The sequence below is a fragment of the Micromonospora sp. NPDC048839 genome (genome assembly GCF_040649915.1).
Classification (GTDB): Bacteria; Actinomycetota; Actinomycetes; order Mycobacteriales; family Micromonosporaceae; genus Micromonospora.
In genome coordinates this window covers 1-54,346 of sequence record NZ_JBEZGL010000010.1, presented here as the reverse complement: position 1 = coordinate 54,346, position 54,346 = coordinate 1, and the positions used below count along the sequence as shown (strand labels likewise).

Genomic DNA, 54,346 nt, shown 5'->3' with positions numbered 1-54,346 from the left:
CAACAGCAAGCACGGACCGAGGATCGACGAACAGATGAGTCAGGAGGTCAGCGGCCTCATACAGGGGCCGGGGACCGGTGGCTCTCGGGTCGACGAGTCGCGGGTGCCGGAACCGGCTGGCGAGGACCAGCCGGAGACGACCACCGCCCCGGCCGGCGACCTGCGCACCGGCACCCCGCAGGGGATGAGTTCCACCGACGTCGAGCAGCGCAGCCGGCTGGGCCGGTTCATCTCGATGAGCGCGCTGCCGGGCGACCGCCTGGTGCTCATCGCCAGCGCCCGGGAGAACGAGGCGCCGGACGACATCGTGGCGGCGTTGGAGCGACTGCCCGAGGGCACCCTCTACCAGACGGTCTCCGAGGTGTGGGCCGCGCTCGGCAACAAGAACGAGACAACTCGCTGGTGACGGGTCGTCCCCCGACCCGATGACCACCAGCGACTGAAGGAGGTTCTCTGATGAGTGGCGTGACCGAACATGTGGACGTCTCCGTGCCCGTACGCACCGCGTACGACCAGTGGACGCAGTTCGAGGAGTTCCCCCAGTTCATGGAGGGCGTGTCGGAGGTCCGGCAGCTCTCCGACACGATGACCCACTGGACCGTGGACATCGCCGGGGTGAAGCGCGAGTTCGACGCCGAGATCACCGAACAGCTCCCCGACGAGCGGGTCGCCTGGCGTTCGACCGGCGGCACCCAGCAGGCCGGCGTGGTGACCTTCCACCGGCTCGACGCGGACAAGACGAGGGTCACCCTCCAGCTCGAGTTCGAGCCGCACGGCGTGGTCGAGCAGGCCGGCGACAAGCTCGGCATCGTCGACCGGCGTGCCAAGGGCGACCTGGAGCGGTTCAAGACCTACATCGAGCGGCGCGGTCAGGAGACCGGTGCCTGGCGCGGCGCGGTGGACCGTCCGCAGCCGTGATCCCCGCCCGCACGACACCCGATGGCCGCCGGAATCCCGGCGGCCATCGCCGTGTCCGAGCCTTGCCGCCCGTTTGCGATCATCGCGCCCGGGTACGGCTGAAGACATGACCGACGACAACATCAGGGTGTGGCGGGACGAGGAACGGCTTCCACTGGAGGAGCTGGAGAAGGCGGTGTCGGGCTCCAGCCTCGACGGACAGGCCGACGACGTGACCGGCAACGACGCCGGCGAGGAAGCCGCGTTCGGGCACGGGCCGGCCGCCGCGGACCGGGACGGGCAGGCCCGGGGCAACAGCCGGGAGGCGACCGACCCGGAACGCCCCTACCGTCCCTCCACCACCGGCCGGACCGGTCCGGACGTCTGACCCTCCCCGCCGGGTCGAGCCGGCACGGGCCGGCCGGTCGAGCCACGGGCGCCCCACTCGTAGAGTGCGATCAACGCCAGCGCGAGCACCACCAGGGCCGAGCCCAGCACCTGCACCGACGTGTGGCCGATCAACACACCCAGTCCGGCCGGGGCGAGCGCCGCGCCGATGCCGGAGGCACCGATCTGCAGGCCGATGGCCCGGTCCGCGTGGGCCGCGCCGACCCGGTCGGCGGTGGTGAGGGTGAGCAGGGGAAACACCGGCGCGGCGGCGAACCCCACCACGACCAGGCCGAGCACCGCCAGCGCGGCCGGCCCGGGGGCGGCGATCAGCCCCGCGCCCACGGCCATTCCGACGAGACTGACGCGCAACACCAGCGTGGCCCCCAGGCGCTCGGCCACCACGCCCTGCACGACCCGGCCGACGAAGAGGCTCCCCCAGTACGCGGAGACGCAGCCGCCGGCCACCGCCGCGCTCAGGCCCCGACCCTCGGTCAGCAGCAGGAACGCCCACAGGCCGGCGGACACCTCGATGGCGACGTACAGCGCGAAGGCGAGCGTGCCGGACCACACCGCCGGCAGCCGCAGGGTCGCCCGGATCGGAACCCGGACGGCCACGGCGGACGCGGCCCCCGCGGTGGCGGCCTCGTCGGCGGCCGGGCTGCCGCGTCGCCAGGCCCGCACGGTGAGCGCGAACGCGATGGCGAGGGCGAACTGGGCGGCGGCCACGATGCCGTACCCCCAGCGCCAGGACAGTCCGGCGCTCAGCGCACCCGTCATGATCAGCGGACCGATCGCCACGCCCAGGCCGAAGAAGGCGTGCAACCAGTTCATGTGGCGCGGCCCGAAGGCCCCGGCGGCGTACGCGTTGAGCCCGGAGTCGACCGCGCCGGACCCGAGCCCGACCAGCAGCGCACAGCCCACCAGCACGGCCAGCACCGGGCTCAGGACGTAGCCGCTCAGGGCCAGGCTGGCCAGCAGGGTGCTGGCGGCGAGCAGCGCGCCCACGCCGACCCGGGCCAGCGTGAACCCGGCCAGCACGCTGGAGGCCAGATAGCCGACGGTGCCCGCGGTGAGCACCAGACCGACGGCCTCGGTCGGTACGTCGAAGTCGTCCCGGATCGAGGGCCAGGCGACACCGAGCAGGCCGTCGGGCAGGCCGAGGCTGACGAACGCGAGGTAGGCCAGCAGGAGCAGGGCGGCGCGGGGGCGGACGGGCGGGGTGGACACGGGACACCATCCTGCCGCAGGGGCACTTTAGCGCCATCGGCGCCCGATCGCCCGCCGCGCAAAGAAGTCGTGTCCGGACGGTCGAGAAAACGGACAGCTCATCCAGAATCGGCCGATCGGAGGACGGCAAACGGACTGACTCGCGTAAGAATTTCGGAATGCATCAAGGCTCCGGAATCCTCTCGTCGCGTCAGCGCCGGCTCGCCTGGCTCGGCTTCCTGCTCGCCGCCCTGCAGGCACCCGTGTCCGCCCGGCTGGTCGCCGACGACTCGTGGCTGTTCAGCCTCTGCGTCGCGCTGATGGTGGCGACCGTGATCATCGCCGACGACGCGGCGCGGCGGCGTCCGGCCGACGCGACGAGCGACTGACCCAGGCTGCCCGGCCGGTCGTCCGGCCGCTGTCCCGCTGCCTGCCTTCCTGCCCTGCAACGCCCGCGCTTCTCCCGTTGGCCCGTCTGTGCGGATCGACCCCCGCGGTCAGCCCCGAACGGCCAGTGGCGCAGCCGACATCCGCCGAGTGGCCGACGGCGACACCGTCACCCGTCGGTTAGCCTCGGTCACCATGCGTGTGCCGTTCAACCGGGTCGCCACCCGTACCGCCGTCGACTCGGCGCGGTCCACCCTGGCCGCCCTCACCGTGTCCCTCGGCACCGTCGGGCTCGCGGCCGCCGCCGCGCGACCGGGGCTGTTGGCCCTCGTCGACCAGCACGCGGCTGCCGTGCGGGACAGCCTCGACGGTGACCGCCAGCCGCTGACCGCCGCGGCCCTCGCCGGCTACGCCGAGGGCGTCCGCGCCGCCGCGCTGGAGCACGGGTGGGTCCCGCCGGACGGGCCGGTGGACTGGAGTCACCCGGAGTGGCTGCTCACCCGGCTGCTCGCGGTCTGCGCGCTGGCCCGCCCGCTCGACGGCGCCTGACGGGCGCGGGGAGGGCACCCCGCGCATCGCTGCGCGGAGCACCCTCCCCACCTGCCGTGCCGTTCCGCCTCGCTACGAGCGGTACTGCGGAGCTTCCTCGTCCACCCGAGGCATCGCCTGGGTACGGTCGCCCCCGCGGTCGGCCATCTGCCGCTCCACGTCGCTGCGCCCGGCCGCGTTGGCCTGACGCTGCTGCTGCACCGCCCGAGCTTCCCGGGCGGCCCGGTCCAGCCAGCCGTCCCAGCGGTTCTGCATCGGCTTCACGAGACCACCACCGACACCGACGATCAGGATGCCGGCCACCGTGGCGAGCACCGCGATCAGCACCGGGGTCGTCACCGTGGTGGCGATACCCACCTGGTTCAGTGCGGCGATCACGCCGAGCGCGATGATGAAGATCGCCGTGAGGTCGGCCAGGACCTTGCCGTACGACAGACCGCCCAGCGCCCCGGTGACCAGATCCCGGACGGCGTTGGCGATCGCAGCCGCCACCACCACGATGACGATCGCGACGAACGCCCGCGGCAGCCAGGACACCACGCCACTGATCAGGTCACTGATCGCGTTGGGTCCCCAGACTCCGAACGCGAACTGCAGCGTGAACAGCAGTACGGCGTAGTACGCCAGTCTGGCCAGAATGTCGGAGGCGTCGTACTTCGTTCTCTCCAGGGCCCGTTTGATACCGCCACGTTCGACCGCCTGGTCGAAGTGCACCCGTTCCAGCACCGTATCCACGATCTTGAGGACGGCTCTGGCGATGAGCCAGCCGACCACCAGGATGACGATGAAGGCCACTGCCTTCGGGATGAAGAGCAGCACCGACCTCCAGGTGTCGGCGATGGCATCGCCGATGTCGGCCTGCCGAACCGCGAGGGTTTTCAGCATGATGTCCCTCCTGTCGCATGGACTGCGCCGGGCGCTTACCCGGCTACCGGTCCGGCAGTCCGCGCAACGCGCCGCGTTTTTCCCGGCCGGCCGACGAGCAGGGGTCGTGAACTGCCCAAATGGGCTGTGCGACGGTCGCGGCGACGCCCCGCCGCCATGATCGGATGCCTTTTCCGACGGGCCGACTAGGCTGCGAACATGCCAGGAACGGTCGGGCGAGTCCCCACGCCAGCAACTCCGGTCCCGGGTACGTCCACCGGCGCCGGTACGGCCGCTGCCGTGCTCGCCCACGACTGGGCCGGCACCCCGCTGGGTCCACCCGAGGGCTGGGACGTCGCGGTGCGGGCGGTGATCGAGCTGATCCTCGCCTCGCCGATGCCGATGGCCCTGGCGTACGGAGACGACCTCGTCCTGCTCTACAACGCCGGCTACGCCGAACTGCTGGGCACCAAACACCCGAGCGCCCTCGGCCGCCCGGCCGCCGAGGTGTTCGCCGAGATCTGGGCGCTGCCCGGCGTCGGTCAGGTGTTCGAGCGCACCTACCGGCAGGGCGAGCCGTTCCTGGAGAAGGAGTCCACCCTGCCGCTGGTGCGGGGGCACTCCGCGACGGTGGAGCAGGCGGTCTTCACCCGGGGTTACTCACCGGTGCGGGACAGCACCGGCAAGATCGTCGGCACGTTGACTGTCGCGGCCGAGACCACCCACGTCACCGAGCAGTTGCAGAGCCTCAGCGAGGTGGCCGCGGCGCTCGCCGGCACGCTCACCCTCGACGACGTGGCCCGGGTGGCGCTGCGGTACGCGATCACCACGTTCGACCCGGACCAGGCCTCGTTCGCGGTCGACGAGGGCGGCGGCGGTTGGCGCATGGTGCGCCGGGTCCGTGGCGAGTTGCTGGACGAGGCCGACGAGCGGCTTCCTCCGCTCTGGCGGCGCGCCCCGGCGGACTGGTCGGCCCCGGTGGTGCAGGCGGCCCGCTCCGCCGGCCCGTACTTCGTCCGCGACGGGCAGCCGCTGCGGGAGATCGCGGTGGATCGCCACGACCAGAAGATCCGCTCGATGGCGGCTCTGCCCCTGGGCACCTCGGTGGTGCGCGGCGGGCTCGCGGTCGGCTATCAGGTGCCGCACACCTGGTCGCCCGCCGAGCGGGCGCTGCTGGCCGCCTCGGTCGAGCTGATCGGCCAGGCCGCAGAGCGTGCCCGCCGGTTCGAGACCCAGCACGGCACGGCCCAGTTGTTGCAACGCAGCATGTTGCCGGAGCACCTGCCGGACCTGCCCCGGTTGCGGGTGGCGGCCCGCTACGACCCGGGGGTGGACGGCAACGCCGCCGGCGGTGACTTCTACGACGCGTTCCTCCTGCCCGGCGGCGCGCTCGGCGTGGTGCTGGGCGACGTGGCGGGTCACGACGTGCAGGCCGCCGCGCGGATGGGACAGGTCCGGGCCGCGCTGCGCGCGCTCGCCCTGACCGATCCGGCGCCCGACGCGGTGCTGGCCGGGCTGGACCGGCTGGTCACCAGCCTGGGCGCGGAGGCCAGCACCCACGAGCTGTTCGTCACCGTGGCGTTCGGGGTCATCGACACGGAGCGGCGGGAGCTGACCCTGGCCAGCGCCGGGCACCCCGCGCCGCTGATCCGCCGCAGCGACCCGACGGGCCGCAGCTACGCCGAGTACGTCGACGTGCCGGCCGGCCCCCCGCTGGGTCTGGGCAGCCGGCCCGGCACCACGACTGTCACGTTCCGTCCCGGTGACACCCTGCTGCTGTTCAGCGACGGCGTGGTGGAGCGTCGTCGGCAGAGCCTCACCGCCGGGCTGGCCACCCTGAGCGACGCCGTCGCGAAGGCCGGCAGTGGCGACCCCCGTGCCCTCTGCGCCGTGGCCACGGCGGCGGTGCCCGGCGGCACCGAGGACGACGTGGCCGTGCTGGCGGTCGAGCACGCGCTCAAGCCGAGCCGCTCGGCGAGCATGGAGGTGCCCGCGGAGCCGACCGCCCCCAGCCGCGTGCGGCACTGGATGACCGGTCAGCTCACCGAGTGGCAGGTGGCCGAGTCGGTGATCGGGGCGGCGGTGCTGTGCACCAGCGAACTGACCACCAACGCGTTGCTGCACGCCGGCACCGCCGCCCGGGTGGAGATCGACCTCAGCCCCGAGCGTCTCCTGGTCTCGGTCGCCGACTCCGGCACCCGGGGCACCGTGACCCGGACCCGCACCGACACGTTGAGCAGTCGTGGGCGTGGCCTGGGCCTGATCGAGGAGCTCAGCGACGCCTGGGGCACCGACCCGTCGGTCCGCGGCTCCACGGTCTGGTTCGAGATTCTGACGCCGCCGACCGCGCATCCCTGAGCCGCCCGACGGGTAGGAGGGCGCCATGCGTAGCGACCAGCCGGCCGGAGTCCTCTTCGACGTCGACGGGACCCTGGTGGACACCACGTACCTGCACACCGTGAGTTGGTGGGAGGCGTTGCGCCAGACCGACCAGCCGGTGCCGATGGCGGTGGTGCACCGCTCGATCGGGATGGGTTCGGACAAGCTCCTCGATCACCTGCTCGGCCCCGAGCGGGACCGGGACGCCGACGCGAGGCTGCGCGACGCACACGACACCCTGTACGGCGAGTACTGGGATCGCCTCACCCCGCTGCCCCGGGCCGCGGACCTGCTGCGCGCCTGCGCCGAGCGCGGACTGCGGGTGGTGCTCGCCACCTCCGCCTCGGAGCCCGAGGTGGGCGCGTTGCGCCGGGCGCTGGCCGCCGACGACGTGATCGACACGGTCACCTCCTCGGCGGACGCCCAGCAGAGCAAGCCGGCCCCGGACATCCTGGTCGCCGCGCTGGAGCAGGCCGGGTTGGCCGCCGAGCGGGTGGTCTTCGTCGGCGACTCGGTGTGGGACGTCGTCGCGGCCGGCAAGCTGAGCATTCCGTGCGTCGGGTTGACCTGCGGCGGCACCAGCCGCGGCGAGCTCGCCGGCGCCGGCGCGGTGGCGGTGTACGACGACCCGGCCGCGCTGCTCGACGAACTGGCGGACTCGCCGCTGACCCGACCGCGCTGAGGATCACTCGGGTTCACCGGCACGTACGCGCATAGCCGGTGCCGTTGCGGGGCAAGGTCTGTCACCACCTGCCCGCGCCCCGCGGGTGCGGGCGAAAGGTGGTGCCGTGGAGCCGGTAGACGTGGCGTTCGCGCTTGTGGGCCTGGGCGCTCTGCTCGCGGGCATCCTGCCCCGGGTGCTGGAGCAGCGTCCGCTGTCCATGCCGATCGCCTTCCTCGCCCTCGGCATGCTGGTGTTCCTGCTGCCGGTCGGGCTGCCGACACCGGACCCGCTGGCCCACCCGGAGCTGACCACCCACCTCACCGAGATCGGCGTGATCGTCGCGCTGATGGGCGCCGGGCTCAAGATCGACCGACCGTTGAGTTGGCAGCGGTGGTCGTCCACCTGGCGGCTGCTGGCGATCGCCATGCCCCTGTGCATCGCGGCGGTGGCCCTGCTCGGCTGGTGGTGGGCGGGCCTGGTGCCGGCCGCCGCCCTGTTGTTGGGCGCCGCGCTGGCCCCGACCGATCCCGTGCTCGCCGCCGACGTGCAGGTCGGCGAGCCGACGGACGTGGAGGACTCCGAGGACGAGGTCCGCTTCGCGTTGACCTCGGAAGCCGGCCTCAACGACGGGCTGGCGTTCCCGTTCGTCTACGCCGCCATCGCCATCGCCTCGACCAGCCTCGCCCCGGGCGACTGGATGGCCGAGTGGTTCACCGTGGACGTCCTCTGGAAGGTGGGTATCGGGGTCGGCGGTGGGCTGCTGATCGGCTGGCTGCTCGGCAAGCTGTTCTTCCGCGCGCCCAGTGAGCTGCGGCTGGCCCGGCACGCCGAGGGCTTCCTGGCGCTGGCCGCCACGTTCCTGGCGTACGGGCTGGTCGAGGTCGTCGGCGGGTACGGCTTCCTGGCGGTGTTCGTGGCCGCGCGGGCCATCCGGGCCGCCGAGCGGACCCACCAGTTCCACTCGGTGCTGCACGACTTCGCCGAGCAGGTCGAACGGCTGCTCACCCTGGTGCTGTTGCTGCTGCTCGGCGGCGCGATCGTGGGTGGCCTGCTGGCGCCGCTGACCTGGCCGGCGGCCGCCGTCGGGTTGGCGCTGGTGTTCCTGATCCGGCCACTGTTCGGCTGGTTGTCGTTGCGGGGCGCACCGGGGCGACCGGCCGAGCACTGGGTGATCTCGTTGTTCGGCATCCGCGGTGTCGGCTCGTTCTACTACCTCGCGTACGCCACCACGAAGGCGGACTTCCCGCAGGCCGAGCTGCTGTGGGCGACCGTCGGGCTGGTGGTGCTCGTGTCCGTGGTGGTGCACGGCATCACGGCGACCCCGGTCATGCAGCTGCTCGACCGGGAGGGCGAACGCACCTCCGACCCGGCCGAGCGGGACGCCGACGCCCGGCCGGTCGCCGCAGCCGGCCACTCCTGAACGAACAGGTCAGACCGGCCAGCCCTACGCCCGGTCAGGCCAGGCGGGCGGCGATGGCGCGGCCCAGGTCTCGACCGGAGCGCCAGGCGCTCTGCACCCGAGGTTTGCCGAACGCGTCGCCGGCCAGGCCGATCCCGTCCGCATCCAGGTGGTGGGTGGCACCGGTGGCACCGCTTGCAGGCTTCGCGTACGTCCAGCGGTGCACCCGCACGTCGACGGCATGCTCGGGCAACCCCAACAGGTCCCGGACGGCCTGCTCGACCGCCGGGCCGGCACCGGTGGGCTGGGCCAGGTGTCCGGCCGCGAATTCCGGCACCGTGTGCGCGACGAGCACCGGAGCGCCGTCACCGCGCCGGTCGCCGTCGTCGCAGACGAGATTGACGACGGGATGGCCGTTGACGAACGCGCCACGGAAGTCCGGCCAGCGCCGGGTCGGGAAGCGCAGCACCACGGCCAGGGACGGCGACCATCGTTGTGCCTGCACGGCCCGGGTGGCGTCGGCCAGCGCCGGGTCGAGGAGCAGGGCGGCCTGCGGACCGGGCATGGCCAGCGCGACCGCCGCGCACGGTTCGCCGTCCACGGACGGGCCGGGCTCCACGCCGAGCACCAGCCGGTCGACGGTCACCGCCACCTCGCTGGCCAGGTGTTCGACAAGCGAACGCAGCCCACGCGGGGCGGCGAAGCGCATCGGGCCGGGCACGTCGTGGCGCCCGTTCTCGTCGTACGCCTGGAAGGTGTCGGTCCACTCCCGGACCAGACCGGCGGCGCGCCACTGCTCGGTGACGGCGACGAAGTCCGGGTCGGTGGCGGTGAAGTACGCCGCCCCGATGTCCGCGGGTCGGCCCTCGAAGCGTTTGCTGGCCATCCGGCCACCGCAGACGTGCCCTCGCTCCCGGACCCGCACCGGTACCCCGGCCCGGGTCAACTCCACCGCACAGGCCACCCCGGCGATGCCCGCCCCGACCACCACCACACCCGACCGGTCCACGCTCATCCGATGATCGTAGGTGGCGGTGTTCGGGCATGAACCACCGATGACCTGGGTACTGGCACAACTGTTCGAAGAGAGGGTGATGATGATGACGGACCGCCGCACCGAGCCGGCCGACCAGAACGCCGCGATCAAGGACCCGGACGAGTGGGTCACCGGTGACGAGCCGCCGACCGCCGCCCAGGAGTCCTACCTGGGCACGCTGGCCCGGGAGGCCCACGCGGATCTCCCGGACGACCTGACCAAGGCCGAGGCCTCCAAGCGCATCGACGAGCTCCAGGCCAAGACCGGCCGAGGCCAGTAACCCCGGGTTGCGGGGGCGGTCAGGGGCGGGGCAGGGCGTGCAGGCGCACCTCGGTCAGGCTGCCCCCGCGCACCTCGGCCGTGAGGTAGGTGGCGTGGGGTTGGGAGCGCCGGTCGGTGGGCGAGCCGGGGTTGAGCAGGCGCAGACCACCGGGCGCCTCGGTGTCCCACGGGATGTGCGAGTGCCCGAAGACCAGCACGTCGACATCGGGAAACCGGGCCGCACACCGCTCCTCCCGAGCGGTCCGTGGCCCGGTCTCGTGCACCACGGCGACGCGCAGGCCGTCGAGTTCGACCCGGGCCACCTCCGGCAGCCGGGCGCGCAAGGCCGGCCCGTCGTTGTTGCCGTACACCCCGACCAGCCGGCGCGACCGCGCGGTCATCGCGTCGAGCAGCGCCTCGTCCACCCAGTCACCGGCGTGCACCACCACGTCCGCGGCCTCGATCGCCGCCCAGAGCGGGTCGGGCAGGTCCCGGGCCCGCTTCGGTACGTGGGTGTCCGCCGTGAGCACCAACCGCATCCGGCCATTCTCCCCCGCGCCCCGACGACCCGCCCGGTTCAGGCACGCGTCGGAGTGAAGTACGCCGGGGGCATCCCGCACTCGCGCAACGTCGGGTTCCGCTCGACGTCCGTGAGCACTCCGGCGGCATTGATCAGGCCGATGTGCGAGAACGCCTGCGGGAAGTTGCCCAACTGCTCCCCGGTCTGTTGATTGATCTGCTCGGCGAACAGGCCCAGGTCGTTGACCCGACCAGCCAGCTCGCGGAACAACTCGTGCGCCCGGTCCCGCTCGCCGGCCAACGCCAGGCAACTCACCAGCCAGAACGAACAGATGACGAAGCCCGCCGGGTCGCCGTCCCAGCGCCGCAGCAGGCCGTCGTGCGACAGGCCCCGTTCCACCGCGCGGACCGTCGAGCGCATCCGCGGGTCGTCGGCCCGCAGGAAACCAACGAGCGGCATCACCAGCACCGACGCGTCCAGCTCGTCGGAGTCGAAGATCCCGGTGTACGACTGGAGTCGGTCGCTCCACCCCCGGGTGAGGACCGCCGCGCGCACCTCGTCCCGGGCCGCCGTCCAGCGGGCCAGGTCCTGCGGCTCGCCGAGCTGGTCACCGAAGCGGACCGCCCGGTCCAGTGCGACCCAGCACTCCACCTTCGAGGACACGTGGTGGTGTTGGACTCCACGCTCCTCCCACATCCCCGCGTCCGGCTGTCGCCAGTCCTGCTCGGCCTGGTCGGCGAGCACCCGGAGCAGGTGGTAGACCTCCGGGTCGAACGGCTCCAACTGGTCCCGCATCAGCCAGGCGGCGTCCATGGCCGCGCCGTAGATGTCGTTCTGCCGCTGCCGCCACGCGTCGTTACCGGTCACCACCGGCGGGCTGTCGCGGTATCCGCCGAGCTGGTCCAGCCGGTGTTCGGTGAGGTCCCGCTCCCCCAGCACCCCGTACATGATGGGCACCGGCTGGTCGTCGATCCGGCCCATCGCCCGACCCAACCAGGCGAACTGTCGCCGCACCTCGTCGAAGCACGCCGACCGCCACAGTGCCCGCAGGGTGTGGCTGAAGTCGCGCACCCAGACGTAGCGGTAGTCGTAGTTGCGGTCCCCGCCGAGTTCCTCCGGCAACGAGGTGGTCACCGAGGCCACCACCGCGCCGCTGGGCCGGTACGTCATGCCCTGCACCACCATCCCACTGCGCCGCACCTCCTCGGCGTAGAGGCCCTCGTAGTGGTGCTCGTCAGCCCAGGACTGCCAACCGGCGACGGTGTCGGCGATCGTCTGGTCGGCGTCCGGCACCTCCGGCAGGGGGGCGTCGTAGGTCGGGGCGTACCCGAGAGTGAAGTTGTGGGTCGTGCCGGCGCGGACGGTGAACGACGCCGTGGCATCGCCGTCCTCGCCGCACGTCAACCGCACGCTGCTGCGGAACGTGAGCCGCGCGGCCCCAGCGATGGCCTCGAGCATGTCCGCGCGCTCGACCAGGTACGCGATGGTGCGCCCGTACTCGAAGCGCGGCCGGTAGTGCACCCGCATCGGCACCTCACCGGTGAGCCCCTGCACGCTGCGGACCAGCACCTGCGGTGAGCGCATCCCGATGTCGTGACCACGGCTGCCGGGCTCGAAGGCGAGCGCGTCGGTGAGCGCGACCTCCCCCTGCGCGGTGCGGAAGACGGTCCGCAGCACGAGGGTGTTGTCGAGGTAGCAGCGTTCGACAGTGAAATCGGCCTCCGGCCGGATCGACCAGTGTCCAGCGCCGTCGTCGAGCAGCCGGCCGAACACCGACGGGGCATCGAACCGTCCGGGGCACCACCAGTTCACCGAGCCCGAGGAGTCCACCAGCGCCGCGCTGCGTCCGTCGGCGAGGAAACCGTAGTCGCTGATCTGTCCGCTCTCCACCCGCCTGGCTACCCGGGCCGCCCGTCCCCATTCCTCCCACGCGGGGACGGCACTGCGCGCGCTGGCCGGCGTTACCGCTCGGCATGGGCGGGAACCCGGATGGCTGACGAGGGAGGATGCTCATGACGTCAGCTTCGGGGCCGACCGCCGCATGGCGGCCCGGCACACAGGATGACGACCTGCTTCCAACCGGGCCGGCCGGCCGCCTGTCGACGCCGGGCGGTGACGGCCACGGGCCGGAGACCGGCGCGCCGACCGTGACGATCGGCTCGTACCCGGACTATCCGGCCGCACAGCGGGTCGTCGACTATCTGGCCGACAATCGCTTTCCGGTGGAGCACACCGCAATCGTCGGCACCAACCTCACCCTGGTGGAGACGGTGCTCGGGCGGATGACCACCGGTCGAGCCGCACTGCTCGGCGCCGGCACCGGCGCCTGGTTCGGACTCTTCATCGGCCTGCTGTTCGGCATCTTCACCGTCGGCAACTGGCTGGCGGTGATCCTGGTCGGGCTGGTCATCGGCGCGATCTGGGGTGCCGTGTTCGGCGCGGTCGCGCACGCGATGACGGGCGGGCAGCGGGACTTCACCTCGGCCAGCTCCCTACGCGCCGGCCAGTACGCGGTGACCGTCGACGCGCAGCTCGCCGATCAGGCCCGACAGCTGATGGGTCGGATGCAGATGCCCGGCGCGGCCGCCAACCGCTGAGCGACGATCGAACGGCCGTTCCGGCGATACGCCCGGGGCGGCCGTTCAGTCGTGGTACGTCAACTCGCCGGCGCGGATCTCCACCTCGACCCGGTTCTCCGGCGGCGCCAGGGGGCACGCCCAGCGGTCGTCGTACGCGCAGCTCGGGTTGTAGAGGTAGTTGGCGTCCAGCCGGACCCGGTCCCCGGGCAGCAGCTCGACACCTCGACCGAAGGTGCCCTTCACCGTGTCGGTGAGGTAGCGGCCGCCCCCGTAGGTCTCCCGCCCGCAGGTGCCGTCGCGCAGCGGCACGAACAGCCCACCGCCGTACGCCTCGATCCACCACAGGGTCAATGGCCCCCACGGCGTCTCGGCCACCGCCACCCGCCGGTACGCGACCACCCCGTCCGGGCCTCCGGTGTCGATCCGCAGCTCGCCGCTGGCCGGCCGCAGGGGCGTCTCGACCACGGCCTCCGGGTTGGGCGGGAAGTAGCGCACCCCGGAGAAGCCCGGCCGCTCCGCGGCGGGGATCGGGCTCTGCGGGTGGGTGGCGAAGAGGTCGTCGCGGCCGGCACGGAACCCGGTGAGGTCGACGTCGGACAGGTACAGCCGGGCCACGCGCTCCCGCCAGTCGGCCAGTTCCAGTTGATCCACGTGTCCGAGCCTAGGCCGTCGCGGTGGGGCAGCTCAGCGTGACGGCCAGTTGCTCAGGACCGCGTCGAGGGCGTCCAGGGTGCGCGACCAGGAGTCGTCCGTCGTCCGCGGGGTGTGCCGGAAGCCGCCGGTCCGCTCCAGGCTGACGAACCCGTGAAACGTGCTGTGCATCATCCGGACGGCGTCGGTCTGGTCGGGCTCGGCGAGCCGGTAGCCGCGCAGGATCGCCCGGGTCATCTCGGCATGTCGGACGCCCGCGCTCGCCGCGGCAGTCTCCGGGTCCAGGTCGATCTGCATGGCGGCGTACCGGCCCGGGTGCTGTGTCGCGTAGTCCCGGTAGGCGTTGGCGAACGCCACCAGCGCGTCCTTGCCGGCGCGGCCGGCGAGCGCGGCGCCCACCCGGTCGGCCAGTTCCGCCAGCGCCAGCAGGGCGATGCGGACCCGCAGGTCCTGTGCATTTTTGAGGTGGAAGTACAGGCTCGCGTCCTTCACCCCGAAGCGGCGGGCGAGCGCGGCGACCGTCACGTTGTCCACCCCCACCTCGTCGGCCAGCTCGGCTCCGGCCAGCGTCAGCCGTTCGACGGTCACCCCGGCACGTGCCATGCAGCACTCTCCCAACCTAGCCGTAATAATCGGTTGCCTAGGAGAGCTAGGCTACTACCTATGTTGGTCCTGACCGAATCCGTCATCCGCGCGTCCTTCGTCAACTGCAGCCGAGGCGAGGCGAAGCGGCTGACCGTACCCAACGATCTCGCGATGCGTCCCTGGGACGACCTCGACTTCCTCGGCTGGCGGGACCCCTCCGCGCCGCAGCGGGCCTACCTGGTCGCCGAGACCGACGGCAAGCCGGTCGGGGTGGTGCTGCGGGCCGCGAAGCACCAGATGGGGCGCGTGCGGCACAGCATGTGCTCGTTCTGCCTGACCACGCACCTCGGCGGCGGCGTCTCGTTGATGACCGCCCCCAAGGCCGGTCCGAGCGGACGACAGGGCGACTCCGTGGGCACGTACCTGTGCTCCGACCTGGCCTGCTCGCTGTATCTGCGCGGGAAGAAGCACGCCGGGCCTCCGGCGCCCGAGCCGCTGCCCCTGCCGGAGCGGATCGAACGCGTCCGGACCGCCCTCGCGACCTTCCTCCGCAAGGTCACCGAGTGACGGCTCGGGGCGGCCGGGCCGACGCGTGTTCGGCCCCCGGCTACCTGTCGGTCGACAGGCGTGCGTGCAGGTGCTCGTCGTAGCGGCGGCCGTCGCCGTAGCGGTACGACTCGCGCAGCGTGCCCTCGGCGAGGTAGCCGGCGTGCTCGGCGACCCGACAGGAGGCCGGGTTGGCGACCGCGTGGCACAGTTCCACCCGGTGCAGCCGCAGGTCGGTGAACGCCCAGTCGGTGAGCCGGACCACGGCCCGGACCGCCACCTGCCGCCCGCGCGCCGCCGGAGCCGTCCAGTAACCGATGGACGCACCACCGTCATGGATGCTGTGCAGCGACACCGAGCCCAGCAGCTTCCCGTCGGCCGCCGAGACCACCGCCATCGAGACGTGCCCGCCGCCGGACCAGTCGGCCCGGCGGCGGACCCAGAGCAGCGCGGCCTCGTCGTCGATCGGGCCGCCACCCTGCGGGTTCCACTGGGCGATGGCCGGATCGAGCAGGGCGTCGCGTACCGCCGGAGCGTCCTCGTCTTGCCAGGGGCGCAGCAGCAGGTCGGCGGTGGTGAGCTCCAGGTGTTCCACGAGGCCGGAGTCTGGCACATCGCAGCAGCGGCGCACCGCTGATTTAACGTCCACTTCCTTCAAGTTTGCAGAAACAGACGGCTCGACGGCCGGAACGTGACCCAGGCAACGCTCAACAGCAGTAGTTAAATTTTGAACAAGTGCTATCGTCGTGGCCATGACCGAGAGCCTGGACCGCACCCGAGAGGCCGCCTGGCGCGCCTACATCGAGGCCAGCCAGCGTCTCTACACCCAGTTGGAAGAGGACCTGCGCGCCGACAGCGAGCTGACCTTCGCCGACTACCACGTGCTGGTCCTGCTCTCCGAGGCACCGGGGCAACGGCTGCGGATGGGCGAGTTGGCCAACCGGCTGATCTTCTCGCCCAGCCGACTGACGTACCAGGTCTCCTCCATGCAGCGCCGCGGCCTGGTCAGCAAGGAGCCCTGCCCGGACGACCGACGCGGCAGCGAAGCGGTGCTCACCGCCGCCGGGCTGCTCGCCCTGTCCGAAGCCGCACCACACCACCTGGCGTCGGTACGTGCCCACCTGATGGACGACCTCGACGACGCCGAGGTCGCCTGCCTCACCCGGGTCTTCGACCGGCTCGGCCGCCGCCTGCGCGCGGCCCGGACCGCCTCGTCCACCCACGCCACCCGTTAAGGAGCCCTCGATGCCCGCGATCACCGTCGACAACGTCGTTGTCCTGCCGCGCCTGCCCCACCTCGGCGAGAGCACCGCATTCCGCAAGGTCCGCACGGTGACCACCGCGCCCAGCGGCTTCGAGGGTGAGGGCTTCCCGGTCCGTCGCGCCTTCGCCGGGGTGTCGACCACCGACCTGGACCCGTTCATCCACCTCGACCAGATGGGCGAGGTCGACTACGCGCCGGGCGAGCCCAAGGGCACCCCGTGGCACCCCCACCGCGGCTTCGAGACCGTCACGTACATCATCGACGGCATCTTCGACCACCAGGACTCCAACGGCGGTGGCGGCACCATCACCGACGGCGACACGCAGTGGATGACGGCGGGCAGCGGCCTGCTGCACATCGAGGCGCCGCCGGAGCACCTGGTGATGAGCGGTGGGCTCTTCCACGGCACCCAGCTCTGGGTCAACCTGCCCCGCTCGGCCAAGATGAACCCGCCCCGCTACCAGGACATCCGGGGCCGGCAGTCGGCGCTGCTCACCACGCCCGACGGCGGCGCGCTGATCCGGGTCATCGCCGGTGAGATCGCCGGGCACCGCGGCCCGGGGTCGACCTTCACGCCGATCACCATCACCCACGTCACGGTGCAGCCGGGGGCGCAGGTCGACCTGCCCTGGCAGCCCGACTTCAACGCCCTGGTGTACGTGCTGGGCGGTCGCGGCACGGTCGGCACCGAGCGGCGGCCGGTCCGCACCGGTCAGCTCGCGGTGCACGGCCCGGGCGACGCACTGCGGTTCGGCGCGGACACCGCGCAGGACAGCAACACCCCGGCGCTGGATCTCTACATCATGGGTGGCAAGCCGATCCGGGAGCCGGTGGCGCAGTACGGCCCGTTCGTGATGAACACCCGCGACGAGCTGCTCCAGGCGTTCGAGGACTTCAAGGCCGGTCGGCTCGGAGTGATCCCCACCGAGCGCCTGCCGCACACCGGCGGCCAGGGCACCCGGCCCTGACCCTTCGTCGACACTGAGATCGGCGCCGGCGCCCCCGGTTCACCACGGGCGCGCCGGCGCCGCCTCAGGAGACCGCGAAAATCCCAGCGACACCAAGAATCACCATCACCAACACCGCTACCAGCGCACCCCGTTCGCTCTCCACCGCCGGCTCGCGGTACTCGGTCCCGGGGTTCGTTGTCTCGCGGGGCATAGTGTGGCCTCCTCGGCTGTTGTCGCGTCACTGCGATGGCGTTGGCCAGGTCACCGGTCTGCCGGGCTGGCGTGCGGACCCGCGTCCGGGGTCCTACCGTGAGGACGTTGCCGACCTCCAGGGGGGCTGGACGTTGCCGTCGCAGGACTGGTTCCTCACCGCGCAGGAACGCGCCAACCCGGTGTCTGGGTTACCCGTCTGGACCAGGGGAAACCTCGCTGAGCCGCTGATTCACGGTGCCGCCTACTTCGACCGGTTGGTCGACGAGGTGCAGGCACTGGGCCCTGGCGACCACCTGTTCTTCACCGACTGGCGCGGTGACCCGGACGAGCGGCTGCGTCCCGACGGCCCGACCGTGGCCCAACTCTTCGCCCAGGCCGCCCAGCGTGGCGTGGTGGTCAAGGGACTGATCTGGCGCTCGCACCTCGACGTGCTCGCCTACAGCGAGGCGGAAAACCGCGACCTCAGCGAGACGATCTCCGCGGCCGGTGGCGAGGTGCTGCTCGACCAGCGGGTCCGCCGCGGCGGCTCGCACCACCAGAAGCTCGTGGTGCTGCGGCACCTGGACGCACCCGAACGGGACGTCGCGTTCGCCGGCGGCATCGACCTGTGCCACAGCCGACGCGACGACGCCGCCCACCACGGTGATCCGCAGCCGGTCCAGATGTCCCCCCGGTACGGCACCAACCCGCCCTGGCACGACGTCCAGCTCGCGGTGCGTGGCCCGATCGTCGGCGCGCTGGACACGCTGTTCCGGGAACGCTGGACCGACCCGATGCCACTGGACTCGGAGAACCCGATGGCCTACCTGCGGGACCGGCTGCGCGGCGCGGACCTGCGCCCGGATCCGCTGCCCGAGCAACCCGCCGACCCGCCCGAGTGTGGTCCCCACCAGATCCAGGTGCTGCGCACCTACCCCGCCGTCCGCCCGCGTTACTCGTTCGCGCCCGACGGCGAGCGGACCGTGGCCCGGGGTTACACCAAGGCGGTACGCCGCGCCCGCCGACTCATCTACCTGGAGGACCAGTATCTGTGGTCGGCCGAGGTGGCGGACCTGTTTGCGCACGCGCTGCGGGACAACCCGGACCTGCACCTGATCGCCGTGGTGCCCCGACACCCGGACGTGGACGGCAGGTTCGCGCTGCCACCGAACATGGTCGGCCGCGAGCAGGCGCTGTCGCTGTGCGAACGGGCCGCGCCGGACCGGGTGCACGTGTTCGACGTGGAGAACCACGCCGGCGACCCGGTCTACGTGCACGCGAAGGTGTGCGTGGTGGACGACGTCTGGGCCAGCGTCGGCAGCGACAACTTCAACCGCCGGTCCTGGACGCACGACAGCGAGTTGTCCTGCGCGGTGCTCGACGACACCCGCGACCAGCGGACGCCCACCGACCCGGCGGGCCAGGGCGACGGCGCGCGGACCTTCGCCCGGGACCTGCGACTACGGCTCTGGCGTGAGCACCTCGACCGGGATCCGGACGGCGCGGACGACGCCGACCTGCTCGACCCGCCGGACGCCGTCGCGGCTGTCACGGCCGCCGCCGACGCGCTGCAACGCTGGTACGACGACGGTCAGGTGGGCGAACGACCGCCCGGCCGGCTGCGCCCGCACCGCCCCGAGCGGCTGCCGTGGTACACGCGCGCCTGGGCGCTGCCGGTGTACCGGCTGGTCTACGACCCGGATGGCAGGCCGCTGCGGGCGAGGCTGGCCGGCACCTGGTGAGTCGACCGGAGCGGCTCCGCCGCGGTGACGACCGGATGCACGCTCAACCCACCGGGGTAGGCGAACGATGAGCGCGGCGAGTAGTAGCCGAAGCCGATGGTCAGCGGGTTGGCCGGGCGCAGCGCGTACATCGGATGCCCCGGCTGGAGGAACTCCACCGACTCGATCTCGAACGGGGCGACCGGTTCGGCGACGAACGGGTAGACCGAGCTGAGGAGCTGGCCGTCGCGGCGGGTGAAGTAGCGGTGGTGACCGCTGCTGATCGCGTGGCCGGTCTCCCCCACCCGGCACCGTGCCCGGATCAACGTGGTCCCGTCGATGTCCGTCTCGGAGAGCAGGGCCTCGCCGCGCACCTCGATCCGGGTCCGGCCGGTCAACACCGGGGCGCCGCGGGCGGCTGCGTACTCACGGACCAGCGTGCTGGACGCCACGTAGGTGGTCCACCAGCCGCCGGGGTTGAGCCCACCGGGCGCGTCGACGCCGAGGAGCGAGACGCCGAGATAGGTGAGCGAGTACGCGCCGAAGCCGGAGGTCTGCGTCTCGTCCTCGACGATGTACTGGTTGAGGAACACCTGGTGGTCGGGGCGCGGGCGCAGGCCCGGCGGGACCAGTGCGGCGACGGCGTCCGGGTCCGCCGGAATCCAGCTGAAGTAGAGCGTCCGACTGTTCACGACGAGCTGGGGAGCGGCTGGATCGAGCACGGTGCCTCCGAACCGGGTGTGTACACGCGACGCTACGGGCGGTCCCACCGGCGGGACAACGACGGATAGTCGACACTTCTGTTCACCTGTCGGATTTCATGTTGACCACTCGGCCAAGTCGGTGGGTCCATCCGGATGGGCGAGCCGGGCCGAGCGGCTGAGCGGCGCCACGGGTGGGTAAGGGTGATCACAACCTTCCCAACCTGCGCCCATTTTGTACCTTTTGTTATATGACACGCCTTAAATGCATCAGCCTTTCGGCTAGATTTCGGGGAGACGATCAGGCTAAGGTGAGTCCCGAACGGCCCATTGAAAGCTAAACCAAAGCGTCACACCTTTTTGTCCGCGGACGAGGTGCAGGGAGGACCACCCATGACCGCGCCAACGATCACCGAGCAGCCGAGCACCACGGCGAAGGCCAGCACCAAGCTTGACCCCCGCGCGCTCACCGACAGCGCCGCCGACCTGCTCAACGCCATGGCGGCGCTGCCCGCCAACCACCCGTCGCGCGCCGCACTGCGGGACCGCGCGATCGAGGCCTGGCTGCCGCTGGCCAACCACCTGGCCCACCGCTACAGCGGCCGTGGCGAGCCGACCGACGACCTGGCCCAGACCGCCGCGGTCGGCCTGATCAAGGCCATCGACAAGTTCGACCCGTCCCGCGGTGTCGACTTCGCCGGGTACGCGATCCCCACCATCATCGGCGAGCTCAAGCGGCACTTCCGGGACCGCACCTGGGACATCCGGGTGCCCCGCCGGCTCCAGGAGCTGCGGCTGGCCATCTCCGACGCCAACAGCTCGCTCCTGCAGACCCTCGGCCGCTCGCCGACGGTCGCCGACATCGCCGCCCACCTCAAGCTCACCGAGGAAGAGGTCCTGGAGGGCCTGGAGGGCGCCCGCGCGTACAACGCGGTGTCGCTGTCCACCCCGACCGGTGACGGCGAGCGCGCCACCGAGCTGGGTGACATGCTCGGCGGCGAGGACAACGAGTTCGAGCTGGCGGAGCTGCGGGTCGCTCTCGGCCCAGCGCTGGCCACCCTCGACGAGCGCGAGCAGAAGATCCTCACGCTCCGCTTCTACGGCAACCTGACCCAGTCGCAGATCGCCGACCAGATCGGTGTCTCGCAGATGCACGTCTCCCGGCTGTTGACCCGCGCGCTGACCAAGCTGCGCGGCCAGCTCGACGGCACGTACTGAGGTAGCGACGACGGTGGGCAGGGTCGACAGACCCGGCCCACCGTCGTACCCGGAGGCACCCGCGCCGGTGCGAGACTGGGCCGTGCTCTCCGACGTAACCCTGGACCTGCCGGTACGCCCGGTGCTGCCGGCGCTGGTCGCGGCACTCGACGCGGCCGGGGCCGGCGTCCTGGTCGCTCCGCCGGGCACCGGCAAGACCACCCTCGCGCCGCTGGCCGTGGCCGACCGGGTGAGCGGGCGGGTGGTGATCGCGCAACCCCGTCGGGTGGCCGCGCGCGCCGCCGCCCGACGGATGGCCGAGTTGCTCGGTGAACGGGTCGGCGACCGCGTCGGCTACGCGGTGCGCGGCGAGCGTCGGGTCAGCTCCGCGACGCGGGTGGAGGTGGTCACCACCGGCCTGCTGGTCCGCCGGCTGCACCACGACCCGGAGCTGTCCGGCACGGGCGCGGTGCTGCTCGACGAGTGCCACGAGCGACAACTCGACGCCGACCTGGCGTTGGCCTTCACGGTGGAGGCGCGGGCCGCCCTGCGGCCGGATCTGTGGCTGCTGGCGATGTCCGCCACCCCGGACACCGACCGCTTCGCCGCGCTGCTCGGCGGGTCCGCCCCGGCCCCGGTGGTACGGGCCGACTCGGCGCTGCACCCGGTTGAGCGGATCTGGGCGCCGCCGCCGCGCCCGATCGTCACCGCCGGTGCCGGGCCGGTGGATCGGGCTCTGCTCGACCACGTGGCCGCGACCGTCCGGCGGGCGCTGCGCGAACGCGCCGGTGACGTGCTGGTCTTCCTGCCCGGAGCGGGCGAGATCGCGGCGGTCAGCGGCCGGCTGGCCGACCTGCGGGACACCGTCGCCCTGTTGCCGCTGCACGGCCGGCAGCGGGGCGCCGAGCAGGACGCTGCCCTGCGTCCCGCCGACCGACGCCGGGTCGTGCTGGCCACCGCGCTGGCCGAGACCAGCCTGACCGTGCCGGGCGTACGGGTGGTGGTGGACGCCGGGTTGTCCCGCGTGCCCCGCATCGACCTGGCCCGTGGGCTGGGCGCGCTGGTCACCGTGCCGGTCTCCCGAGCCGCCGCCACCCAGCGGGCGGGCCGGGCCGGCCGGGAGGCCCCCGGGTACGTCTACCGCTGCTGGTCCGCGGCGACCCACCAACGGTTGCCCGCCCGCGCCGAGCCGGAGATCGCCACCGCCGACCTGACCGGCTTCGCACTGGAGCTGGCCGCCTGGGGCCGGCCGGACGGCGTCGGGCTCGCGCTGCCCGACGCGCCACCGGCCGCCGCGCTGACGGTGGCCCGGGACACCCTGCTCACCCTGGGCGCGGTCGACCTCGACGGTCGGATCACGGCTCGGGGGCGGGCGATCGCCGCCGCCGGCGCGCACCCACGGCTGGCCCGGGCGCTGCTCGACGGCGCCGGTCGGGTCGGCGCGGACCGGGCGGCCGAGGTGGTCGCCCTGCTCGCCGAGGAGAGCGCGGCCGGCCCCGGTGACGATCTGGTCGCCGGCTGGCGTCGGCTGCGCGCCGGCGTCGACGCGGGGGCGACCGCCCGCTGGCGCACCGAGGTACGCCGGTTGCGCGCCGCGTTACCCACCGGCTCCCCGACCGACGGCCGCGCCGCCCCCGGTTCGGGTGGGCTGAGCGACGATCTCGCCGCCGGGCTCCTCGTCGGTCTGGCGTACCCGGAGCGGTTGGCCCGGGTGCGGCGGCCGGGCGGATCGTCGTACCTGATGACCGGCGGGACCGCCGCGGAGCTGATGGCCGGGTCGGGGCTGGCCGGGTCCGACTGGCTCGCGGTGGCCGTCGCGGACCGCACCCCCGGCGCGCCGTCGGCCCGGATCCGCCGGGCCTCGCCGGTGGACGAGGCGACGGCCCGGGAGGCGGCCGGCCCGCTGCTCCGGACGAGTCGCGAGGTCGGCTGGTCCGACGGCGACGTGGTGGCCCGGGAAGTGACCAGACTGGGCGCGATCGAGCTGCTCCAGCGGCGGCTGGACCGGCCGGAGCGGGCGGAGGTGGCGGCTGCCGTGCTGACCGGTCTTCGCCAGGAGGGGCTGGGGCTGCTGACCTGGACGCCGGCGGCGCGGGCACTGCGGGAGCGCCTCGGCTTCCTCCGGCACCACCTGGGCGACCCGTGGCCGGAGGTCAGCGACGGGGCGTTGCTCGACGCCGCCGGGACCTGGCTGGGTCCCGAGTTGGCCGGGGCTCGGCGTCGGGCCGACCTGGCCCGGGTGGATGTGCCGTCGGCGCTGCGCCGGCTACTGCCCTGGGCGCAGGCCGCCCGCCTCGACGAGCTGGCCCCGGAGCGGATCGAGGTGCCGAGTGGGTCACGGGTGCGGGTGGACTACACCGATCCGGCCGCGCCGGTGCTCGCCGTGAAGCTTCAGGAGACGTTCGGCTGGTCGGCGGCCCCCCGCATCGGTGCCGGGCGGACACCGGTGCTGCTGCACCTGCTCTCCCCCGCCGGCCGGCCGGTGGCGGTCACCGCCGACCTGGAGTCGTTCTGGCGTACCGGCTACCCGCAGGTGCGCGCCGAGTTGCGCGGGCGCTATCCCCGGCACCCGTGGCCGGAGGATCCTCGGACGGCGACCCCCACCCGGCGCGCCGCGCCCCGCCGACGCTGAGCGCCGGCGCTACTCCTCCAGGACGTCGGCCACCACGACACTCACGTTGTCCGGTGCGCCGGCGTGCAGTGCCAGATCGATCAGCTTGCCCGTGCAGGCGGTCCGATCGGGATAGTCCCTGAGCACCTCGGTGAGGGTGTCCGGGCGGACGACGTTGGAGAGGCCGTCGCTGCACAGCAGCCAGCGGTCGCCGACCCGGGGCACCATCGTCGAGTACGACGGGTTGACCTCGTCGCCCTGGAGGGCCTGGGTGACGACGGCGCGGCGCGGGTGGCTGCTGGCCTGGTCCGCGGTGATCACGCCCTGGTCCACCAACATCTGGACGAACGTGTCGTCCCGGGTGACCTGCTTGAGCACGCCCTCGCGGAACAGGTAGGCACGGGAGTCGCCGACGTGCGCGAGGGCCAGGCAACTGCCGGTCCGGGCGAACAGCAGGGCGGTGAGTGTCGTGCCCATGCCCTGGCGCTCGGGATCCTCGGCGACCGCCTGGCGGATCCGGGAGGTGGCCAGCGCGATGCCACCTTCGAGCGCGGCCACCAGGGCGTCCTCGGGGGTTTCCAGGTCCAGCGGGGCCAGCGCGTCGATGGTGAGGGCGCTGGCCAGGTCGCCGGCGGCCATCCCGCCCATGCCGTCGGCGACGGCGACGAGCCAGTTCCCGGCGTGCAGGGCGTCCTGGTTTCCGCTGCGGATCAGCCCACGGTCGCTCGTTCCCACGGAACGCAGCTTCAGGGTCATGGGAGGCAGCCTGCCAGGCGAAGGGCGCAGTTGTCTCTAGGAGATCAGGACGACGGCGCGTGGCGCGGCCAATCTCACGTCCACACGCCGGTGTCCCGGGCCCAGCCGGACGCGGCGGTCGCCCTCGTCGCGCGCCAGAACCCATCCAGTCAGATCAATTGACACGGGGTGCCGCCGCTGGAAACATCGAGCCGATACCTGGGAGCGCTCCCAGGTTTCGGTCACCACCACCGTCCCCCACCCGTCCGGAAGGACTCCCCGTGACGAGATCCCGACGCCGCCTCCTGTTGGCCGCGGCGACCACCCTGGCCCTCACCGGCGCGGGCGCCGGCGCGGCCCACGCCGAGCCACCACCGGATGCCCCCGAGCAGATCGACAACGGCGACTTCAGCGAGGGGGTGAGCCCCTGGTTCTCGTTCGGTACCGGCGCACTCGCGGTCACCGACGGGCAGCTCTGCACCACGGTGGCGGGCGGGCTGGCCAACCCCTGGGATGCCGGCATCGGCCAGGACGGGGTGCCGCTGATCGCGGGAGCCGAATACACCCTCGGCTTCGCCGTCTCCGCCACCCCCGGCGCCGCCGTCAAGGCCGTACTGCAGCTCGGCAGTGCCCCGTACACGACGTACGCGGCCGTGGACGCCACCGCGACCGGCACCCTCCAGCGGGTCGAGCAGACCTTCACCGTCCCGGACGACAATTCCAACGCCCAACTCATCTTCCAGGTCGGCGGCTCCGCCCAGACGCAGACCATCTGCCTCGACGACGTCTCGCTGCGCGGCGGCGAACCGCCCGAGCCGTACGTGCCGGACACCGGGCCGCGGGTGCGCGTCAACCAGGTCGGCTACCTGCCCGGCGGGCCGAAGAACGCCACAGTCGTCACCGAGTCCACCAGCGCGCTGCCGTGGCAACTGCGCAGCGCCGCCGGTGCCGTCGTGGCCAGTGGCACCACCACCGCACGCGGTGTCGACGCCGCCTCCGGACAGAACGTGCAGACCGTCGACTTCTCCAGCTACCGCACCCCCGGCAGCGGACTGACTCTCACCGTCGACGGCGAGACCAGTCACCCGTTCGACATCTCCGGCGCCGTCTACGACCAACTGCGCTCCGACTCGCTGCAGTTCTTCTACGCCCAGCGCAGCGGCATCGCGATCGACGGCGACCTGATCGGCGACGAGTACGCCCGCCCCGCCGGACACCTCGACGTGGCGCCCAACAAGGGCGACACCAACGTGCCCTGCCAGCCGGGCGTCTGCGACTACTCGCTGGACGTGCGCGGCGGCTGGTACGACGCCGGCGACCACGGCAAGTACGTGGTCAACGGTGGCATCGCCACCTACCAACTGTTGAACACCTTCGAGCGGACCAAGACCGCGGCGACCGCCGACGGCGGCGCCGAACTCGCCGACAGCACGCTGCGGGTGCCCGAACGCGACAACGGTGTGCCGGACATCCTCGACGAGGCCCGCTGGGAGCTGGAGTTCCTGCTGCGCATGCAGGTACCGGCCGGCAAGCCGCTGGCCGGGATGGTCCACCACAAGATCCACGACCAGAACTGGACCGGGCTGCCGCTCGCGCCGCAGGACGACCCACAGCCGCGTGAGCTGCACCCGCCGTCGACCGCGGCCACCCTCAACCTGGCCGCCACCGCCGCCCAGTGCGCGCGACTGTTCGCCCCCTACGACGCGGCGTTCGCGGCCCGCTGCGGCACCGCCGCGGCCACGGCCTACGCCGCGGCCAAGGCCCACCCCGCGGTGTACGCCAGCCCGACCGACGGCACCGGCGGCGGCGCGTACGACGACAGCAACGTCACCGACGAGTTCTACTGGGCGGCGGCCGAGCTGTACCTCAGCACCGGCGCGCCGAACTACCTGACCGATCTGACCGCGTCGCCGCACCACACCGGAAACGTGTTCGACGCACGGGGCTTCGGCTGGCAGAGCGTGGCCGCGCTGGGCCGCCTCGACCTGGCCACCGTGCCGAACGGGCTGCCCACCGCCGACCTCACCCGGGTCCGCGCCTCGGTCACCACCGCGGCCGACGCGTACCTCGCGGAGCTGCGCCAGCAGGCGTACGGGCTGCCGATGCCCGGGGACGCCAACAGCTACTTCTGGGGCGGCAACAGCAACGTCATCAACAACGCCGTCGTGCTCGCCACCGCGTTCGACCTGACCCGGAACCCAGCCTACCGCGACGGCGCCGTGCAGGCGATGGACTACATCTTCGGCCGCAACGCCCTGAACATCTCCTACGTCACCGGGTGGGGTGAGCACGCCGCGCAGAACCAGCACAGTCGGATCTTCGGCCACCAGCTCGACCCGAACCTGCCCCGACCGCCGGCCGGCTCCATCGCCGGTGGCCCGAACGCCGCCCTGCAGGATCCGTTCGTGGCACAGCTGCTCGCCGGCTGCAAGCCGATGTTCTGCTACGTCGACGACATCAACTCGTACTCGACGAACGAGGTGGCGATCAACTGGAACTCGGCGCTGACCTGGATCGCCTCGTTCCTGGCCGACCAGGGTGACGCCGGCGCGGTGCCGGCCAGCACCTGCTCGGTGAGCTACAGCAACTACGGCACCTGGCAGGGCGGCACCGGGTTCACCGCGCAGCTGACCATCCGCAACACCGGTGCCACGGCCGTCAACGGCTGGAACGTGCGCTTCGCGTTCACCGGCGGCCAGCGGGTACGCGAGGCGTGGTTGGCGAAGGTCAGCCAGTCGGGTGCGACGGTGACCGCGAAGAACGAGTCACACAATGCCAAGATCAATGCCGGCAGCACCGTGACGTTCGGCTTCAACGCGACGACCTCCGGCGGCGCCAACCCGAACCCGGGCCTGGTGACCCTCAACGGGAAGTCCTGCTCGCTGTCCTGAGCACGCACGGCTGGTGGCCGCCCTCCCCCGGGCGGCCACCAGCCTGGCTGGACCTGTGTACCTACCATCGCGAGCATGGATGGGCGAGTGTGGATCTCGGTCGGGGTGGCCGCCCTGCTGCTCGCCGTACTCCTGGTGGCCGCGCTGCTGGTCGTCGCGCGACGCCGGCGTCGCGCCCCGGCCGGGGCCGACGAGACGATGCGCCGGGCGCGCCAGGCGATCGCGGCGAGCGGCCACCGTCAGCGCCGCCAGGGCCGGGGCACCATGCGCGGCAAGGGGTACGGCGGAGACGACAACCGGGCCTACGACAGTGGCATCGCCAGCGACTCCGGCGGAGCGCCCTGACGCCCGCTTGCATCGTCGACGCGACGGGCAGCGGCCCGGACCCGGCCGGGTTTTGGCCCTCTCAGCGTGCGCCCGGGTCTGCGTCTCGCACCCGGTGCTTACCTGTCTTCGGAGGTGGAGCCGTGCCCATGGACGACGGGCCCGTGACGCCAGCGCTCCTGATCTGGACCGCACAACGGGTGATCAACCAGCATCGCAAGTCGCCGAGCCGCTGCGCGCAGTGCCAGGACGACGGGTGCGAGATGTTGACGTGGGCGCGCAACGCACTCACGGCGCACCGCGAATGATCGAGCGGGAGCCAGCCCGGTCGGCAGGTGCGAAGCCCTCCCCGCGCACGGATCGCCGAAGTTGTCGTACACCTGTTCTATTCTCGGTCCGTGTTCGAGGAGTTGGCGCAGGCGGAGGCGGCGGTCGCCGCCTGCGCCGACGCGCCGGCCTGGGCTCTCACCGAGCCCGACCTCGTCGCGGCTCTCGACGCCGCGCACCGGCTTGAGAGCCGTCTGGCGGCCGTGCGACTGACCCTGGTGCGTGAGCTGGACGGCCGGGGAACGGCCGTGGCGCAGGGCGCGTCCTCGACGGCGGTCTGGCTGCGCGATCGGCTACGGCTCACGGTGCCCGCCGCCCGCCGACTTGTCGACCTCGCCGGCGCGCTGGACACCGGCGCACCGGGGGTGCGGGCAGCTCTGGCCAGTGGGGCCATCAGTGTGGAGCAGGCCCGGGTCATCGGCGCGACGGTCGGCACCGTGCACGCCGCCGCCGGCGCCGAGGCCGCCGACAAGGCGGTCGGAGTGCTGGTCGAGTGGGCCGGGCAGTTCGAGCCGACCCTGCTGCGCAGGCTCGGCACCCGGATCCTCGACCACGTCGCGCCGGACGTCGCGGACGCCGCCGCCGAGGCCGCGCTGCGGGCCCAGGAGACGCGGGCCAGCCGCGACCGGCACGTCACCGTCAGCGAGCAGCCCGACGGCCGGCTACGCCTCACCGGCGTCCTCAACCCCGAAACCGCCGCCCTGCTCCGTGCCGCCATCGACCCGCTGACCACGCCCACCGGCCTCGACGACACCCGCGCCCCGCGCCAACGCCGCCACGACGCCCTGGCCGACGTGTGCCGGCTGGCCCTACGTACCGGCGAGCTACCCGAAAACGGCGGAGACCCCACACAGGTCGTCGTCACCACCAGCTACGACGGGTTGACCCAGCAGTTGAGCAGCGGCGCTCTCGACATCGGCCAGCAGATCAGCGCCGAAACGGTCCGCGGGCTCGCCTGCGACGCCGCCATCCTGCCCGCCGTCCTCAACGGCACCGGTCAGGTCCTCGACGTCGGCCGGCAACGCCGCCTCATCACCGGCCCACTCCGCCGCGCCCTGGTGCTGCGCGACCGGGGCTGCGCCTTCCCCGGCTGCGACCGCCCACCCCGCTGGTGCGACGGCCACCACATCCGACACTGGGCCGACGGCGGTCCGACCAGCCTCGACAATGCCGTCCTGCTCTGCGGCCACCACCACCGACACGTGCACCGCAGCGACTGGGGCGTGCGGCTCGGCGGCGACGGGCATCCGGAGTTCATCCCACCCGCCTGGCTCGACCCCGAGCAGATCCCCCGCCGCAACCACTACCACCGGCGGACGTGATCGCCCCCCGTCCGAATCCGAATCCGACGAGATCAAGGCGTGACCCCTTCGGCATCACGCCGTCAGCAGCCGCCTCGCCGGCCGGCTGCTAGCCTGCTGGGCTGATGACAGGAAGATTCGGCAATCGGGACACCTTCGCCGTCGAGGTCGGCGAGACCCTGTCTCCCAACCTGCGCGTCGTCGACCTATGGGCGGCAGGCAAAAAGCTGACGACTCATGACAACGTGGCCTACGTACCGTCCCTCTGCTATTACCTGCGCGCTACGGCAGTGGAGGTACGCCAGCGCGCGATTCGGCCCCGCCCCTCTCGCGAACGGTCACCGGAGGTGATCTTCCGGCAGCTTGAGGCCGACGAGACAGACTTCCGCGAGCAGTACTGGTTCATGCAATGGAGCGAGATCGTCGACAACGTATCGCGCTACGCCTACCTCGACGATCACCTGGTGATCGTCTTCGCGTTCCGGCGAGCCGACCACCCCTTCCCCGAAGACATGGGCAAGGTCTTCGTCGCCAGAATCCCGCCAGACGAATTCGCGGCCACTCTAGAACAGGCGACTGACCTGCTGGGCGACGAGCGGGTGGGCTGAGGCCCGACAAGGATACCTTCGAGCCCCCCGTCCTCAACCTAAAGACTTCTCAAAAACGCTCTCAGGCCCGTACGCGCCGACTGACGCGCTCCTTACGTCCCGGTTTCCCGGCCACCACGGGCGCCGGGGCGGAACGCAGCCCGGACTTGATCACATACAGCTCACGCTTGGCCTTCGCATCTCCCCGCGCGTCGAGGACGTACCCCGCGATCCACACCCACCCGCTGTAGGGGTCGTCCTCGCCGATCGACATCACCCGCATCAACAGCGCCCGGTCCCCGGTGAACTGCACCGAGCAGTCCGGGCCGATGAACACGACGTCTCCCGCCTTCACGGCAGCCAACCGATGAACCTGCGTCGGAGCACATCCGGGGGTGCCCAGCTCAGGTCCTGTCCGGCAGAGATCAGGCACAGACTCAGGTAGTACGCCAGCGGCACCCGCCCCTGTTCGGTCAGCAGCTCCGCGCGCCGCGTGGCACAGGGCCAGGGCCGGTCGCATCCCTCGCACAGCCACAGCGGGAGGACCGGCCCGTGCGCGGTCATCGGTTCTCACCCGGCCAGTGGCCCCGGTTGATCGGAATCTTGTGTCTCGTCCGGCAGGGCAGCTCGTTTCCGCACTTGCAGACGTTCCGCCACTTGATCCACGACCACACCGGCCGATGCCGACGAGCCAGGGTCAGGGCTACGGCAGTCAGATACTCCGCGAAAGTGACGCGTCGGGTCATGCATTCATGGCACCACAGCAGGTTGCATGAGGGCAACCCCCATAGAAGTTGTCCCACCCAGATTGTCTTAAGGCAACCCCCAAGGCTCATACCGTCGGATCGTGGAATTGCTTGGACTGGATGAGATCCGCGACTTGCTCGGAGGGATCAGCAAGCAGCGCGCCACGATCATCGTGGGCCGCAAGGGATTCCCTGACCCCCTCGTCACCTTGAGCATGGGCCGCGTCTGGGATGGCAAGGCTGTTCGAGCTTGGATCGCCAAGAACCGCCCCAACCCGACGGACGAGGACTGACGTAAACTTGAGCCGGAACGCAGAGCGCCCCCGGCCCGAGGAAGTCTCACGCCGGGGGCACCTCTGTCAGATCACCAGCGGCGCGAGCGACACGACCACCTCGAAGGCACTGGGCAACGAACGCGCCGTAGGCGGGCTGTGACGGGCGCCGCAGCGCTCGGGGCATCGATGCGCGCACATCGGACCTAGGGTCGGGTGTGTGGGCATCCGGGCGGGGATTCGGGGTCGCTGGCGGTCTTTGTCGCCGCTGCCGCCGCCGGGTCGGCTGCGTACCCTGTCGCTGGCCACGCTCGCCAACACCGTCGGGACCGGGCTGTGGGTGACCGGCTCGGCGCTCTATCTCACTCGCGTCGTCGGGCTGAGCCCGACGCAGGTCGGGCTGGGGCTCACGCTCGCCGGCCTGGTGGGGCTGACCGCCAGCGTGCCGCTCGGCGGGCTGGCCGATCGGCGTGATCCGCGAAACCTCCGGGCGGTCCTCCAGTTGGCGCAGGCCGCCGTTGCCGTCGCGTACCTGCTGGTCGGTTCGTTTCCCGCCTTCCTGCTGGTGGCCACACTGGACGCGCTGCTGATCTCCGGCAACCTGGCGGTCCGCGCCGCGCTTGTCGCCGCGGTCGGCGGGCCGGAGGGGCGGGTGCACGCCTTCGCGACCCTGCGCGCGGTGGCCAACCTGGGTGTGGCGCTCGGCGCGACGCTGGCCGGGTTCGCGCTGGTGGCGGACACCGGGTGGGCGTACCGGCTGCTCGTGGTCGGCAACGCCGCGACCTATCTGGTGTCGGCGGCGCTGATCATGCGACTGCCGGGTTATCCGCCGGTCCGGCGGTTCCGCCGGTCCGGCGGCGGTCGCGCCCTGCGCGACGGACGGTTCCTCGCGGTCGCCGGAGCGTCAGCCGTGCTCTCCCTGCACTGGGTGGCGCTGACCCTGTTGCTGCCCCTGTGGGTGGTGACCCACACCGATGCCCCGCCGGTGCTGGTCTCCGTCATGCTGCTGGTCAACACGCTGCTCACCGTGGTGCTGGCGGTACGGCTGAGCGGTGGCGCCCGGCACGCGCTGCCGGCGGCGGCGACGATGCGCCGGGCCGGGCTGGTGCTCGCGGCCGGGATGCTGCTCTGGGGAGCGACCGGCTTCGTCACCGGCGCGCTGGCGATCGGCCTGCTGCTGGGCGCGACGGTGATCTACACGCTGGGCGACCTGTGGCACGCCGGGGCCGGGGCGGCGCTGGCCTACGACCTCGCCGCCCCGGACGCCGTCGGTGCCTACCAGGGGGTCGACACCCTGCTCGCCGGGCTGGCCCGCGCGGCGGGGCCGGCGGTGCTGACCTGGCTGATCCTCGGCGGTGGTCCGCTCGGCTGGGTGGTCCTGGCCGGGCTCCTCGCCGGCACCGGCCTGGCCGTGCCACCGCTGACCCGGTGGGCTCTGACAAACCGCAGCGATCAGCCGATCTCCTCGTCGACGTAGCACCAGCGCCAGGTCTCGCCCGGCTGCACCGACCGGATCACCGGGTGGGCGGAGGACCCGAAGTGCTTCGTCGCGTGCTGGTACGGCGACGAGTCGCAGCAACCGACGTGCCCGCAGCTCAGGCAGGCCCGCAGGTGCACCCAGTCGGCGTTGCCGATGGCGACGCAGTCGGGGCACTCCTCGGTGGTGCGCGGCTCCACCGCGTCCGCCTCGGCCAGATGCTGGCAGCTCACTTCTCGACCTCCCGCAGCAACGACTCTTCCAGGTCCAGGTCACGATAGGCCCGCACCAGCACCTCCTCGGGGATCCGGCCGGAGTCCCGGGCAGCCCGGAAGACATCCCGCTCGGCGTCGATCATCTTCTGTCGTAGCCGACCGTACGCCTGCGACGGCGTTTCCCGCTCGGCGCCTCCGAGCCGCTCCCAGGCCAGGTTGTTGCGATCCTCCAGCGCGCGGCGCAACCGGTCGACCACCGCGTCGGGGGCGCTGTCGGCCAGCTCGTCGAGGCGATCCTGGGCGGCACGGCTGGCCTGTTGCTGCACCCCGGCAGCCGACAACGCGTCCTGCACCGGGTCGTCCTGGGGCAGCTTCAACCGGCGGGCGACCAGCGGCAGGGTGGCGCCCTGGCCGACCAGGGTGACCACGATCACCGCGAAGGCCAACCAGATGAACAGTGCCCGGGGGTACGGCTCGTCACCGGCCAGGGTCAGCGGCAGGGCCAACGCGGCGGCCAGCGTCACCACGCCCCGCATGCCGGCCCAGCCGATGACGATCGGGATCCTCGGTGACGGGGCCGAGTCCCGGCGGCGGACCCGGGGAACCAGCCGGGCCAGGTAGGTGGCCGGGAAGAGCCAGACGAAGCGGGTCAGGACGACCGTGGCGAGCACCGCGACGGTGATCAGCGCGAGCGACCCGGCCGGCTCGTCGAGGTCGCGCAGCACCTCCCGCAGTTGCAGGCCGACCAGGAGGAAGACCAGCCCTTCCAGCAGGAACCGGACCAACCGCCAGAACGCGGCGGTCTGCAACCGGGAGGCCGCCGAGAGCAGTTGGGACAGCTTGTGGCCGAGCGCCAGACCGGTGACCACCACGGCGACGACGCCGGAGGAGTGCACCGCCTCGGCGGCGAACACCACCGCGAACGGAATGATCAACGACAGGGCGTTGTCCAGCAGGGGGTCGGTGATCCGCCGGTGCAGGAAGCCGAAGACCACCGCGCCGAGCGCGCCGATCAGGATGCCGCCGCCGGTGGCCCGCAGCACCTCGATGGTGACGTCGGCGGCACCGACCGCCGAGCCGGCGGTGGCCATGGTGGCGACCCGCAGCAGCACCAGCGCGGTGGCGTCGTTGACCAGGCTCTCCCCCTCCAGGATGGTGACGACCCGGCGGGGCAGTCCGACCCGGCGCGCGACCGCGGTGGCGGCCACCGCGTCCGGCGGGGCGACCACCGCGCCGAGCGCCAGACAGATCGCGAACGGCACCTGCGGCAGCAGCAGGTGCAGCACGAACCCGACCACGAACGCGGTGAACAACACCAGGCCGACCGCCAGCAACAGGATCGGCCGAATGTTGTTCTTGAACGCCGGCACCGAGGTCTCCAGCGCCGCGACGTACAGCAGCGGCGGCAGGATGCCGACGAGCACCAGCTCCGGGTCGAGTTCGACGTGCGGGACGCCGGGCACGAAGGAGAGCGCCAGGCCGAGCACGACCAGCACGATCGGCGCGAGCAGGCCGAGCCGGCGGGCCAGCGCCGCACCGAAGGTGGCGATCGCCAGGAAGACGACGACCGGAAACAGGCTTTCCATGGGGTACGAGCCTAGGGGTCGGCGGATCCGCTCCTCGATCAGCCGGTCGACCGCAGCTTCGGCAGCACCTCCGCGCCGAACGCGTCGATGAAGCCGCGCTGCTCCTGCCCGACGTGGTGCAGGGCGATCTGGTCGAAGCCCAACTCGACGTACTCCTCCAGCCAGCCGACGTGCCGGCCCAGGTCGGCCGAGATGTTCACCATCTCGGCTACCCGCTGCTTCGGCACGTCGGCGGAGACCACGTCGAAGTGCTCGACGGTCTCCAGGTCCCAGCAGACCGGCGGGGCGAAGACGTTGCTGCGCCACTGGTCGTACGCGAGCGCCTCGGCCTGCTCCTGCTCCGGCGCCCAGGAGACGTGCACCTGCAGGTGCAGCGGGCCGCGCCCGCCGGCGTCCCGGTACGCGTCGATCATCTCGCGCAGGTGTGCCACGGGGGCGTTCACGGTGATCAGACCGTCCGCCCACTCGGCGCACCAGCGGGCGGTGGCCACACTGACGGCGGCGCCGACGAGCGCGGGCGGCTCCTCGGGGCGGGTCCACAGCCGCGCCCGGTCCACCCGGACCAGGCCGTCGTGGCTGACCTCCTCGCCGGCCAGCAGCGCCCGGATCACGTCCACGCACTCCCGCAGGCGCGCGGCGCGGACGTCCTTGCGCGGCCACGGGTCGCCGGTGATGTGCTCGTTGCTGGCCTCACCGGTGCCCAGGGCGGCCCAGAACCGGCCCGGGTACATCGCGCCGAGGGTGCCGATCGCCTGCGCGATGATCGCCGGGTGGTACCGCTGGCCGGGCGCGTTCACGACACCGAACGGCAGGCCGGTGGCCTGCAACGCGGAGCCGAGCCAGGACCAGGCGAAGCCGGACTCGCCCTGCCGGGCGCTCCACGGGGAGAAGTGGTCGGAGCACATGGCGGCGTCGAAGCCGACCCGCTCGGCGTGTTTCACCGCCTCCAACAGGGCGCGCGGACCGATCTGCTCATGCGAGGCGTGGAATCCGAACAGCGTCATGGGCGCACTTCCTACCCACGACGGCACCGGCTGATGCCTGCGAGCTACTCGGCGTGCGCACCGGCTCCGGCCGAGGCGGCACCCTCGCCCACCCAGACCGTCTTGGTGTTGCAGAACTCCCGCATGCCCAACGCCGACAGCTCGCGCCCGTAGCCGGAGTTCTTCACACCGCCGAACGGCAACTCCGGATAGGAGGTGGTCATGCCGTTGATGAAGACGTTGCCGGCGTCCAGGTCGGTGGCGAAGCGCTCCTGCTCGGCCGGGTCCCGGGTCCAGGCGTTCGAGCCGAGCCCGAAGCTGGTGCCGTTGGCGACCTCGATCGCCTCCTCGTACGACGACACCCGGAACAGGCCGGCGACCGGGCCGAAGACCTCCTCGGACCACATCCGCATCGTCGGGGTGAGGTCGGTGACCACGGTCGGCGGGTAGAACCAGCCGTCGCCGGTCGGCAGTTCGCCACCGCAGAGCACGGTCGCCCCGTTGTCCACGGCGTCGCGGACCTGGGCGTGCACCTCGTCGCGGCCACGCTCGCTGGCCAGCGGCCCCACGTCGGTGTCCGGGTCCATCGGATCGCCGACCCGCAGCGCGGCCATGTTCGCGGCGAACCTCTCGGCGAAGGCGTCGAACACGTCGGTGTGCACGATGAACCGCTTCGCGGCGATGCAGGACTGGCCGTTGTTCTGACAGCGGGCGGTGGTGGCCACCTCGGCGGCCCGGTCCACGTCGGCGGAGGGCATCACCACGAACGGGTCGCTGCCGCCGAGTTCCAGGACTGTCTTCTTCAGCTCCCGTCCGGCGATCTGGGCGATGGACCGGCCGGCCGACTCACTGCCGGTGAGCGTGGCGGCCCGGACCCGGGGGTCGGCCAGGATCGTCTCGACCGCGTCCGAGCCGACCAGCACGGTGGTGAACGCTCCCTCGGGGAAGCCGGCCCGGCGAAACACGTCCTCCAGCAGCAACGCGGTCTGGGGCACGTTCGAGGCGTGCTTGAGCAGGCCGGTGTTGCCGGCCATCAGTGCCGGCGCGGCGAAGCGCATCACCTGCCAGAGCGGGAAGTTCCACGGCATCACCGCGAGCACCACACCGATCGGCTGGTAGCGGATGAACGCCCGGGTCGCCTTCACGGCGTCGGCGTCGGCCGGCTCGTCGGCGAGGAACCCCGGGGCCCTGTCGGCGTAGAAGCGGGCGGAAGTGGCGCACTTGGTGACCTCGGCCTGCGCCGAGGCGTACGTCTTGCCCATCTCCGTGGTCATGATCCGGGCGATCTCGTCGCGCTCGGCGTCGAGCAGGTCGGCGGCGACGGTCATCCACCTGGCGCGCTGGTCGACGGTCGTCGTCCGGAGCTGCTGGTACGCGAGGTCGGTGCGCTCGATGGCACCGTCGAGTTGCTCGGTGGACATCGCCTCGTAGGTCTTGAGCACCTGGCCGGTGGCGGGGTTGGTGGTGGCGATGTGGGGCATCTCGTCCTCCTGTCACTCGAACAGCGAGTGTCGTACGCCCGGCTCCTCGCGGTGCCGGGCGGCGCGGCGGCGCTGGATCACGACCAGGTCGACCACGGCGACCACGGCGAAGATCGCGCAGACTACGCCGAGCCAGGCGATGCCGGCCCAGAACGCCAGCACCGCGAAGAGCACCATGATCACCAGCCCGAAGCCGGCAAGCGTGAGCCGGAGGTTCAGCGCGCTGTACGCGTGCCCCACCGTGCCACGGGCACGCCGGGGCTGGGATCTCGTCATGCCCAGGGACCTACCCCCGATCGCCAGCGTTAACCGGCCTCGGACGCCTCGGTCAGTCGCGCCAGGCGCCCCGCGAGGCCGCCTCGGCCGCGTACGCCGAGAAGTCCCGGGCGTCGCGACCGGTCAGCCGGCGCACGGTGTCGGTGGGCTCGGCGTGGCCGAGGTCACGCAGGGCCGTGAAGGCCACGATCTGTTGCTCGATCTCCTCGGCGGGGACGCCCAGCGGACCCAGCGTGGCCCGGTAGTCGTCGGCCGTGCCGAGGTGACGCACCGGTCGGGCCGCCGCTGCGCTGATGATCTCGGTCGCCTCCGCGAAGGTGATCGCCCGAGGCCCGGTGACCTCGTAGACCGCACCCGCGTGCCCGGGCTCGGTGAGGGCGGCCACCGCGACGGCGGCGATGTCGTCGGCGTCGACGAACGCCTGGCGTGCCCCGCCGACCGGCACGGCGACCTCGCCGGCCAGCACCGCCTCCCGGAACACGCCCTCGTCGAAGTTCTGGTCGAACCAGTCCGCCCGCAGGATCGTCCAGTCGGCGTCGGCCTCGCGGACCGTCCGTTCGGCGGCCAGCAGGCGCTCGTCGCCCATCGCCTCGATCGCCCGGCTGGAGAGCAGCACCACGTGCCGCACCCCCTGATCGATGGCCAACCGGACGAGGGCCGGCTCGACCGGCTGGCCGTCCGGTGCCATCAGGTAGACCCCGGACGCGCCGGCCAGCGCTGGCGCCCACGTCGACTCGACCGACCAGTCGAAGCGCACCGGGCCGTTGCGGGAGGCCGCGCGGACCCGGGAGCCCAGCGCCCGCAGCCGGTCGGCCACCCGTCGCCCGGTGGTGCCCGTCGCGCCGAGCACGAGGATCACTCTGTCGTCCATGTGCCCGAGTAGACCATCGGCCCCCGACAGGTTCCGACCGATCGGCTCCCCAGGCGGACGGCACCGGTGTGCTCGATTACATCCGTTCGCGTCGCGGCCCCCACTGCCCCCACGATGGGCGCATGTCAATGACCCTCGCCGTGCCGGTGACCGTCGCCATCGCCCGCCGTGTCGATCCGGCCCGGTCCAGCGAGATGGTGGCCTGGATGCGGGCCGGCACCGCGCTGGCCGAGGCGTTCCCCGGTTTCCTCGGCGCCGGCTGGGTGCAGAGCGGTCCCGGTTCGCCGGAGTGGCACATGCTCTACCGCTTCGCCGACGCCGAGACGCTGCACCGGTGGGAGGAGTCGCCGCAGCGGCACTGGTGGCTCAGCTCGGCGCAGGGCATCGTCGAGCACACCCGGGTCGAGCGGCGTACCGGCATCGAGGGCTGGTTCGACCCGCCGCTGGAGCACTCGGTGGAGGCGGTGGCACCGGTCGGGCCGGCGTCGCCACCGAGGTGGAAGCAGGCCGTGACGATCTGGCTGGCGTTCTTCCCGCTGAGCCTGAGCGCCACCCTGCTGACCAGCCACTTCCTCGCCGCCGTGCCGTTGGCGGCACGGGTGCTGCTGATGACGCTCTGCCTGACTCCGCTGATGACCTATCTGGTGCTGCCCCGGATCACCCGGGCGCTGCACGGGTGGCTGCACGGCCAGCCGGCACCGCGGCGGGATTAAAGCACCTCGCCGACCTGACGCCGACACTCTGCCGCATACCCGACAGCAACTTCCCGGTGAACCACCTCCTACGCATAGAGTTACCGCGCTGTCGCTCTGCGCTGCGGAACGGGGGACGTCATGCCTCGACGGTGGGTCGCCGCGCTGGCCTGTCTCGTCGCGCTCGTCGCGTTGGCCTGCGAGGGCGGCACGTCCGCGACACCCCGCCCCACCAAGAGCGCACCGCCGTCGAGCGGGCCGGGCGGCATCGCCGCCCTCGGTGACTCGATCAGCACCGGCTTCGCCTCCTGCCTGGTGCTCACCTCCTGCGAGCGCAACTCCTGGTCCACCGGCGACGGGCTGCGGGTGGAGAGCCACTACCGGCGGCTGCTCGACCAGAATTCGGCGATCCGCGACCGGACGTACAACCACGCCCGGGCCGGCGCCCGCGCGGACGCGCTCGAAGGTCAGGCCCGGGCGGCGGTACGCGACCGTCCCGACTACGTCACGGTGCTCATCGGCGCCAACGACATCTGCCGGGGCGGGGTGGACGCGATGACACCTGTGGCGCGGTTCCGGGCCGACGTGGACCGGGGGCTGCAGGTGCTGCGGACCGGCCGGCCCAAGGCCCGGGTGCTGGTGGTGAGCATCCCCGACCTGTACCGGCTCTGGGAGGTCGGGCACGAGGATGCGCGGGCGGTCCGCGCGTGGCGGCGGGGCATCTGCCCGGCCCTGCTGGCCGAGGCCACCTCGACGGCGCCCGCCGACCAGGCGCGCCGGGTGGCCGTCCGGGATCGGATCGACGCGTACAACGCCGAACTGGTCGCGGCCTGCCGGGCGTACGGCTCACGCTGTCGCCACGACGGCGGCGCGGCGCACAAGGTCCGGTTCACCCTGGACCTGCTCAACCCGCTGGACTGGTTCCACCCCAACGCCAGCGGCCAGGACCGGCTCGCCGCGGTGACGTGGCGACCCTCCGGGATGGCCGGTTGACCCTCCCGAAGGGGCGGTCAGGGTTGGCGGGGCCCCGGCAGCGCGCTGCCCCGGGGGCGGTAGAGCACCCGGGAACGCTGCGCGAGGTCCTTCGTGGCCGACGAGTTGGCCCAGGTGCCCAGCACGATGGCCGCGCCCGGGACGATCTTGGCGACGATCCGCTTGGCGGCTCGGACGCCGGCCATCTGGGCCAGCCGGACGCCGAGCTGCAGCATCACCCGACCGAGTGGACGCTGGCCGCCCAGGCCGAAGAGCGCGTCGGCGCGTTCCCGGCCGGCGGCCACGCCGAGCGCCAGCCGGGCGCTCTCGGCGACCTTGTGCACGCGCTGCAGCACCAGCAGGTCGGTGGCCCGGTCGCTGTGCAGCGGATCGACGTCGTACGCGGCGGCGATGTGCAACACCATCCGCGCCTGGGTCCAGGCCAGGACACCCACGTCGATCACGGCACCGGGTAGTCCGGCCACGCCGGAGACCGCACCGGACAGCCGCGCCAGGTTGACGAACTTGCGGGCCGCCTGATCGGCCAGGGCGTCGGACGACACCCCGGGCTGCTCGGCACGGGCCCGGTCGGCCCACTGCTCGGCTTCCGGCCCGAGCCGGCGCACCGCCTCCAGGGCCAGGTGCTCCGGGGCGTACTGGGGGTCGTCACGCATCCGGTCCCAGAGACGGGCCGGCGGACCCTCGGGGGCGTCCGCCGACCCGGCGGGCAGATCGACGGACGGCTGGGGAGTAGGGGCGGGCTGGCCGCCGGCGGGCGGAGTGTCGGTCACCGGGTCTCCCCTGGAATGGGAATGGCGGACAGGGCGGCCGATGGAGCGGTCAGCGGCGGCGGTTGGAGAACCGAGCGGCCAGACCCTTGAGCTTCTGCTGGTTACCGGGCTTGGCCATCTCCTGACGACCCCGCTGAACCAACTGCTGCCCCTTCGGCGATCTCAAGAACGTGGTGATCCGCTGCATCAGTGACATGGCGTCCTCCTGTCGATGGTCCCTCTGTACATGTGTACCCCGAACCCGCAACACATGTACCCGGGATGCGACAGCCTCAACCCTGACCGTCCACAGTGGCCGGAAGACTACCGCCCCGCCGGCGCGATGGCGTCGACGACCCGGGTGGCCCGCCATTCGTGCTGCTGGTAGAACTCGGGGTACGCGGAGACCTGCACCGCCTGGGCCGCGTCGGTGAGTCGCATCCGCTCCCAGCCGGGCACCTGCTCCAGCGCGGAGAGGAACTGCCGGGTGGCGAACTCGGGGTCCATCAGCCGGCCGACCGGACCCCAGCCGCTGCTGGAACGCTGCTGGAACAGTCCGACCGAGTCGTGGTCCCAGCCGACGCCCTGGTGCGGGTAGTCCTGCGACTCGGGCAGCACACCGCTCGCCACGTTGTAGAGGTTGCTCTCCTGCATGGCGGTGGCGACCGCGATCACCAGACCCCGCCGGGGCACCCCCATCTTGCGGCCGGCACGCACGATCGCCTCGGCGTTCTCCATCTGGTCCTCGTCCAGCCCGACCACGGGCGCCGGTTTGGTCGGGCGGGCCGGAGCGGCCTTGCGGGCGGGTGCCGTGGTGTCCGGGTCGGCGGGGGTCGCCGAGGCGGACGGCGCCGGGACAGCGGCGCGGTCGAGACCACGCGAGGCGACGCCCTGCTCGGCCCGCTGGGCAAGCTCCGAGCTGGCGGGCCGGGCGGAGCGGGTCGCCGCGCCGGGCTTCTCGTCGCAGACCTGGGCCACGACGGTCAGGCCGAGGCAGCAGACCACACCGGTGGCCAGCGCCAGTTGGGTCCGGCGTCGACCGGTCAGGCCCCGGGCGTACGCCCGGAGTCGACTCGCGGCGGTTGTCCGTTCGGCTGAGGTGCCATCCTCCGTATCGGCAGTGGGGCTGCTCGGGGCGTACGGGTCGTCGAGGGTGCCGTCGTCACGCATCAACCGAGGCTAGGCACGGCGGCAGTCCGATCACGCACGGTGATCACGTGGTGATCGCCACAGATCGGGGCCGCACTGGTGGACGTCCCGGGCGGGTCGACCCGCCCGGGGAACGTTCCTCGCGTACCGGATGAACCCGGCGGCGCACGCAGACCGGCACGGCCGGTGTCAGGCCCGGACATCGGGCCTGCGGCCCTGACATGATCGACAAACTGGGCCGATGGGTCGAACCACCGATCGGCCGATCGGCTGACCACCGCCACCTGGCGGCGTAATCAGGCGAATAGTCCGGTCACGCCCATCCCCCGGGCGACGAATCGCCCGGCGCAGGAATGCGCCAGGATGGCGGGTACGTTGCCCGAACGGGTGCCCTCCGTCGCGTCGGCGCCCCGCAGGCACATTTCAGGGAGGTCCGCACCGGTGCTCGACCCACACGAGCTCTACCAGCTCACCGACGATTTGCCCGATCTCGGGCAACCGGTCCTGATCCAGGCCCTCACCGGGTTCGTGGACGCCGGCAACGCCAGCCGGCTGGCGCGCGAGCAACTGCTCACCTCGCTGGAGGGTCGACCGATCGCCACCTTCGACGTCGACCAACTCTTCGACTACCGGTCGCGACGACCGGTGATGACCTTCGTCGAGGACCACTGGGAGAGCGTCGACGCGCCCAAGCTGGAACTGCACCTGCTGCAGGACGACGACGAAACCCCGTTCCTGCTGCTCACCGGCCCCGAGCCGGACCTGCAGTGGGAGCGGTTCGTGGCCGCCGTGGCCGGGCTGGCCACCCGGCTGGGCGTCCGGCTCACCGTGGGGCTCAACTCGATCCCGATGGCGGTGCCGCACACCCGGCCGACCGGCGTGACGGCGCACGCCACCCGCCCCGAGCTGATCGCCGGATACGAGCCCTGGCTGCAACGCGTCCAGGTGCCCGGCAGTGTCGGCCACCTGCTGGAGTTCCGCCTCGGCGAGCAGGGCCGCGACGCGTTGGGCTTCGCCGCCCACGTGCCGCACTACGTGGCGCAGACCGAATACCCGGCCGCCGCCGAGGTGCTGCTCACCTCCGTGTCACGCAGCACCGGGCTGCTGCTGCCCGGTGACGGGCTCCGCTCGGCCGCCGAGGTCGTCCGGGTGGAGATCGACCGCCAGGTCGCGCAGACCGAGGACGCCGCCGCCCTGGTCCAGGCCCTGGAGGAGCAGTACGACGCGTTCGCCCGTGGTCGGGGCGAGAAGAGCCTGCTCGCCCCGGACGCCGGCCCGCTGCCCACGGCCGACGAACTCGGCGCGGAACTGGAGCGGTTCCTCGCCGAACAGACCCGTCCCGGCGACACCCCGGGCAGCTGACCCGGCATACCCGGGACGGATGCGGCAGGCTGGGGGCATGCGCCTGGCGACCTGGAACGTCAACTCGGTGAAGGCCCGCCTCCCCCGGCTGCTGGAGTGGCTGGCCGACACCGGGCCGGACGTCGTCTGCCTGCAGGAGACCAAGTGCCCGGACGGCGCCTTCCCGGTGACCGAGGTGGGCGAGTTGGGCTACACCGTGGCCAGCCACAGCGACGGCCGGTGGAACGGCGTCGCCATCCTGTCCCGGGTCGGGCTGGACGACGTCCGGGTCGGGTTCGCCGGCGAGCCCGGCTTTCCCGACCCGGAGGCCCGCGCCATCTCCGCCACCTGCGACGGAGTGCGGGTCTGGTCGGTGTACGTGCCGAACGGCCGGACGCCCGACGACCCGCACTACGCGTACAAGCTGGCCTGGTTCGCGGCGCTGCGCGACGCGCTGGAGGCCGAGCTGGCCGGCGGGCTCCCACTTGCCGTCTGCGGCGACTTCAACGTCGCCCCGACCGACGCCGACGTCTGGGACCCGGCGGTGTTCACCCACTCCACCCACGTCACCCCGGCCGAGCGCGCGGCCCTCGCGGCACTGCGCGACCTGGGCCTCGTCGACGTGGTGCCGACCCCGATGAAGGGGCCCCACCCCTTCACCTACTGGGACTACCGGGCCGGGATGTTCCACCAGAACAAGGGCATGAGAATCGACCTGGTGTACGCGTCCGCGCCGTTCGCCCGCGCGGTCGGTTCGGCCTACGTGGACCGGGAGGCCCGCAAGGGCAAAGGCCCCTCCGACCACGCCCCGATCGTCGTCGACGCGGAGCTGGTGCCCGCCGTGGAGGGGTTCTGAGTGGCTAGGGTGGGCAGATGGCAGTCGTGAAGATCAACGCAATCGACGTCCCTCCCGGCGCCGGCGCGGAGTTGGAGAAGCGGTTCGCCGCCCGGGCCGGCACGGTGGAGAACTCCCCCGGCTTCCTCGGCTTCGAGCTGCTCCGCCCGGTGGCCGGCGAGACCCGCTACTTCGTCTACACGAAGTGGGAGAGCGAAGAGGCGTACCAGGCGTGGGCCGCCGGCCCCTCACGCGCCGCCCACGCCGCCGCTCCCGGCGAGAAGCCCCGGCCACCGGTCGCCAGCGGGGCCAGCCTGCTGGAGTTCGAGGTGGCCCTGCACGTCCCCCAGCCCTAGCCACCTCCCCCGGAGCTAGCCAACTCCCCGCCAGCCCTTCAGGCACGGATGAAGTCCCCGCCCTCGACTCGTCGGGCAGCAGTTTCACCGCACTTGCGCGGATCTTGGCCACGCCACGCCGAGGCGGAGCGGGGCGGGTTCAGGCGCGTCGAGGCAGGTGTGGAGCGGCATCTGGTGCCTTGATCGTGCTCGATCCTGGATGTAGGCCCCTCCCCGCGGCACGAGGCCACTACATCCTTGTCAACACCGTTGCGTTTAGCTTCGTGAGCGGGAGGCAAGCCCGTTTTCGAAGGTCGTGATGTGGGCGTGGAAGGTGTAGGTCTGTGTGGTCGCGGGATGGTGTTTGGTGTTTGGGCTGTATTTGCTGGTGGGGTTTTTGCGGGTGCGGGCTTTGACGCGGTGGCGGCGTGTTGTGGGTAGGAGGTTGGCCAGCACGGCTTGGCCTATCGCGCCGAGGAGGTTGGTGGGGTCGTCGGGGAGGACGGCGCTGGCGGTGGTGATTGTGGTGGTGGCGGCTTCGATGAGGATGGTGAAGCTGATCCGGTCCATGTCCAGGCCGGGCTGGGTTGACGCCGTGTCCGCGGCGGCGCGGATGAGGGCTTGGTAGGCGGTGAGCATGGCGTAGACCTCTTGCTCGAGGCCGGGGATGCTGCGGGAGCGTAGGACGCGGCCGTGGAGCATGGTGGCTTTGATTGAGTAGTAGGTGGTTTCGGCTTGCCAGCGTTCGTGGTAGAGATCCACGAGTTCGCGGGCGGGGTAGCGGGTGTGATCGAGCAGGCTGGTGATCAGCCGCCATTGTTCCGTTCGTGTCGTGCCGTCGGTCAGGGTGACGGTGATGTGCGCTTCGATGATCCGCAGGAGGAGCAGGGTGGGCAGGGTGCGGTAGCCGATGCGGGTCAGGTAGGAGCCGTCGGGCAGGCGTTGGGTGATGGTCGGGCGGCGGCAGGCGGTGGAGCGGATGAGGAACTGCGCGCCGGTGGCGCTCACGTCGTTGAGGAATTGCGCGGCGTCGAAGCCGGCGTCGGCCAGGAGCAGCATGGTGCGGTCCAGGACGCCTATCAGGCGGTGGGCGTAGGGCAGTTCGCCTCCTTCGTCGGGGCCTAAGGTCGCGGCGAGCAGGGCGCGGGTCCCGCACTCGATCACCACGAGCAGCCGTAGCAGCGGGTAGCCGAACTCGCGTCGGTCTCCCATCCGTTTGCGGTAGTGCCAGGTGACCTGATCGGCATCCGGCACGTGCAGGTGAGTGCCGTCGATGGCCACGGTACGCAGACCCCGGTAGAACACACCGGGCTGGCCGGACGGGCCGACGACACCGGCCAAAGTCTCGAACAGCCGACGAAGCGGCGCTACGCCGATCCGGCGGCGGGCGTGCGACAGTGATGAGATGCTCGGCCGGGTCAGGGACAACTCCGTCAGGGCAGCGGTCAGCTTTACCCAGGTCGCCCGGTAGGAACAGTGCTCGAACAGGGCGAGCGCGAGAACGAAGTACACCACGACCCGAGACGGCAGCAGCCGTAGCCGCTTCTCGCATGTCCCGGTCTCCTCCAACAAGGCGTCGACCAGGTCGAAGTCGATGATCTGGGTCAACTCACCCAGATGGCCAGGCGCGTACACACCCCCGGCCACCTCGACCGACCGAGTGATGACAGACTTCTCCTGCAACGGGACTCCTGAGACTCGATCTTCTTGCTCGACACAAGTTGATCTATCAGGAGTCCCGTTCTCACTATCCAGCAGGGGTTGACTCGCCCATCACAGCCCTAATGCAACGGTGTTGACATCCTTGTTCGAGCACGATCTTGACCGGGCCGGGCGCGCGGTGGGGCGCGCCAAGGGCAGGCCCGGCCGCGGCTGACTGTCACCGCTTCTGAAACATGACTGAGACGACTTCCGCGGTCAGCTCGATTGCCCAATCAAGCTGTGGACATTCGTTACGACCGCGGCACTCGAGACACCCGCCCACCCGCCACGGCTGGTCAAGTGCCCGAGTCCAGTGCGCGTCGAGTATCCGCTGCACCATGAACAACTCGGTCGCCCTCGAGATCGGCTCATCGATGGGCACCACGGCCCCCGTCCGACCGCCTCTCGCTCCAAGACGACCCCAGCGGGCCAGTCCGCACCTTGGCGCAGCCCACGTGCGTCTCGTGTCCAGAGATCCACGCAAGCTCACGCCGAAATCGGAGGATTCGCCGCTTCGGTCCCTGCCTACTGTGATCCGCCACGGTTCCGCGCCTCCCAGTCGCTCTCCAAGTGCATCCCGGCCTTACCTAGACACCCTAGACGCTCTAGACGCCTAGGGGAACGTTGGCGTTGAGGCTGTTTCGTGATCATGGTCGAATGGGGTTGCCCGAACCGGAGGAACCCCCGACATGCCGATACCGACCGGCGGCTACCGTCAGATGGCCGAAGACTTGGCCTCCCGCATCAGAGGCGGTGAGTATGCGCCAGGCGACAAGTTGCCGTCTTATGCTGAGCTGTCGAAGCTCTACAGCCTTGCGGTGACCACAGTACAAAAGGGCATTAGGGTTCTAGAGTTTCAGGGATTAGTGGTCGGCGTACCGGGTCGAGGTGTGTACGTCCGGGAGGATATCAACCCCAATCCCTAACCCCGTCAGGCTGGCAGAGTGGCTATACCTCGTATGATTCGGTGTCACGAGTTGCCCTAGCAGGAAGACCGCCAGATGGTGGTTGCGGAAAGCGCAGCTTATACCTCTGCTCGGGATCGGCGTGTTTCAACTCTGATCCCACTCTGGTGACGTAGCCAATGTTTGCTGAATGCCTACTGAATTCGAGGGCATACCCCTCCGGCCAATCGTGCTGTCTGCGAATTGGAGCAGTCGCTCTGCTGAAGTCCGGGGGATCGCCAGAAATCTCCCGAAAGTCGACATCACCTCCAAATGCAACATGATCAAACGATGCCCTCAGAATGAAGTGCGCACCTCGAAACGAGGCACCTCCACGAAATTTGGCACCGGGACAACTAAAGACTCCGGCTCTCGCGGAGTAGAAAGACGCATTGCCGTCGAACTGCGCACCGCCAAATAGTGCGGCAACCTCAGCGAACATCCCGGCAAAATTGGAGGGACCAATTAGCCGGGCTCTAGCCAAGTCGAGGATTCGAGGCGAACAACGACTGAAATCGAAATCCACAAGAACTGCGTTAGTCAAGTCAACGTCCATTAGCCGCCAGAAGTGCGGCTTTCCAACGGGCTCCAAGTCGTTACCGTTACCGACGACTGCGTCATATTGCAAATGAGTAGCGATGATTCGCTGGGCAGTCGTCCTAACCTCAAGTTCATGGTGGCGCTTCAACTCATCGTCGCCAAGTTCGGGAATCTCGTCGCCCTCCGGGATTGGCTTTGGCGGAGTAAAGGGCATACGGAGATAGGAGCAAATCAAATTCATCACGGTCTGCCGGTGGTTGGGGTTGTCCTGCCCAAGCCTTTGCAATGCATAAAGAGCGGCCATGCGTACGGGAGCTTTCTCCGAACCCAACTGCTCCGCAGCCTTCACGTAAAGCTCGGTCAGCCTCTTTTCTGCCGCATCATGCTTAGTGTCGAGAGCGGTCATGTTCTTGTACTCTTGGTCAGCGTAGTCAACCCGCTCTTTCACATATTGACGACGAAGTGCCACGAATAGAGCAATCAGCCCGCCGGCACCAGCCCCCACGGCTAGGCTGTTGCGGATAACATCGACACGCAATTGAGCGATACGAACTGCAAGGTCCGGCGAGTTGGTCGAGTCCGCCGGGACCTGAGCTGCATTCAGCATAAGTAGGGCTGCGAGCGCGGTGATGGCAAGAGCGACAACAGCAAGGACTATCAGAGTCGCAAGGTGAATAGGCTTATAGGTACGAAGCTTTGAGACCTTCTTAGGCTTATCACGTCGCTCGGCCTTGTGCTCAGACCACTTCTGGCGCAGGAAACCGGCAGGCTTGATGCGTTTATACCACTTCGGACGGTCGACCATCCCTGGATTATCGCGCACGACAGCAACATTGGTCTACCCCCAATTGGTCTTCACCGACAGCCGGAGGCGCTACTCCTATGGCTTAGCTAACCGTGCGCATTCCGAGAATTATGGTTATGAGATCGGTGCCGCCTGCTGGGTAGTAGTCCTCGGAGATGCCAACGGTTTCTAACTTGAGGCGTACCTCTTCCGGCGTGAGCACAGTCATCGGCGCAACGCGTGCTTTTAGGCGACGATTCGATCCCAGCGCGTCAGACCTTCGTCACTGTTGTTGACGTGTGGTTCGTAGAACCATATTTAGCCCTTCCGCTATATCGGCTAGACCGTACTCAGCGGCCGCACCTGTCGGGAAGGTGTGAAGATTGAATTTGGCAATGCCTAGGTCGTTGACAATCTCCTTCACTACTTCGATGTTGCCATTCAATCTGGCGGACAAGATGCTTACAATCATGGTCGGCACACCCAATAGTTGATAATCTTGCTGGTTGTATTCGTGTCCCACTCAATAGTGAAGTTCGAATTCGTCTGGGCTGTCATCACCCAAGTGACGATTACCCCGTCAGTGAGCTCGACACCTGGCCCGAGGTGAAGGACGCCTTCCCGGCCGAGGTGCGGGCGGCGTACGTCAGGCAGTTCAGCGATCCCGCCCGGGTCCACGCGATCTGCGAGGAGTTCCGCGCGGCCGCGACGCTGGACTACCAGCAGGACGAGGCGGACCGCGGCAACCGGAAGATCGGCTGCCCGGTGCTGTTTCTCTGGAGTCAACGTGGTCAGGTCGCGAAGCTCTACGACGAACCGCTCGCCATCTGGCGCGAGTGGGCCGACGACGTACGCGGCGAGCCGGTCGGAGTGGGGCACTTCATTCCGGAGGAGGCCCCCGACGAGACCACCCGCCAACTCCTCGCCTTCCTCAGCTGACGCAGGGCCGGGCTCGGGTCAGGGCTTGCGGGAGGACTGGAGGGTGGCGAAGGCGATCACGTTGTCGGCGTAGCCGGTGCGGCCGCCGATGAACTGGCCGCCGCAGGTGATCAGCCGCAGCCCGGCGGGTCCGGCGTCACCGTAGATGCGGTCGGCGGGCAGTCGGTCCTTCGGGAAGTGCTCGACGGTGTCGACCTTGAAGACCACCGTCGACCGGTCCGCCCGGGCCACCTCGACGAGGTCGCCCGGCTTGAGCTTGCCCAAGTCGTAGAAGACCGACGGTCCGCTCTTGGTGTCCACGTGCCCGACGATCACCGCCGGACCGGGTTCACCGGGCGTGGGACCGCGGTCGTACCAGCCGGTCTCGTTGTGCCGCTCCAGCGGCGGTACGGCGATCGAGCCGTCCCGCGCCTGCCCGACGGGTGCCACGGGCGCGGTCACCTTGATCGCCGGGACGCTGAGGCGGACCGGGCGGCTGGCCGACAGTCCGGCCGACTCGCTGCGTGCCGGCCGGTCGCCACCGGCCGGTGCCAGGTCGAACGGGCCGACCGAGCGGCCCAACCCCGCCCCGGTGGCGAAGACCCCGACCAGCACCAGCACCACGGCCACCGGCACCGACCAGGGGCTGCGTCCGGGCGGACGACTGCGCCGCGGCGTCACCGCGGTCGCCGGACGGGCAGCCACCGACGGGCGATCCGAGGCCGGCGGGCGCTCGTCGGGCGGCGGTGGCGTGGGGCGGAAGATCTCCATGGCGGTCAGTGGAGTCCGATGCCACGGGTCGCACGCGGTCGGCGCAGCGCCAGCACGGCGAGGATCAGGCCGGTGACCGTCAACGCCGCGCCGACGGGCAGCAGCAGTTTGCCGGTCACGCCACCGGCACCGCCACCGAAGCCGGTGGCCGGGCCGCGACTCGGGTGGGTCGGGACCTTCTTCACCACCTGGAGCATGGTCGAGGCGGTCTCGCCGTCGCGGCACTCCAACTTGACCCGGTAGTTGCCGGGGCGGGTGCGCTCCCGCACCATCGGCGCGGCGGTGAGCACCCCACCCTGCGGCTGGACGCCGACCGCGCCGAAGGCGTCGGAGACGACGGTGGCGCCGACCGAGTTGTTCTGGCAACTGGCCCGGATCCCGACCAGGTAGCCGGGCTGCACCGTGCTGGGGCTCACCTCGACGAAGATGTCGATCGGCGTCGGCTGGGGTGCGCCACCCGCTGGGCTTTCGGGCTGCGGCGCGGGAGCGGCGAGCACCGAGGCCGCAGTGGCGGGAGCGGCGAGCACCGAGGCGGGAGCCGCGAGCGCGGGAGGGGTGGCGAGCAGGGGGCCGGCGAGAACGGTCAGCACCGCCAGGGTCACGCCGCCGCGGGTCACTGCCACGATGCCCCCCTCTCGACGCCGCGCGGCCGAGTCGGGCAGCGGAGCAGCCGACCTGCCGTACCAGTTGGATCCTCTCATTTCCGGTCGCACATCACATCCGATTCGCTGGCGAGGTCGCGTACGCTCGATTGGCTGTGACCGCCACCGAGCATGACCCCGCCGTCCCGCCCGTGAGCCGGACGATCCGAACGTTCCACCCCCGCCGGGGGCGGATGAGCGACCGGCAGACCGACGCGCTGAGCCGGCTCTGGCCCGCGTACGGCCTGGATGTTCCGGACGGACCGGTCGCGCCCGTCGACCTGGCCGACCTGTTCGGTCGTCGGGCGCCGGTGGTGCTGGAGATCGGTTCGGGCATGGGTGACAGCACCGCCGCGATGGCTGCCGCCGACCCGGATCGAGATTATCTGGCGGTCGAGGTGCACACGCCGGGAATCGCCAACCTGCTCGACCTGGTGGAGCGCGGCGGCCTGCGCAACGTGCGGGTGGCGCAGGGCGACGCGTTGTCCCTGGTCAGCGGCCTGCCCGAGGGCGTGTTGGACGCGGTGCACGTCTTCTTCCCGGACCCGTGGCCGAAGTCCCGCCACCACAAGCGGCGGATCATCCAGCCGGCGCACGTGGCGCTGCTGAGGTCCCGGCTGCGCTCCGGCGGCACGCTGCACTGCGCGACCGACTGGGCCGAGTACGCCGAGGCGATGCGGGAGACCCTCGATGCGGACCCGGAGTTGGTGGACACGTACGGCGGCTTCGCGCCGCGTCCGGCGCACCGGCCGGTGACGAAGTTCGAGCGGCGGGCGATCACGGCCGGCCGACCGGTGGCCGACCTGCTCTACCGCCGACGGTGACGCGCTGGCCCGTCCCGCCGACCCGCACCCGGCGGCCCGGACGGGGGTCCGGTGGACGCCGGGTTGGCGTAGCGGGGCATGATCCAGGCACCATGGACGGGATATGACGCTCACCGCCGCGCTGCCGACAAGCGCAGACCCCGACACCCTGTTCGACGCGTTCGCCGGCTGGGCGAAGGATCGCGGCCTCGACCTCTACCCCCATCAGGAGGAGGCGGTCATCGAGATCGTCTCCGGCGCCAACCTGATCATGAACACGCCCACCGGCTCGGGTAAGAGCCTGGTGGCCATCGCCGCGCACTTCGCGGCCCTCGCCGACAACCGGACGACCTTCTACACCGCGCCGATCAAGGCCCTGGTGTCGGAGAAGTTCTTCGCGCTCTGCGAGGTCTTCGGCGCCGAGAACGTCGGCATGCTCACCGGCGACGCCAGCGTCAACGCCGACGCCCCGATCATCTGCTGCACGGCGGAGATCCTGGCCAACCTGGCGCTGCGCGAGGGCACGAAGGCCGACGTCGGTCAGGTGATCATGGACGAGTTCCACTTCTACGCCGAGCCCGACCGGGGTTGGGCCTGGCAGGTGCCGATCATCGAGCTGCCGCAGGCCCAGTTCATCCTGATGTCCGCCACCCTGGGGGACACCACCAGGTTCGTCGACGACCTGACCCGGCGTACCGGGCGGGCGACCGCCGTCGTGCGCACGGCGGAGCGGCCGGTCCCGCTGATCTTCTCGTACGCCATGACGCCGCTGCACGAGACACTCGAGGAGCTGCTGGAGACCAAGCAGGCCCCGGTGTACGTGGTGCACTTCACCCAGGCGGCCGCGCTGGAACGCGCCCAGGCGCTGATGAGCGTCAACGTCTGCTCCCGGGCCGAGAAGGACATGATCGCCGAGGCGATCGGTGCCTTCCGGTTCACCTCCGGCTTCGGCAAGACGCTCTCCCGGCTGGTCCGGCACGGCATCGGCGTACACCACGCCGGCATGCTGCCCAAGTACCGCCGCCTGGTGGAGACCCTCGCCCAGGCCGGCCTGCTCAAGGTCATCTGCGGCACGGACACCCTCGGCGTCGGCATCAACGTGCCGATCCGGACGGTGCTGTTCACCGGCCTGTCCAAGTACGACGGGGTCCGCACCCGGCTGCTCAAGAACCGCGAGTTCCACCAGATCGCCGGGCGGGCCGGTCGCGCCGGTTACGACACCATCGGCCGGGTCGTGGTGCAGGCCCCCGAGCACGTCATCGACAACGAGAAGGCCCTCGCCAAGGCCGGCGACGACCCGAAGAAGCGGCGCAAGGTGGTCCGCAAGAAGCCGCCGGAGGGCTCGATCGGTTGGGGCCAGCCCACCTTCGACCGACTCGTCGACGCCGAGCCGGAGCCACTGACCTCCAGCTTCCAGGTCAGTCACTCGATGCTGCTCAACGTCATCGGTCGACCCGGGGACGCGTTCACCGCGATGCGGCACCTGCTCACCGACAACCACGAGGAGCCCACCGCCAAGCGCCGGCACATCCGCCGGGCGATCGCCATCTACCGGGCGTTGCGCGCCGGCGGGGTCGTGGAGGAACTGCCCGAGCCGGACGAGACCGGCCGGCGGATCCGGCTCACCGTCGACCTCCAGCTCGACTTCGCGCTCAACCAGCCGCTCTCCCCCCTCGCGCTGGCCACCATCGAGTTGCTCGACGCCGAGTCCCCGTCGTACGCGCTCGACGTGCTGAGCGTGATCGAGTCGATCCTCGACGACCCCCGGCAGATCCTGTCCGCGCAGCAGTTCAAGGCCCGCGGCGAGGCGGTCGCCGCGATGAAGGCCGAGGGCATCGAGTACGAGGCCCGCCTGGAACTGCTCGACGACGTGACCCACCCGAAGCCCCTGGCGGAGCTGCTCGAGGCCGCGTACGAGATGTACCGGCAGGGCCACCCGTGGGTCGCCGACCACCAGCTCTCCCCCAAGGCCGTCGTCCGCGACATGTTCGAGCGGGCGATGACCTTCACCGAGTACGTGCAGTTCTACGGGCTGACCCGCTCGGAGGGCCTGGTCCTGCGCTATTTGGCCGACGCGTACAAGACGCTGCGCCAGACCGTGCCCGAGGACGCCAAGACCGAGGAGCTGATCGACCTCATCGAGTGGTTGGGTGAGCTGGTCCGCCAGGTCGACTCCAGCCTGATCGACGAGTGGGAGCGGCTGCGCAACCCGTCGGACGTGGCCGAGGTGGCGCAGGCGCACGCCTCCCTGACCGACCGGCCGCCCGCGGTGACCCGCAACGCGCGGGCGTTCCGGGTGCTGGTGCGCAACGCGCTGTTCCGCCGCGTGGAGCTGGCCGCGCTGCGCCGCTGGGATCTGCTCGCCGAGTTGGACGGCGGCGACGGCTGGGACTACGACGCGTGGGCCGACGCGCTCGCGCCGTACTTCGAGGAGTACGACTCGATCGGCGTCGGGCCGGACGCCCGAGGCCCGGCACTGCTCATGATCGAGCAGGGTCGGGAGCGGTGGACCGTCCGGCAGAGCTTCGACGACCCCAACGGCGACCACGACTGGGGCATCAGCGCCGAGATCGACCTCGTGGCCTCCGACGAGGTCGGCGCCGCGGTCGTCCGGATCACGGACGTGGGCCAGCTCTAGCAGAGGTCTCGACAGGGGGTCGTCCGCACGGCGGGCGGCCCTCTTTGTCGCGTTTTCCGCACCCCCGTTTTCGCTGGGCGATGTCAGACCCGTCGATTAGAATGTATGTACTAATCGAGTTCCTGACCTGCAGGATTACGACTAGGGAGGACGCCCGTGACCGCTCCCGCCTCCACGCCCCTCACCCCGTACGCCACGCTGCTCGGTTTCACCCGCTACGTCGACCGCACCGGCCCCACCAAGGCGACCTTCGTGGGCGGGCTGCGCAAGCAGCGCGCCAGTCGGTCCGGCTTCAACCCGCACGGCCAGTTCGTCAAGGCGCTCAAGGCCGACATCGCCTTCCACACCGGCGGCACGCACCTGACCGGGGTGGTCGACCTGGTCAAGCCACGTTGGCGCCCGCTCTACCAGGCGCTCGTCCCCGGGGCCACGGCCTGGTTGCACTCCCTCGGCGAGCCGGCCGCCGTCGACCTCGCCCAGACCCGCGACGCCCTGGCCATGCTGGGCGACCTGCCCGTCAAGATCAACCCCCACTTCGGCGTACGCCACAGCGACGGGCGCGCCGAAGCGGTCCGCCTGCACTTCGACGAGACCCCACCGAGCGAGGAATCGGTGCTCGCCGCCCTGCACCTGATGGCCCGCCACATGGACGCGGTGCTCCCGCACGCCGAGCCGGTCCTGGTCGACGTGCGCCGTGGCCAGGCCCACCGCATGCCCGGCGACGCCAAGCCCGACCAGATCGAACGCTGGCTGTCCGGCGAAGCCGCCGCCTTCCGAGCCATCTGGTCCACCGCCGCCTAACTCGAAAATCGAACCGTGCGTAGACACGCGGCAGCATCCCGCGTCGCGAAGCGGCGTGGGATGGGTCGTGGTGTGGCGGTGGTTAGGCGG

59 protein-coding genes (1 of these 59 cut by a window edge) are annotated in these 54,346 nt (G+C 71.2%); 33 read left to right on the top strand and 26 right to left on the bottom strand.

Annotated elements, in window-relative coordinates:
* From AB0C25_RS20020 to AB0C25_RS20010, 3 genes are all read left to right on the top strand, one after another.
* On the top strand, nt 1-406 hold the 3' portion of the coding sequence (locus AB0C25_RS20020) for a DUF2795 domain-containing protein (protein WP_357375170.1). It extends 11 nt beyond the left edge of the window; only the last 406 of its 417 coding nucleotides appear in the window; its start codon lies off the left edge, out of view; its stop codon occupies nt 404-406.
* Between the two features lie 50 nt (nt 407-456).
* Nucleotides 457-918: an SRPBCC family protein gene (locus tag AB0C25_RS20015; RefSeq protein WP_357375168.1), complete on the top strand. Its 462-nt coding sequence runs from the start codon at nt 457-459 to the stop codon at nt 916-918.
* A gap of 106 nt (nt 919-1,024) precedes the next feature.
* The gene (locus tag AB0C25_RS20010) at nt 1,025-1,285 is read left to right on the top strand and encodes a hypothetical protein (RefSeq protein ID WP_357375166.1); all 261 of its coding nucleotides are present in this window, start codon (nt 1,025-1,027) and stop codon (nt 1,283-1,285) included.
* Here the strand turns inward: AB0C25_RS20010 and AB0C25_RS20005 are convergent.
* Nucleotides 1,243-2,514 carry an MFS transporter gene (locus AB0C25_RS20005; protein WP_357375164.1) on the bottom strand — a complete coding sequence of 424 codons (1,272 nt, stop codon included), beginning with the start codon at nt 2,512-2,514 and terminating at the stop codon, nt 1,243-1,245. The genes AB0C25_RS20010 and AB0C25_RS20005 overlap by 43 nt on opposite strands.
* Nucleotides 2,515-2,672: 158 nt before the next feature.
* Between AB0C25_RS20005 and AB0C25_RS20000 the strand changes: the two genes are divergently transcribed.
* Nucleotides 2,673-2,882 carry a hypothetical protein gene (locus tag AB0C25_RS20000; protein WP_357375162.1) on the top strand — a complete coding sequence of 70 codons (210 nt, stop codon included), beginning with the start codon at nt 2,673-2,675 and terminating at the stop codon, nt 2,880-2,882.
* A gap of 193 nt (nt 2,883-3,075) precedes the next feature.
* Nucleotides 3,076-3,429 (top strand): DUF6401 family natural product biosynthesis protein, encoded by a 354-nt coding sequence (locus tag AB0C25_RS19995; protein ID WP_357375160.1) that lies wholly within the window; start codon nt 3,076-3,078, stop codon nt 3,427-3,429.
* A gap of 72 nt (nt 3,430-3,501) precedes the next feature.
* Here AB0C25_RS19995 and AB0C25_RS19990 read toward each other — a convergent pair whose 3' ends face one another.
* Entirely contained in the window at nt 3,502-4,314 is an 813-nt protein-coding gene (locus tag AB0C25_RS19990; protein WP_357375158.1) for a hypothetical protein, read from the bottom strand.
* Between the two features lie 198 nt (nt 4,315-4,512).
* On the opposite strand from AB0C25_RS19990, the gene AB0C25_RS19985 reads away from it, so the two are divergent.
* The 3 genes from AB0C25_RS19985 (at nt 4,513) to AB0C25_RS19975 (ending at nt 8,756) form a co-directional block, all read left to right on the top strand.
* A complete protein-coding gene (locus tag AB0C25_RS19985) occupies nt 4,513-6,651 on the top strand; it encodes a SpoIIE family protein phosphatase (protein ID WP_357375156.1) in 2,139 nt (712 codons plus the stop codon).
* Nucleotides 6,652-6,676: 25 nt separating this feature from the next.
* Entirely contained in the window at nt 6,677-7,354 is a 678-nt protein-coding gene (locus AB0C25_RS19980) for an HAD family hydrolase (protein ID WP_357375154.1), read from the top strand.
* A gap of 106 nt (nt 7,355-7,460) precedes the next feature.
* Nucleotides 7,461-8,756, top strand: a complete 1,296-nt coding sequence (locus AB0C25_RS19975) for a cation:proton antiporter (RefSeq protein WP_357375152.1) — start codon at nt 7,461-7,463, stop codon at nt 8,754-8,756.
* 34 nt (nt 8,757-8,790) lie between these two features.
* Here the strand turns inward: AB0C25_RS19975 and AB0C25_RS19970 are convergent, their stop codons facing one another.
* Entirely contained in the window at nt 8,791-9,750 is a 960-nt protein-coding gene (locus AB0C25_RS19970) for an FAD-dependent oxidoreductase (RefSeq protein ID WP_357375150.1), read from the bottom strand.
* Between the two features lie 85 nt (nt 9,751-9,835).
* On the opposite strand from AB0C25_RS19970, the gene AB0C25_RS19965 reads away from it, so the two are divergent.
* On the top strand, nt 9,836-10,051 hold the full coding sequence (locus tag AB0C25_RS19965) for a DUF3072 domain-containing protein (protein WP_357375556.1): 216 nt from the start codon (nt 9,836-9,838) through the stop codon (nt 10,049-10,051).
* A gap of 19 nt (nt 10,052-10,070) precedes the next feature.
* Here the strand turns inward: AB0C25_RS19965 and AB0C25_RS19960 are convergent, their stop codons facing one another.
* Both AB0C25_RS19960 and AB0C25_RS19955 read right to left on the bottom strand, forming a co-directional pair.
* Nucleotides 10,071-10,571 (bottom strand): metallophosphoesterase, encoded by a 501-nt coding sequence (locus tag AB0C25_RS19960; protein ID WP_357375148.1) that lies wholly within the window; start codon nt 10,569-10,571, stop codon nt 10,071-10,073.
* A 38-nt stretch (nt 10,572-10,609) separates the two neighbouring features.
* Entirely contained in the window at nt 10,610-12,442 is a 1,833-nt protein-coding gene (locus tag AB0C25_RS19955) for a glycoside hydrolase family 15 protein (protein ID WP_357375146.1), read from the bottom strand.
* Nucleotides 12,443-12,564: 122 nt separating this feature from the next.
* On the opposite strand from AB0C25_RS19955, the gene AB0C25_RS19950 reads away from it, so the two are divergent.
* Nucleotides 12,565-13,149: a general stress protein gene (locus tag AB0C25_RS19950; protein WP_357375144.1), complete on the top strand. Its 585-nt coding sequence runs from the start codon at nt 12,565-12,567 to the stop codon at nt 13,147-13,149.
* Nucleotides 13,150-13,194: 45 nt separating this feature from the next.
* On the opposite strand, the gene AB0C25_RS19945 is transcribed toward AB0C25_RS19950, so the two are convergent.
* Nucleotides 13,195-13,782: a DUF1684 domain-containing protein gene (locus AB0C25_RS19945; protein ID WP_357375142.1), complete on the bottom strand. Its 588-nt coding sequence runs from the start codon at nt 13,780-13,782 to the stop codon at nt 13,195-13,197.
* A 33-nt stretch (nt 13,783-13,815) separates the two neighbouring features.
* A complete protein-coding gene (locus AB0C25_RS19940) occupies nt 13,816-14,385 on the bottom strand; it encodes a TetR/AcrR family transcriptional regulator (RefSeq protein ID WP_357375140.1) in 570 nt (189 codons plus the stop codon).
* A gap of 60 nt (nt 14,386-14,445) precedes the next feature.
* Between AB0C25_RS19940 and AB0C25_RS19935 the strand changes: the two genes are divergently transcribed.
* Nucleotides 14,446-14,934: an FBP domain-containing protein gene (locus AB0C25_RS19935; protein ID WP_357375138.1), complete on the top strand. Its 489-nt coding sequence runs from the start codon at nt 14,446-14,448 to the stop codon at nt 14,932-14,934.
* A 40-nt stretch (nt 14,935-14,974) separates the two neighbouring features.
* On the opposite strand, the gene AB0C25_RS19930 is transcribed toward AB0C25_RS19935, so the two are convergent.
* On the bottom strand, nt 14,975-15,508 hold the full coding sequence (locus tag AB0C25_RS19930; RefSeq protein ID WP_357375136.1) for a GNAT family protein: 534 nt from the start codon (nt 15,506-15,508) through the stop codon (nt 14,975-14,977).
* Nucleotides 15,509-15,665: 157 nt separating this feature from the next.
* Between AB0C25_RS19930 and AB0C25_RS19925 the strand changes: the two genes are divergently transcribed.
* The 3 genes from AB0C25_RS19925 (at nt 15,666) to AB0C25_RS19915 (ending at nt 19,061) form a co-directional block, all read left to right on the top strand.
* A complete protein-coding gene (locus tag AB0C25_RS19925; RefSeq protein ID WP_357375134.1) occupies nt 15,666-16,148 on the top strand; it encodes a MarR family transcriptional regulator in 483 nt (160 codons plus the stop codon).
* 10 nt (nt 16,149-16,158) lie between these two features.
* Entirely contained in the window at nt 16,159-17,145 is a 987-nt protein-coding gene (locus AB0C25_RS19920; RefSeq protein ID WP_357375132.1) for a pirin family protein, read from the top strand.
* Nucleotides 17,146-17,471: 326 nt separating this feature from the next.
* Nucleotides 17,472-19,061, top strand: coding sequence for a phospholipase D-like domain-containing protein (locus AB0C25_RS19915; protein WP_357375130.1), 1,590 nt, complete (start codon nt 17,472-17,474; stop codon nt 19,059-19,061).
* Here the strand turns inward: AB0C25_RS19915 and AB0C25_RS19910 are convergent.
* A complete protein-coding gene (locus AB0C25_RS19910; RefSeq protein WP_357375128.1) occupies nt 19,010-19,762 on the bottom strand; it encodes a hypothetical protein in 753 nt (250 codons plus the stop codon). The two genes, AB0C25_RS19915 and AB0C25_RS19910, sit on opposite strands and share 52 nt — an antisense overlap.
* Before the next feature lie 372 nt (nt 19,763-20,134).
* Between AB0C25_RS19910 and AB0C25_RS19905 the strand changes: the two genes are divergently transcribed.
* Both AB0C25_RS19905 and hrpB read left to right on the top strand, forming a co-directional pair.
* Nucleotides 20,135-20,959, top strand: coding sequence for a SigB/SigF/SigG family RNA polymerase sigma factor (locus tag AB0C25_RS19905; protein WP_357245517.1), 825 nt, complete (start codon nt 20,135-20,137; stop codon nt 20,957-20,959).
* 82 nt (nt 20,960-21,041) lie between these two features.
* Complete coding sequence (gene hrpB, locus AB0C25_RS19900; RefSeq protein ID WP_357375554.1) at nt 21,042-23,570, top strand: ATP-dependent helicase HrpB; 2,529 nt, start codon at nt 21,042-21,044, stop codon at nt 23,568-23,570.
* Nucleotides 23,571-23,579: 9 nt separating this feature from the next.
* Here the strand turns inward: hrpB and AB0C25_RS19895 are convergent, their stop codons facing one another.
* The gene (locus AB0C25_RS19895; protein WP_357375126.1) at nt 23,580-24,305 is read right to left on the bottom strand and encodes a protein phosphatase 2C domain-containing protein; all 726 of its coding nucleotides are present in this window, start codon (nt 24,303-24,305) and stop codon (nt 23,580-23,582) included.
* A gap of 260 nt (nt 24,306-24,565) precedes the next feature.
* On the opposite strand from AB0C25_RS19895, the gene AB0C25_RS19890 reads away from it, so the two are divergent.
* The 5 genes from AB0C25_RS19890 (at nt 24,566) to AB0C25_RS19870 (ending at nt 29,735) form a co-directional block, all read left to right on the top strand.
* The gene (locus AB0C25_RS19890) at nt 24,566-27,175 is read left to right on the top strand and encodes a glycoside hydrolase family 9 protein (RefSeq protein ID WP_357375124.1); all 2,610 of its coding nucleotides are present in this window, start codon (nt 24,566-24,568) and stop codon (nt 27,173-27,175) included.
* A 75-nt stretch (nt 27,176-27,250) separates the two neighbouring features.
* On the top strand, nt 27,251-27,520 hold the full coding sequence (locus tag AB0C25_RS19885; protein ID WP_357375122.1) for a hypothetical protein: 270 nt from the start codon (nt 27,251-27,253) through the stop codon (nt 27,518-27,520).
* A 122-nt stretch (nt 27,521-27,642) separates the two neighbouring features.
* Nucleotides 27,643-27,807: a hypothetical protein gene (locus AB0C25_RS19880; protein WP_357375120.1), complete on the top strand. Its 165-nt coding sequence runs from the start codon at nt 27,643-27,645 to the stop codon at nt 27,805-27,807.
* Nucleotides 27,808-27,897: 90 nt separating this feature from the next.
* A complete protein-coding gene (locus tag AB0C25_RS19875; RefSeq protein WP_357375118.1) occupies nt 27,898-29,148 on the top strand; it encodes a DUF222 domain-containing protein in 1,251 nt (416 codons plus the stop codon).
* Nucleotides 29,149-29,252: 104 nt separating this feature from the next.
* Nucleotides 29,253-29,735, top strand: coding sequence for a hypothetical protein (locus AB0C25_RS19870; protein ID WP_357375115.1), 483 nt, complete (start codon nt 29,253-29,255; stop codon nt 29,733-29,735).
* Nucleotides 29,736-29,796: 61 nt separating this feature from the next.
* On the opposite strand, the gene AB0C25_RS19865 is transcribed toward AB0C25_RS19870, so the two are convergent.
* Both AB0C25_RS19865 and AB0C25_RS19860 read right to left on the bottom strand, forming a co-directional pair.
* Entirely contained in the window at nt 29,797-30,069 is a 273-nt protein-coding gene (locus tag AB0C25_RS19865; RefSeq protein ID WP_357375552.1) for a hypothetical protein, read from the bottom strand.
* Nucleotides 30,066-30,278, bottom strand: coding sequence for a hypothetical protein (locus tag AB0C25_RS19860; protein ID WP_357375113.1), 213 nt, complete (start codon nt 30,276-30,278; stop codon nt 30,066-30,068). Before AB0C25_RS19860 ends, AB0C25_RS19865 begins: the two co-directional genes overlap by 4 nt.
* A gap of 283 nt (nt 30,279-30,561) precedes the next feature.
* Here AB0C25_RS19860 and AB0C25_RS19855 point away from each other — a divergent pair, with 283 nt between their 5' ends.
* Complete coding sequence (locus AB0C25_RS19855) at nt 30,562-30,753, top strand: hypothetical protein (protein ID WP_357375111.1); 192 nt, start codon at nt 30,562-30,564, stop codon at nt 30,751-30,753.
* 199 nt (nt 30,754-30,952) lie between these two features.
* Nucleotides 30,953-32,209 carry an MFS transporter gene (locus AB0C25_RS19850; RefSeq protein WP_357375109.1) on the top strand — a complete coding sequence of 419 codons (1,257 nt, stop codon included), beginning with the start codon at nt 30,953-30,955 and terminating at the stop codon, nt 32,207-32,209.
* On the opposite strand, the gene AB0C25_RS19845 is transcribed toward AB0C25_RS19850, so the two are convergent.
* Genes AB0C25_RS19845 through AB0C25_RS19820 form a run of 6 tightly spaced genes read right to left on the bottom strand, consistent with a single transcriptional unit; the run spans nt 32,185 to nt 37,621 of the window.
* On the bottom strand, nt 32,185-32,442 hold the full coding sequence (locus AB0C25_RS19845; protein WP_357375107.1) for a UBP-type zinc finger domain-containing protein: 258 nt from the start codon (nt 32,440-32,442) through the stop codon (nt 32,185-32,187). The genes AB0C25_RS19850 and AB0C25_RS19845 overlap by 25 nt on opposite strands.
* Nucleotides 32,439-34,010: a Na+/H+ antiporter gene (locus AB0C25_RS19840; RefSeq protein WP_357375105.1), complete on the bottom strand. Its 1,572-nt coding sequence runs from the start codon at nt 34,008-34,010 to the stop codon at nt 32,439-32,441. The genes AB0C25_RS19845 and AB0C25_RS19840 overlap by 4 nt, the downstream gene beginning before the upstream one ends.
* A 38-nt stretch (nt 34,011-34,048) precedes the next feature.
* The gene (locus AB0C25_RS19835; protein ID WP_357375102.1) at nt 34,049-35,014 is read right to left on the bottom strand and encodes a TIGR03885 family FMN-dependent LLM class oxidoreductase; all 966 of its coding nucleotides are present in this window, start codon (nt 35,012-35,014) and stop codon (nt 34,049-34,051) included.
* A 44-nt stretch (nt 35,015-35,058) separates the two neighbouring features.
* Entirely contained in the window at nt 35,059-36,474 is a 1,416-nt protein-coding gene (locus tag AB0C25_RS19830; protein ID WP_357375100.1) for an NADP-dependent succinic semialdehyde dehydrogenase, read from the bottom strand.
* Between the two features lie 12 nt (nt 36,475-36,486).
* Nucleotides 36,487-36,750 carry a DUF6343 family protein gene (locus AB0C25_RS19825; protein ID WP_357375098.1) on the bottom strand — a complete coding sequence of 88 codons (264 nt, stop codon included), beginning with the start codon at nt 36,748-36,750 and terminating at the stop codon, nt 36,487-36,489.
* A gap of 52 nt (nt 36,751-36,802) precedes the next feature.
* Nucleotides 36,803-37,621, bottom strand: coding sequence for an NAD(P)H-binding protein (locus tag AB0C25_RS19820; RefSeq protein ID WP_357375096.1), 819 nt, complete (start codon nt 37,619-37,621; stop codon nt 36,803-36,805).
* A 122-nt stretch (nt 37,622-37,743) separates the two neighbouring features.
* Between AB0C25_RS19820 and AB0C25_RS19815 the strand changes: the two genes are divergently transcribed.
* Both AB0C25_RS19815 and AB0C25_RS19810 read left to right on the top strand, forming a co-directional pair.
* Complete coding sequence (locus tag AB0C25_RS19815; protein WP_357375094.1) at nt 37,744-38,334, top strand: antibiotic biosynthesis monooxygenase; 591 nt, start codon at nt 37,744-37,746, stop codon at nt 38,332-38,334.
* A 120-nt stretch (nt 38,335-38,454) separates the two neighbouring features.
* Complete coding sequence (locus AB0C25_RS19810) at nt 38,455-39,306, top strand: GDSL-type esterase/lipase family protein (protein ID WP_357375092.1); 852 nt, start codon at nt 38,455-38,457, stop codon at nt 39,304-39,306.
* A gap of 17 nt (nt 39,307-39,323) precedes the next feature.
* Here the strand turns inward: AB0C25_RS19810 and AB0C25_RS19805 are convergent, their stop codons facing one another.
* From AB0C25_RS19805 to AB0C25_RS19795, 3 genes are all read right to left on the bottom strand, one after another.
* Nucleotides 39,324-40,076, bottom strand: coding sequence for an EcsC family protein (locus tag AB0C25_RS19805; protein WP_357375090.1), 753 nt, complete (start codon nt 40,074-40,076; stop codon nt 39,324-39,326).
* Nucleotides 40,077-40,125: 49 nt separating this feature from the next.
* Nucleotides 40,126-40,272 (bottom strand): hypothetical protein, encoded by a 147-nt coding sequence (locus AB0C25_RS19800; RefSeq protein WP_357375088.1) that lies wholly within the window; start codon nt 40,270-40,272, stop codon nt 40,126-40,128.
* A 107-nt stretch (nt 40,273-40,379) separates the two neighbouring features.
* Nucleotides 40,380-41,225: a peptidase M23 gene (locus AB0C25_RS19795; RefSeq protein WP_357375086.1), complete on the bottom strand. Its 846-nt coding sequence runs from the start codon at nt 41,223-41,225 to the stop codon at nt 40,380-40,382.
* 420 nt (nt 41,226-41,645) lie between these two features.
* Between AB0C25_RS19795 and AB0C25_RS19790 the strand changes: the two genes are divergently transcribed.
* From AB0C25_RS19790 to AB0C25_RS19780, 3 genes are read left to right on the top strand one after another with little or no spacing between them, the layout of a single operon-like run.
* Nucleotides 41,646-42,566, top strand: a complete 921-nt coding sequence (locus AB0C25_RS19790) for a PAC2 family protein (protein ID WP_357245585.1) — start codon at nt 41,646-41,648, stop codon at nt 42,564-42,566.
* Between the two features lie 37 nt (nt 42,567-42,603).
* Nucleotides 42,604-43,401 carry an exodeoxyribonuclease III gene (locus tag AB0C25_RS19785; protein WP_357375084.1) on the top strand — a complete coding sequence of 266 codons (798 nt, stop codon included), beginning with the start codon at nt 42,604-42,606 and terminating at the stop codon, nt 43,399-43,401.
* Between the two features lie 17 nt (nt 43,402-43,418).
* A complete protein-coding gene (locus AB0C25_RS19780) occupies nt 43,419-43,736 on the top strand; it encodes an antibiotic biosynthesis monooxygenase (protein ID WP_357245592.1) in 318 nt (105 codons plus the stop codon).
* A 255-nt stretch (nt 43,737-43,991) separates the two neighbouring features.
* Here AB0C25_RS19780 and AB0C25_RS19775 read toward each other — a convergent pair whose 3' ends face one another.
* Nucleotides 43,992-45,398, bottom strand: coding sequence for an IS4 family transposase (locus tag AB0C25_RS19775; RefSeq protein WP_357375081.1), 1,407 nt, complete (start codon nt 45,396-45,398; stop codon nt 43,992-43,994).
* A gap of 707 nt (nt 45,399-46,105) precedes the next feature.
* Between AB0C25_RS19775 and AB0C25_RS19770 the strand changes: the two genes are divergently transcribed.
* Nucleotides 46,106-46,342 carry a winged helix-turn-helix domain-containing protein gene (locus AB0C25_RS19770; RefSeq protein ID WP_357375079.1) on the top strand — a complete coding sequence of 79 codons (237 nt, stop codon included), beginning with the start codon at nt 46,106-46,108 and terminating at the stop codon, nt 46,340-46,342.
* Between the two features lie 22 nt (nt 46,343-46,364).
* Here AB0C25_RS19770 and AB0C25_RS19765 read toward each other — a convergent pair whose 3' ends face one another.
* Together AB0C25_RS19765 and AB0C25_RS19760 are read right to left on the bottom strand one after the other, a co-directional pair.
* Nucleotides 46,365-47,705, bottom strand: coding sequence for a pentapeptide repeat-containing protein (locus AB0C25_RS19765; RefSeq protein WP_357375077.1), 1,341 nt, complete (start codon nt 47,703-47,705; stop codon nt 46,365-46,367).
* Nucleotides 47,706-47,967: 262 nt separating this feature from the next.
* A complete protein-coding gene (locus AB0C25_RS19760) occupies nt 47,968-48,207 on the bottom strand; it encodes a hypothetical protein (protein ID WP_357375075.1) in 240 nt (79 codons plus the stop codon).
* An 83-nt stretch (nt 48,208-48,290) separates the two neighbouring features.
* Here AB0C25_RS19760 and AB0C25_RS19755 point away from each other — a divergent pair, with 83 nt between their 5' ends.
* Nucleotides 48,291-48,623 carry an alpha/beta hydrolase gene (locus AB0C25_RS19755; RefSeq protein ID WP_357375072.1) on the top strand — a complete coding sequence of 111 codons (333 nt, stop codon included), beginning with the start codon at nt 48,291-48,293 and terminating at the stop codon, nt 48,621-48,623.
* An 18-nt stretch (nt 48,624-48,641) separates the two neighbouring features.
* Here the strand turns inward: AB0C25_RS19755 and AB0C25_RS19750 are convergent, their stop codons facing one another.
* Nucleotides 48,642-49,373, bottom strand: coding sequence for a class F sortase (locus tag AB0C25_RS19750; protein WP_357375070.1), 732 nt, complete (start codon nt 49,371-49,373; stop codon nt 48,642-48,644).
* A gap of 5 nt (nt 49,374-49,378) precedes the next feature.
* Nucleotides 49,379-49,999: a hypothetical protein gene (locus tag AB0C25_RS19745; RefSeq protein ID WP_357375550.1), complete on the bottom strand. Its 621-nt coding sequence runs from the start codon at nt 49,997-49,999 to the stop codon at nt 49,379-49,381.
* A gap of 209 nt (nt 50,000-50,208) precedes the next feature.
* Between AB0C25_RS19745 and trmB the strand changes: the two genes are divergently transcribed.
* The 3 genes from trmB (at nt 50,209) to AB0C25_RS19730 (ending at nt 54,256) form a co-directional block, all read left to right on the top strand.
* Nucleotides 50,209-50,838 carry a tRNA (guanosine(46)-N7)-methyltransferase TrmB gene (gene trmB / locus AB0C25_RS19740; protein WP_357375548.1) on the top strand — a complete coding sequence of 210 codons (630 nt, stop codon included), beginning with the start codon at nt 50,209-50,211 and terminating at the stop codon, nt 50,836-50,838.
* A 103-nt stretch (nt 50,839-50,941) separates the two neighbouring features.
* Entirely contained in the window at nt 50,942-53,455 is a 2,514-nt protein-coding gene (locus tag AB0C25_RS19735) for a DUF3516 domain-containing protein (protein ID WP_357375068.1), read from the top strand.
* Nucleotides 53,456-53,611: 156 nt separating this feature from the next.
* Nucleotides 53,612-54,256 (top strand): hypothetical protein, encoded by a 645-nt coding sequence (locus AB0C25_RS19730; RefSeq protein ID WP_357375066.1) that lies wholly within the window; start codon nt 53,612-53,614, stop codon nt 54,254-54,256.
* Nucleotides 54,257-54,346 lie beyond the last annotated feature (90 nt).

What these genes read in the sequence shown, in the direction of transcription:
- AB0C25_RS19895 (WP_357375126.1), bottom strand. Translation starts at nt 24,305, where the DNA reads ATGACCCTGAAGCTGCGTTCCGTGGGAACGAGCGACCGTGGGCTGATC.
- AB0C25_RS19830 (WP_357375100.1), bottom strand. Translation starts at nt 36,474, where the DNA reads ATGCCCCACATCGCCACCACCAACCCCGCCACCGGCCAGGTGCTCAAG.
- AB0C25_RS19795 (WP_357375086.1), bottom strand. Translation starts at nt 41,225, where the DNA reads ATGCGTGACGACGGCACCCTCGACGACCCGTACGCCCCGAGCAGCCCC.
- AB0C25_RS19800 (WP_357375088.1), bottom strand. Translation starts at nt 40,272, where the DNA reads ATGTCACTGATGCAGCGGATCACCACGTTCTTGAGATCGCCGAAGGGG.
- AB0C25_RS19960 (WP_357375148.1), bottom strand. Translation starts at nt 10,571, where the DNA reads ATGCGGTTGGTGCTCACGGCGGACACCCACGTACCGAAGCGGGCCCGG.
- AB0C25_RS19815 (WP_357375094.1), top strand. Translation starts at nt 37,744, where the DNA reads ATGTCAATGACCCTCGCCGTGCCGGTGACCGTCGCCATCGCCCGCCGT.
- AB0C25_RS19925 (WP_357375134.1), top strand. Translation starts at nt 15,666, where the DNA reads ATGACCGAGAGCCTGGACCGCACCCGAGAGGCCGCCTGGCGCGCCTAC.
- AB0C25_RS19770 (WP_357375079.1), top strand. Translation starts at nt 46,106, where the DNA reads ATGCCGATACCGACCGGCGGCTACCGTCAGATGGCCGAAGACTTGGCC.
- AB0C25_RS19970 (WP_357375150.1), bottom strand. Translation starts at nt 9,750, where the DNA reads ATGAGCGTGGACCGGTCGGGTGTGGTGGTGGTCGGGGCGGGCATCGCC.
- AB0C25_RS19870 (WP_357375115.1), top strand. Translation starts at nt 29,253, where the DNA reads ATGACAGGAAGATTCGGCAATCGGGACACCTTCGCCGTCGAGGTCGGC.
- AB0C25_RS19835 (WP_357375102.1), bottom strand. Translation starts at nt 35,014, where the DNA reads ATGACGCTGTTCGGATTCCACGCCTCGCATGAGCAGATCGGTCCGCGC.
- AB0C25_RS19980 (WP_357375154.1), top strand. Translation starts at nt 6,677, where the DNA reads ATGCGTAGCGACCAGCCGGCCGGAGTCCTCTTCGACGTCGACGGGACC.
- AB0C25_RS20010 (WP_357375166.1), top strand. Translation starts at nt 1,025, where the DNA reads ATGACCGACGACAACATCAGGGTGTGGCGGGACGAGGAACGGCTTCCA.
- AB0C25_RS19965 (WP_357375556.1), top strand. Translation starts at nt 9,836, where the DNA reads ATGACGGACCGCCGCACCGAGCCGGCCGACCAGAACGCCGCGATCAAG.
- AB0C25_RS19995 (WP_357375160.1), top strand. Translation starts at nt 3,076, where the DNA reads ATGCGTGTGCCGTTCAACCGGGTCGCCACCCGTACCGCCGTCGACTCG.
- AB0C25_RS19785 (WP_357375084.1), top strand. Translation starts at nt 42,604, where the DNA reads ATGCGCCTGGCGACCTGGAACGTCAACTCGGTGAAGGCCCGCCTCCCC.
- AB0C25_RS19940 (WP_357375140.1), bottom strand. Translation starts at nt 14,385, where the DNA reads ATGGCACGTGCCGGGGTGACCGTCGAACGGCTGACGCTGGCCGGAGCC.
- AB0C25_RS19780 (WP_357245592.1), top strand. Translation starts at nt 43,419, where the DNA reads ATGGCAGTCGTGAAGATCAACGCAATCGACGTCCCTCCCGGCGCCGGC.
- AB0C25_RS19935 (WP_357375138.1), top strand. Translation starts at nt 14,446, where the DNA reads ATGTTGGTCCTGACCGAATCCGTCATCCGCGCGTCCTTCGTCAACTGC.
- AB0C25_RS19985 (WP_357375156.1), top strand. Translation starts at nt 4,513, where the DNA reads ATGCCAGGAACGGTCGGGCGAGTCCCCACGCCAGCAACTCCGGTCCCG.
- AB0C25_RS19750 (WP_357375070.1), bottom strand. Translation starts at nt 49,373, where the DNA reads ATGGAGATCTTCCGCCCCACGCCACCGCCGCCCGACGAGCGCCCGCCG.
- AB0C25_RS19735 (WP_357375068.1), top strand. Translation starts at nt 50,942, where the DNA reads ATGACGCTCACCGCCGCGCTGCCGACAAGCGCAGACCCCGACACCCTG.
- AB0C25_RS19825 (WP_357375098.1), bottom strand. Translation starts at nt 36,750, where the DNA reads ATGACGAGATCCCAGCCCCGGCGTGCCCGTGGCACGGTGGGGCACGCG.
- AB0C25_RS19885 (WP_357375122.1), top strand. Translation starts at nt 27,251, where the DNA reads ATGGATGGGCGAGTGTGGATCTCGGTCGGGGTGGCCGCCCTGCTGCTC.
- AB0C25_RS19810 (WP_357375092.1), top strand. Translation starts at nt 38,455, where the DNA reads ATGCCTCGACGGTGGGTCGCCGCGCTGGCCTGTCTCGTCGCGCTCGTC.
- AB0C25_RS19990 (WP_357375158.1), bottom strand. Translation starts at nt 4,314, where the DNA reads ATGCTGAAAACCCTCGCGGTTCGGCAGGCCGACATCGGCGATGCCATC.
- AB0C25_RS19950 (WP_357375144.1), top strand. Translation starts at nt 12,565, where the DNA reads ATGACGTCAGCTTCGGGGCCGACCGCCGCATGGCGGCCCGGCACACAG.
- AB0C25_RS19860 (WP_357375113.1), bottom strand. Translation starts at nt 30,278, where the DNA reads ATGACCGCGCACGGGCCGGTCCTCCCGCTGTGGCTGTGCGAGGGATGC.
- AB0C25_RS19840 (WP_357375105.1), bottom strand. Translation starts at nt 34,010, where the DNA reads ATGGAAAGCCTGTTTCCGGTCGTCGTCTTCCTGGCGATCGCCACCTTC.
- trmB (WP_357375548.1), top strand. Translation starts at nt 50,209, where the DNA reads ATGAGCGACCGGCAGACCGACGCGCTGAGCCGGCTCTGGCCCGCGTAC.
- AB0C25_RS20000 (WP_357375162.1), top strand. Translation starts at nt 2,673, where the DNA reads ATGCATCAAGGCTCCGGAATCCTCTCGTCGCGTCAGCGCCGGCTCGCC.
- AB0C25_RS19765 (WP_357375077.1), bottom strand. Translation starts at nt 47,705, where the DNA reads ATGGTCGACCGTCCGAAGTGGTATAAACGCATCAAGCCTGCCGGTTTC.
- AB0C25_RS19820 (WP_357375096.1), bottom strand. Translation starts at nt 37,621, where the DNA reads ATGGACGACAGAGTGATCCTCGTGCTCGGCGCGACGGGCACCACCGGG.
- AB0C25_RS19920 (WP_357375132.1), top strand. Translation starts at nt 16,159, where the DNA reads ATGCCCGCGATCACCGTCGACAACGTCGTTGTCCTGCCGCGCCTGCCC.
- AB0C25_RS20015 (WP_357375168.1), top strand. Translation starts at nt 457, where the DNA reads ATGAGTGGCGTGACCGAACATGTGGACGTCTCCGTGCCCGTACGCACC.
- AB0C25_RS19905 (WP_357245517.1), top strand. Translation starts at nt 20,135, where the DNA reads ATGACCGCGCCAACGATCACCGAGCAGCCGAGCACCACGGCGAAGGCC.